We start from the raw sequence: 57,671 nt of genomic DNA on the forward strand, positions 1-57,671 counted from the left end.
TTTTGCTACCGTCGCTACCTCTTGGTCTTCCTCTAATCGAATTAGACGAACACCTTGTGTATTACGTCCCATTTGAGAGATTTGATCAACTGGCATACGAATAATAACGCCTGCCGCTGTAATTAACATAATATCTTCTTCACCTGTAACAGACTTAACAGCTACTAATTTACCGTTCTTATCTGTAATGTTACAAGTTTTCAGACCTTTACCACCGCGACTTTGCAGACGGTATTCATCAATCGGTGTACGCTTTCCGTAACCATTTTTCGTTACAATTAGAACATTTACATCCTCTTCGACAATTTCCATACCTACAACTTGGTCTTCATCGCCCAACGTAATAGCTTTAACACCTGCAGCATTACGTCCCATAGAACGAACATCTTGTTCATTGAAACGAATTAGCATACCGTTACTTGTCCCGACAATAATATCCTTATCACCCGATGTTAAACGTACAGATATTACTTCATCCTCTTCACGAAGAGAAATTGCAATTAAACCATTTGTACGTATATTTGCAAATGATGAAAGTGGCGTTCTCTTAGAAACCCCTTGTTTTGTCGTAAAGAATAAGAACTGATCGTCACCAAATTCACGAATCGGAATAATAGCGTTAATCCACTCACCCTTATCTACCCCTAATAGGTTAATAATTGGTAGTCCTTTTGCAGTACGACTATACTCTGGAATTTCATATCCTTTCGTACGGTATACTTTACCCTTGTTTGTAAAGAATAAAATATGATCATGAGTAGACGTTGTTAATAAATGTTCAACAAAGTCATCATCATTCGTACCCATTCCTTGCACACCACGTCCCCCACGGTTCTGTGTTTTGTACGTAGAAGCTGGTAACCTCTTAATATAACCGTTATGAGTTAACGTAATCGCAATGTTTTGTTCAGGAATTAAATCTTCATCTTCAATAAATTCCATACCGCCAATTGTAATTTCTGTTCGTCTCTTATCATTGAAACGCTCTTTTACTTCTGTTAATTCTTCACGAATAATCTCAAGAACTTTTTCTTCATCTGCTAAAATCGCTTTTAATTCAGCAATTAACTTCATTAAGTCTTGATATTCTTGCTCAATTTTTTCACGTTCTAATCCAGTTAAGCGTTGCAGACGCATATCTAAAATCGCTTGCGCTTGTTTCTCACTTAAACCAAAACGTTCCATTAAGCCTTGCTTTGCAATATCTGCTGTTTTTGAACTACGAATTAACGTAATAACTTCATCAAGATGATCTAAAGCAATTCGTAATCCTTCTAAAATATGAGCACGTGCTTCTGCTTTTTCTAATTCATAAGCAGTACGTCTACGAATTACTACCTTCTGATGCTCTAAATAATGATATAGATTTTGTTTTAAATTTAGTACTTGTGGCTCCCCATTTACAAGAGACAACATATTAATACCGAAACTTGTTTGAAGCGCTGTATGTTTATATAGATTGTTTAATAGTACGTTTGCATTAGCATCACGACGTACTTCCATGACAATACGCATACCATTACGATCTGATTCATCACGTAAATCTGTAATACCTTCAATTTTCTTATCGCGAACTAATTCTGCGATTTTTTCAATTAATCTCGCCTTATTAACTTGATAAGGTAGTTCAGTTACGATAATAGATTGTTTACCGTTTGACTTCTCTTCAATTTCAACCTTAGCACGAAGCATAATGGAACCGCGACCTGTTTCATAAGCTCTTCGAATTCCACTTCTTCCTAAAATTAAACCTGCCGTCGGAAAGTCTGGACCAGGAATATATTCCATCAATTCTGCGATAGTAATATCAGGATTATGACTTAATGCCAGCACACCATCAATTACTTCGCCAAGCTGATGCGGCGGTATATTTGTTGCCATACCAACAGCAATACCTGTTGTACCGTTTACTAATAAATTAGGGAAACGCGCTGGTAGTACTATCGGTTCTCTTTCGGAACCATCATAGTTATCTTGATAATCAATTGTATTTTTTGAAATATCACGTATTAATTCCATAGAAATCTTAGACATTCTTGCCTCTGTATAACGCATTGCTGCTGCTGAATCTCCATCTACAGAACCGAAGTTACCATGCCCATCTACAAGCATATAACGTTGACTAAAGTCTTGCGCCATACGTACCATTGTTTCATAAACGGCTGAATCACCATGAGGGTGATACTTACCGATTACTTCACCGACAATACGTGCTGATTTCTTATACGCTTTATCAGCTGTAATTCCTAAATCATTCATCGCATATAAAACCCTACGATGCACAGGTTTTAATCCATCACGAACATCTGGTAATGCACGAGATACGATAACACTCATTGCGTAATCTAAAAATGAGGTACGCATTTCATGACTAATATTAATTTCTCGAATTCGTGCTTGTTGTTGATTGTCTGACATCAACGAGCACCTCCTCTTACATTTCCGTTACACATACATTGATTTATATGTAGAAGACAGGAATACTTAGATTCCTGTCATTACTCATTTAAATATCAAGGTTCTTCACGTATTTTGCATTCTCTTGGATAAAGTTACGACGCGGTTCTACTTTATCACCCATTAAAATTTCAAACGTTTCGTCTGCTTCTATTGCATCTTGAAGAGAAACTTGAAGTAACGAACGTACTTCTGGATCCATTGTCGTCTCCCATAGCTGAGTTGGATTCATCTCCCCAAGACCTTTATAACGTTGAATTCCTGGTTTCGGCTGGGCTGGTAGCTCAGCTAAGATTTTTTCAAGTTCCTTATCGTTGTAAGCATATTGAATTTTTTTACCTTGTTGTATTTTAAACAATGGCGGCTGTGCAATATAGATATAACCACACTCAATTATTTGACGCATATAACGATAGAAGAACGTTAATAATAGGGTACGAATATGTGCACCATCAACATCGGCATCGGTCATAATAATAACTTTATGATAGCGTGCTTTTTCAATATCGAAGTCTCCACCAATATTTGTACCGATTGCCGTAATAATTGTACGAACTTCATCATTTGATAAAATCTTATCTAAGCGCGCCTTTTCCACATTAATAATTTTACCCTTCAGCGGTAAAATTGCTTGGAAATGACGATCGCGTCCTTGTTTTGCAGATCCACCCGCAGAGTCACCCTCTACGATGTAAATTTCACTAATTGCTGGATCTTTCGAAGAGCAATCAGCTAATTTACCAGGTAAACTTGAAACTTCTAACGCACTCTTTCGACGTGTCAATTCACGCGCTTTTTTCGCAGCTACACGTGCACGTGCAGCCATCGTACCTTTTTCTACAATTTTTCGCGCTACATTAGGATTTTCTAGTAAGAACTTTTCAAATGCCTCTGAGAATACAGACTCTGTAATTGTTCTCGCTTCACTATTCCCAAGTTTTGTCTTCGTTTGTCCTTCAAATTGTGGATTTGGATGCTTGATTGATACAATTGCTGTTAAACCTTCACGAACATCCTCACCAGTTAAATTACTGTCCGCATCTTTTAAAATGCTATTTTTACGACCATAGTCGTTGATTACACGAGTTAAAGCTGTTTTAAAACCTACCTCATGTGTACCACCTTCATACGTATGGATGTTATTCGTAAATGAGTAAATATTATTTGTGTATCCTTCGTTATATTGAAGAGAAACCTCAACCTGAATACCATCTTTTGAACCTTCTACGTACACAGGCTCTTCATGAATCGGTTGTTTTGAGCGATTTAAATGCTCAACGTATGATTTAATTCCACCTTCGTAATGGAATTCTTTCTTTTGCTTATGTTCACGTTTATCTTCAATTGTTAATTTAATATTACGATTTAAAAACGCTAATTCACGCATACGAGTTGCTAGCGTATCAAAATCGTATACTGTTGTTTCTTGGAAAATTTCCGGATCTGGTTTAAATCGAGTTATTGTTCCTGTTTGATCGGTGTCACCAATGACTTTTAAATCCGCAACCGGAATACCTCTTTCGTATTTTTGGTAATGGATTTTACCTTCACGATGTACAAATACTTCTAATTCTGTTGATAGAGCATTTACAACCGATGCCCCAACACCATGTAAACCACCAGAAACTTTATAACCGCCACCGCCAAATTTACCACCGGCGTGGAGAACAGTCATAATAACTTCTACAGCTGGACGTCCCATTTTTTCTTGTATACCAACCGGAATACCACGCCCATTATCCGTTACACGAATACTATTATCTTCTTCGATACTAACATTAATTTCATCACAATAACCTGCAAGTGCTTCATCAATACTATTATCTACGATTTCCCAAACAAGATGGTGAAGCCCTTTTCCACTTGTAGATCCAATATACATACCAGGTCGTTTCCGAACTGCCTCTAGTCCTTCAAGCACCTGTATCTGACTTTCATCATATGCATTTTCTTGCATTTGCTTTTGTTCCATTGACACAAAGATCACCTACTTTTCCATTTAAACAGGGGTTATTCCCTATCTATTTCACAATCTACAGTGCCGTTCGTTACATGAATTGTTTTCGCTTCTTTTAATGTTTCGTGTTCAATTCCGTCGACACTCGTCGTTGTAACAAATGTTTGCACTTTTCCTTGAATTGTATTTAAAAGATGTGATTGACGATAATCATCTAATTCTGATAAAACATCATCCAACAAAAGGATTGGATATTCTTTAACCTCTGAATAAATCAATTCAATTTCAGCTAATTTTAGGGATAGTGCGGTCGTTCGTTGTTGTCCTTGCGAACCAAAGACTTGAACATTTTTACTATTAACGAAGAATTGTAAATCGTCACGATGAGGACCAATTAAAGTCGTACCACGGAAAATTTCACGTTGTTTCACAGATTGAAAACTTTCATAGTATACTTCTTTTATTTTCGACAAATCCATTGATTCTGATACATCTACACTTGGTTTATAGACAATTTCTAACTCTTCTAATCCACGGCTTATACCTCGATGAATTGGAGCTGCCCATTCCTGTAGCAAATGCAAAAATTCAAAACGTTTTTGCAGTATTTTCGCACCATGCTCAATTAGTTGAAGTGTAAATACATCCAACATCGTTTCCTCATTCTTACTATTCCCTTGCATTTTTTTCAACAAGTGATTTCGTTGCGTGAGCACCTTTTGATATTGACTTAATTCATACAAATATACAGGAGCTATTTGTCCTAATTCCATATCTAAAAAGCGTCTTCTTACTTGAGGGCTTCCTTTTACAAGATTTAAATCTTCTGGGGCAAACATGACAACGTTCATCACGCCAATATATTGACTTAACTTTTGCTGTTCAAGTTGATTTAATTTTGCCTTTTTACCTTTTTTCGAAATATTTAATTCCAAAGACAAAGAACTGTTTCTTTTTTGTAATTTCCCTTTTATTTGACCAAAATCTTCATCCCAGCGGATAAGTTCGCGATCATTAGAGGTTCTATGAGATTTCGCCATCGCTAAAACATAAATAGCTTCCATCAAATTTGTTTTCCCTTGCGCATTTTCGCCGATAATTACATTTACCTTATCTTCAAAGGAAAGCTCTAATTTTTCATAATTGCGATAGTTTTTTAATTGTATTTCTGAAATAAACAAAGGGCTCCCCCTTTATGCCTGAACTTGGAAAGTTCCGCTTCCTGGAATTTCAATAACATCATTCGCATATAGTTTGCGACCTCTTCTATTTTCAAGTTCGTTGTTCACGTACACTTCATATTCTTGTAAAAACCATTTTACAGCGCCACCTGTATCAATTACATCAGCTAACTTTAAAAATTGTCCTAGTGTAATATACTCTGTTGAAATTTTAATACGTTTCATAAAATCGCTCACTTTCTGAAAGTGTTCATTCTTTCATTGTACTAAATAAACTAGCATTAGGAAAGTAATACCCAAAAATCAAATAAGGGCCACTAGCATCTTTAAACTAGCAACCCTTATTCCTTACCTAGTAAGTACGAACCGGTAAAATTAATTGAATAATTGAATCATCATTTACTGTACGAATTAAGAACGGTCTCATCGCCCCAGTAAAGCTAACTTTAATCTCTGTACTATCCAAAGCTTTCAATGCATCCATCATATATTTTGCACTAAAAGATATTTTTAACTCTTCTCCATCTACTTTTTCGCATTGTACTTCTTCAACAACTTTTCCGATTTCTGGTGAATTCGAAGAAATCTCTAGCATTTCTTGCTCTAAAGTTGATAATTTAACAACGTTATTGCGGCCATCTCTTGCTAATAGTGAAGCGCGATCAATTGCTTGTAGGAATTCTTTTGTATTCACAAAAATATCCGTTTTACTCTCTGCCGGAATTAAACGTGTCGTATCAGGATAATTCCCTTCTAACAATCTTGAGAAGAATAATAAATGTTTTGTACGGAATAATACTTGATACTCCGTAATAACGATATCTACCATTTCTTCAGACTCATCTAAAATTTTACTTAATTCATTTAAGCTCTTACCTGGGATAACAACATTAGCTTGGAATTCATCTGCAATGTTATGTCCTTCAATTTTTGCTTTTCGAAGTGCCAGCCTATGACTATCTGTTGCAATACAAGTTAACTCGCTGTTATATACCTTCCAGTTTACACCTGTCAAGATTGGTCTTGTTTCAGAAGTAGAAACTGCAAATACAGTTTGTCTGATCATATGTTTAAGTAAATCTGTTGGTATCTTAAATACATGATGTTCTTCAATCTGTGGCAATAACGGATATTCTGCAGAATCTAAACCATTTAAGTTAAACTCTGATTTTCCAGATTTTATTTTTGTCATAAAATGATTTTCTACAGAAATTTCGACAGTGTCTTTAGGTAGTTTTTTTACGATCTCACTAAAATATTTTGCCTGTAAAACAATGCTTCCTGATTGAGCTATTTCTACGATTTCTTTTCCATCTTCTTCGACTGGAATAAACGATTCAATTGAAATATCAGCATCGCTTCCTGTTAATGTAACTCCTTCTTCAGTTGCTACAACTTTAATTCCCGTAAGAATTGGGATTGTTGTACGAGAAGAAACTGCCTTCATTACATCTTGTACACCTCTTACAAGATAGTCTTTTTGTATTGTAAAACGCATAAAGAAAAACCTCCGGTAAGTATAAGATTTTATTTAATTAATAAAGATAAAAAATAGTAGTAATAGTAATAGGGCTTGTGGATATGTGGATAACCCCGCTAAAGGATGTAAAAACAGTCTATCTACATGTGGATAGACTGTGCGTAAAACAAGGTAAGTTATTCACACTATTCAGCTACTACTTTAAAATACCATTAATTTCTTCAACTTGCTTTTGTAATTGCGTATCGGTTTTTAGTAGTTTAGAGATTTTTTCATGGGCATGGATAACTGTTGTATGATCACGTCCACCAAATTCTTCACCTATTTTTGGTAAAGAGGAATCTGTAAGTTCGCGCGATAAATACATTGCAATTTGGCGAGGAAACGCAACTGATTTTGTACGTTTTTTCGCTTTAAAATCTTCTAATTTCACTTGATAAACGTCCCCGACAGCTTTTTGAATATCATAAATAGAGATAATTTTCGGCTTAGAATTTGGAATAATATCTTTAAGTGCTTCAGCTGCTAAATCAGCATTAATATCTTTATTAATTAAAGATGAATAAGCTACAACTCGGATAAGTGCACCTTCTAATTCACGAATATTTGAATCAATTTGATTTGCGATATAAAGCATAACTTCATTTGGTATATCAAGCCCTTCAGCTTTTGCTTTTTTGCGTAAAATCGCAATTCGTGTCTCTAAATCTGGCGGCGTAATGTCTGTAATAAGTCCCCATTCAAAGCGGGAACGAAGACGATCTTCTAAAGTTGGAATTTCTTTTGGTGGTCGGTCACTAGAAATTACAATTTGTTTACTTTCTTCGTGTAATGCATTAAATGTATGGAAAAACTCTTCTTGAGTCTGTTCTTTTCCAGCAAGAAATTGAATATCATCTATCAATAAAACATCTACGTTACGATATTTATTACGAAAATCAACAGCTTTATTATCACGAATAGAGTTAATAAATTCATTTGTAAATTTTTCTGATGATAAATATACAACTTTTGCATTTGGATTATGTTCAATTACATAATGACCAATTGCGTGCATTAAATGTGTCTTTCCAAGTCCAACTCCCCCGTAAATAAAGAGTGGATTATACGCTTTAGCTGGCGCCTCAGCTACAGCTAATGAAGCTGCATGGGCAAAACGGTTACCAGAGCCAATAACAAATGTATCGAATGTATATTTTGGATTTAACATGCTCTGTGGTAAATGAGCTGAATCATCTTGTGCTGGATTCGGCTTAACTGGAGGCAGATCAATGTCCTCTTCAGCTTGACTTTGGGGAATAATAAAGCGAATTGCTAATTTTGCCCCTGTTAAATCGTATAGTGTTTCTGAAATTAGTTCGGAGTAATGAGATTCTAGCCAGTCACGAGCAAATTCATTCGGAGCTGTAATCGTTAATACGTCTTTCTTCAAGTTATGAGCCGTTGTGGATTTTAACCATGTCTCATAACTAGGCTTGCTTACCTTTTTTTCTAATTCTTTTAAGGCACTATTCCATAAATCAGAGATATTTTCCAAAGGTGTCCCTCCTTTACTAAGTTGGTAAAAGAATAAGGTTGCGCAACAAATGTACAACCTAATAAATATAAAATGTATATTTATACGAAACGTATTTTAAAACCTAAAAACGTCGTTTGTATATGAGATAGGGTTTTCGACAAAAAAAGCAAATGTGGACAACTATTTACCCACATGTGATTAAAACTGTCCACATGTTATACACAAATTGTGGATAAGATAAAGATGTGGAAAACTTATTCAAAGTGAAAACACAACTATAATATCAAAAAAAAGTGGCTATAGCAATGAATTTAAGAAAGTTATCCACAAAATCAATACCTTGTGGAATAAACTTGTCCACAACACGATATACTGTGTAAAAGTGCGAAAAAAGTTTGTGGATATAAAAAGCGCGAAAAAATATTTATCCACAAGGAAATATAGGTGCTGTGAAAAAGTATGTGAATAGGTTCAAAATGAATATTTGATGAAAACTTCTAGAACCATTGACATTTTCCTAGTTAATTAACTATAATTTATAGGACTGTCTTTAACAGATATTCCTCAGGGAGGTGTCATATAATGAAAAGAACTTACCAACCAAATAAACGTAAGCGCAGCAAAGTACATGGTTTCCGCAGCCGTATGAGCACAGCGAACGGACGTAAAGTGCTAGCAGCTCGTCGTCGTAAAGGAAGAAAAGTATTATCTGCGTAGACCACTGATCGTTCAGTGGTCTTTTTTTCTAATAATAGTGAATTTCCGCTGATGAAATACAGGAGTGTCAATTGATATGAAGAAAAAACATCGTATAAAGAAGAATGATGAATTCCAGGCGGTTTTTCAAAAAGGAAAATCAAATGCAAATCGTCAGTTTGTTGTATACCAATTAGATAAAGAAGAACAGCCAAACTTTCGCATCGGCCTTTCTGTTAGCAAGAAAATAGGAAATGCAGTAGTTCGTAATCGAATTAAGCGCATGGTCCGTCAGGCTATTACAGAGTTAAAAGATGAGATAGCTTCTGGAAAAGATTTTGTTATAATAGCAAGGAAGCCTTGTGCAGAGATGACATATGAAGAAGTAAAGAAAAGCTTAATTCATGTCTTTAAACGCTCTGGTATGAAAAGAATAAAAAAGTAGCGTAAGGAAATGAATTACACTATATACATACCGATACAAGGAGGAGTAGGCTTTGAAAAAGAAATTAGGTTTACTAGCCATGCTTATTGCATTAATGGCGATTACTGCTGGCTGTAGTGAAGTAAATCAGCCAATTACACCAAAAAGCACTGGAATTTGGAATGAATACTTCGTATACCCGCTTTCTCAGTTAATCACGTATTTTGCAAACTTATTTAACAGTAATTATGGTTTAGCAATTGTTGTTACGACTCTTATCATTCGTTTTGCGTTATTACCATTAATGATTAAACAAACGAAGAGTACGAAAGCGATGCAAGCGTTACAACCGGAAATGGTGAAGTTAAAAGAGAAATATAGCTCTAAAGATCAAGCGACACAGCAAAAACTGCAGCAAGAAATGATGCAGTTATACCAAAAAAATGGTGTAAATCCATTAGCTGGTTGTTTACCAATCTTTATTCAAATGCCAATTCTGTTCGCTTTTTATCATGCAATTATGAGAACAGCTGAAATTAAACAACATAGTTTCTTATGGTTCGATTTAGGACATGCAGACCCGTTCTATATCTTACCAGTCGTTGCAGCAATTACGACATTTATTCAGCAAAAGCTTGCAATGGCAGGAACAGCTGGTCAAAATCCACAAATGGCAATGATGCTTTGGCTTATGCCGATTATGATTTTAATCTTTGCAATTAACTTCCCAGCTGCATTATCACTTTACTGGGTTGTTGGTAATATCTTTGGTATTGCTCAAATGTACTTTATTAAAGGGCCAGAGATTAAGGCTAGTAAGGCTGGTAAGGCTGGAGGCTCAAGCAAGTGAGTGTAATTACTGCTAAAGGACAAACAGTCGAGCTGGCAGTAGAGGATGCTTTAAGGCAATTAAATACATCAAAAGATCGAGTAGATATAAATATTGTCGATGAGGGTAAAAGGGGATTCTTAGGTTTATTTGGGAATCGCCCTGCAGTAGTAGAAGTTGTATTGAAGAAAGATCCAATTCAAGAATGTGAAGAATATTTAAGAAATGTTATTCACGATATGGGTGTGGAAGTCGAGATTAGTAAAATTGTAAAAGGACGCGAAATCGAATTTACAATTTCTGGTGATAATGTAGGTGTTTTAATTGGTAAAAGAGGTAATACATTGAACTCTTTACAGTATTTAACAAAACTTGTCGCGAATCGTAACACGAAGCAGTATATCGGTATTACACTAGATGCTGAAAATTATCGTAGTAAAAGAAAAAGTACGTTAGAATCACTTTCTTATCGATTAGCGAAACAAGTATTTAATACGAAAAAAAGAGTTATTTTAGAACCAATGCCATCTTTTGAACGAAAAATTATTCATCAGGCATTATCAAATCATCAAGGTATCAATACAACTTCTGAAGGAAATGAACCACATCGGCATGTTGTAATATCTCCTAAATGACCGGTTGCTCAAATGAGTGCCGGTTTTTTTGAGCGGAAAATAGATGTGGATAACTAAAAAACACTAAACTTATCCACTGTGAATAAGTTTAGTGTTTTTTACATGGGGATATAATAAAATGAGTTATTCTTCTTTTGTAGATAGGTTCGTTATGGTATCCTAATAATTTAGTGAAAGAAATAATCATGTTGAAATAGAGATAAATAAGCAAGTGAGGTGAAAGGACATGGAATTTGATACAATTGCTGCGATTTCCACAGCGCTTGGAGAGGGTGCAATTGCCATTGTTCGAGTAAGTGGGGATGATGCGGTTGAGAAAGTTGATCGTATTTTTAAGGGGAAGGATTTAACAGAGGTTCCTTCTCACACTATTCATTATGGTCATATTGTTGATTTAGATACAAATCAAGTTATTGAAGAAGTTATGGTGTCTATTATGCGCGCACCAAGGACTTTTACACGTGAAAATATAGTGGAAATTAACTGTCACGGTGGACTTGTTTCAGTAAATAAAGTATTGCAACTTATTCTAGCACAAGGAGTACGATTGGCAGAACCGGGCGAATTTACAAAACGTGCTTTTTTAAATGGACGTATCGACTTATCACAAGCAGAAGCTGTTATGGATTTGATTCGAGCAAAAACAGATCGTGCGATGAATGTAGCAATTAATCAAATGGAAGGGCGATTATCTAAATTAATTGGTCTTTTGCGTCAAGAAATATTAGAAACATTAGCTCATGTTGAGGTAAATATAGATTATCCAGAATACGATGATGTAGAAGAGATGACACATAATATTTTAATTGAGAAAGCGACGCATGTTCGTTCGGAAATCGAAAAAATATTAGAAACATCAAAACAGGGGAAAATTTTACGTGAAGGTATTGCTACAGCAATTATCGGTAGACCTAACGTTGGGAAATCATCGTTATTAAATAGTCTTGTTCAGGAGAAAAAGGCAATTGTAACTGATATTGCAGGAACAACTCGTGATGTTATTGAAGAGTACGTTAACGTGCGTGGTGTACCTCTTAAACTTATAGATACAGCCGGTATTCGGGAGACAGAAGATGTTGTTGAACGAATTGGTGTGGAACGTTCAAAAGAAATGATGAGCCAAGCGGATTTAGTATTAGTTGTTGTCAACTATAGCGAGGCTTTAACAAATGAGGATGAAGATCTATTCCGTGCGGTACAAGGAAAAGACTTTATTGTTATTGTGAATAAGACTGATTTACCGCAAGCGATTGATATGGAACGTGTTACAGAGTTAGCCGCGGGAAATCGTGTTATTACAACATCCTTAATTGAGGAACAAGGAATAGATGAACTCGAAAAGGCAATAGCTGATTTATTCTTTGAAGGAACAATCGATTCTGCAGATATGACATATGTTTCTAATGCGAGACATATTGGATTATTAACACAAGCAGGAAAAACAATCGGTGATGCAGTTGAGGCGATTGAAAATGGTGTACCAATTGATATGGTACAAATTGATTTAACAAGAACGTGGGAAATACTTGGTGAAATTACTGGGGACACAGTGCATGAAAGCTTAATTGACCAGTTGTTCTCTCAATTTTGTTTAGGAAAATAATATAGTGAAGTTGTAGAAAGATAGAGATTATTAGGAGGAATAAACAATGGGATACAATGCCGGTTCATACGATGTCATAGTAATCGGTGCAGGTCATGCAGGATGTGAAGCTGGTCTTGCGGCAGCACGAATGGGCTCAAAAACATTAATGTTAACAATTAACTTGGATATGGTAGCATTCATGCCATGTAACCCTTCTGTTGGTGGACCAGCAAAAGGGATTGTTGTTCGTGAAATTGATGCATTAGGCGGAGAAATGGGACGTAATATTGATAAAACTCATATTCAAATGCGTATGCTAAATACAGGTAAGGGACCAGCCGTACGTGCACTTCGAGCGCAAGCTGATAAATTCGCTTACCAACATGAATTAAAGAAAACAATTGAAGAAACACCAAACTTAACGTTGTTCCAAGGAATGGTAGAGCGTTTAATCGTTGAAGAAGGTGTATGTAAAGGGGTAGTTACACAAGCTGGTGCAGAATATACAGCAAAAACCGTTGTAATTACAACTGGAACATTTTTACGCGGCGAGATTATCATGGGCGACTTAAAATATTCAAGCGGTCCAAATAATCAGCAACCGTCTATTACATTATCTGAGCATTTAGAGGAACTTGGATTTGATCTTGTTAGATTTAAAACAGGGACACCTCCGCGTGTAAACAGTAATACAATTGACTACAGTAAAACAGAAATTCAACCAGGTGATGATAAGCCACGTGCGTTCTCTTTTGAAACAACGAAATTTATTATGGATCAAATTCCATGTTGGTTGACATATACAAGTACAGAAACACACCGTTTAATAGATGAAAATTTACATCGTTCAGCTATGTATTCTGGTATGATTAAAGGAACAGGCCCTAGATACTGTCCTTCTATTGAAGACAAAGTAGTAAGATTTAATGATAAACCACGCCATCAAATTTTCTTAGAGCCAGAAGGGCGTAATACACAAGAAGTATATGTACAAGGTTTATCCACAAGCTTACCAGAAGATGTACAACGTGACATGCTTAGAACAATTCCAGGCCTAGAAAATGTTGAAATGATGCGTACAGGTTATGCAATTGAATATGATGCAATTGTGCCAACACAACTATGGCCAACACTTGAAACGAAAAAGATTAAAAATTTATATACAGCAGGACAAATTAATGGAACTTCTGGTTACGAAGAGGCGGCAGGACAAGGGCTTATGGCTGGAATTAATGCAGCATGCCGTTCTTTAGGTAAAAAAGAAGTTGTTTTAGGTCGCGAGGATGCTTATATTGGCGTCTTAATTGATGATCTTGTAACGAAAGGTACAAATGAACCATATCGTTTATTAACGTCTCGTGCAGAATACCGTCTATTATTACGCCACGATAATGCTGATCTTCGTTTAACTGAAGTTGGTCGTGAAATTGGATTAATTAAAGAAGAGCGCTATGAGCGATTTACAAATAAAAAATTACAAATTGAACAGGAAAAGGAACGGTTAAGCAGCATTATTATTAAACCACGTCCTGAAGTACAAGAATTAATTCGCAATATTGGCGGAAGTGAATTGAAAGATGGAATACGTGCAAGTGACTTATTACGTCGTCCAGAGATGACATATGAGCATATTCATCTTTTAGTACCAAGTGAAGTAGAATTAAGTGATGAAGTTAAAGAACAAGTTGAAATTCAGATTAAGTATGAAGGGTATATTGAAAAATCTTTACAGCAAGTAGAGCGTATGAAGAAAATGGAGAGTAAAAAAATCCCTGTAGATATTGATTATGATGCGATTTCTAGCCTTGCTTCAGAAGCTAGACAGAAATTGAAAGATGTTCGTCCACTTTCAATGGGGCAGGCTTCACGTATTTCTGGCGTAAATCCAGCGGATATTTCCATTTTACTTGTGTATATAGAACAAGGAAAAATTGCACGCGTATCGAACCAATAAATAGTAAGGAGATATTGCTAGATGAACATAGAACAATTTCAATCTATGCTAGAAGAGAAGGGAATCACCCTCTCTTCTAGACAGTTAGAGCAGTTCAAAATCTACTTTGAAACATTAGTAGAGTGGAATGAAAAAATGAACTTAACGGCTATTACAGAAAAAGAAGAAGTATATTTAAAACACTTTTTTGATTCCATTACAGCTGCTTTTTATTATGATTTTTCAAAACCATTCTCAATTTGTGATGTTGGTGCAGGGGCTGGATTCCCAAGTATTCCTTTAAAAATTTGTTTCCCGCACTTAAAAGTAACAATTGTAGATTCATTGCAAAAACGTATTAATTTCTTAAATCACTTAGCCCAAAAGTTAGAATTAAGTGATGTTGCATTTTGTCACGATCGTGCAGAAACATTTGGGAAAAAAGAAGGTGTACGTGAATCATACGATATTGTAATGGCACGTGCAGTTGCGCGTCTTTCTGTATTAAGTGAGCTATGTTTACCACTTGTAAAAGTTGGAGGAACATTCATTGCAATGAAAGGTGCAGCAGCAAACGAAGAAATTGAAAATGGCAAGTATGCTTTAGAGGTGCTAGGCGGAGAGTTGAAAGAGATGTCTACTTTCCAATTACCATTTGAAGAGAGTGAACGTAATATTTTATTAATCGAGAAAAAGCGCAAGACACCAAAGAAATATCCACGCAAACCGGGAACACCCAATAAATTACCTATTGAAAAATAAATCTTATTAGACGTAAGATTAAATTATATAAATGAAAACGTAAATGTTTCATAGGAAACATTTTATGGAGAATAGTCAATAGGCCTAAAAGGTGGTGGAATATGTATGAAAAATACGTTTTCTCGTTTATTTGGCTTTGGAGATAAAGAGAGCGAATTCGAATTACAAGACGAAAGCCATGAAGAGATAGATAAAAAGGTATATGAAGAAATACAAGAAATTCCGATAGTAAATATTACCCCTAACCGTTATCAACCAAGAACAGTTTTTGATGATGCGCGTATTGATGAGCTAGCATTAACAATTCGTACACATGGACTTATTCAACCGATTGTTGTAAGGCAATATGAGGATGATAAGTACGAGATTATTGCTGGAGAAAGACGTTTTCGCGCGGCAACAAAGTTAGGTTGGGAAAAGGTTCCTGCAATTATAAAGAATTTAAATGATACAGAGACAGCTTCTGTAGCTTTAATTGAAAACTTGCAACGTGAGGAACTAACGGCAATCGAGGAAGCTGTGGCATATCAAAAGCTGATTGAGTTACATAATTTAACACAAGAAGCATTGGCACAACGACTTGGAAAAGGACAATCTACAATCGCAAATAAGTTGCGCTTGTTAAAGTTGCCTGAAGAAATAAAAAGTGCATTATTAGAAAAAAGCATTACAGAACGTCATGCCCGCGCTCTCATTCCTTTAAAAAATGAGGAATTACAACTGAAGGTTTTACAGGAAATTGTTGAGAAACAACTAAATGTAAAGCAAACAGAAGAACGAATTGCGAAGTTACTAGAGGAAGCGAAACCGAAGCGTAAGGCAAAGCAAAAAGCAGTAAGTCGAGATACGAGGATTGCTATGAATACAATTAGACAATCTTTACAAATGGTTACTGAAAGTGGTTTGAATGTTAATTCTGAGGAAGAAGAATTTGATGAGTACTATCAAATTACAATTAAAATTCCAAAGAAAAAATAATAATGACGTGCTAGAGACCTTATCCTATTGGAGAGGTCTCTTTTACTATATTTTCTTGTTAAATGAAGAAGGAGTTTAGAAATAAATTTTGAAGTTTAATAAAGGACGTAAAAGAAAAAGTTTTATTTCATGTTACAATAAACGTAATTGTTACTAGAATAAGATAGAAAGGTTGAAAGTAGGTGACATCATGGGAAAAATCATTGCTATTGCTAATCAAAAAGGCGGTGTTGGAAAAACAACAACATCTGTTAATTTAGGGGCTGGATTGGCGCAAGTAGGTAAAAAAGTCCTTCTTGTAGATATTGATGCTCAAGGAAATGCAACGACTGGTGTGGGAATTGAAAAATCTGAATTAGATCAATGTATTTACAACGTTCTTGTGGAAGATGCAGATGTTCAAGGGGTTATACAGAAAACCGCAACTGAAAACTTAGATGTTCTACCCGCTACAATTCAATTGGCTGGTGCTGAAATTGAATTGGTACCGACTATTTCCCGGGAAGTACGTTTGCAAAGAGCATTACAGCCAGTTCGTGATGAATATGACTATATTATTATCGACTGTCCCCCATCTTTAGGGTTATTAACGATTAATGCATTAACAGCAGCAGATTCTGTTATTATTCCTGTACAGTGTGAATATTACGCACTAGAAGGGTTAAGTCAGCTATTAAATACAGTTCGACTTGTACAAAAACATTTAAATAAAAATTTAGCAATTCAAGGTGTATTGTTAACAATGTTGGATGCCCGTACAAATTTAGGGATTCAAGTTATAGATGAAGTGAAAAAGTATTTTAGGGATAAAGTATATCGCTCGATTATTCCGCGTAATGTACGCTTGAGCGAGGCTCCAAGTCATGGGAAACCTATTATGCAGTATGACGCTAAATCAAGAGGAGCAGAAGTGTATATAGATTTAGCAGAGGAAGTGATTGCAGGTGGCTAAAGGATTAGGAAGAGGAATTAATGTGTTTTTTCCTGATTTAGATGTGAAAGAAGAGGAAACAATTCAGGAGATTCTTGTAACTGAATTAAGGCCGAATCCATATCAACCGCGTAAACACTTTAATAAAGAGGCGATTCAGGAATTAGCAATTTCGATTAAGGAACACGGTATTCTACAACCATTAATTGCTAGGAAGAGTATTAAAGGATATGAAATTGTTGCAGGTGAAAGACGATTTCGTGCTGCAAAAGAGGCTGGTTTAGAAAAAGTACCTGCGGTTGTAAGACAATTAACTGAACAGCAAATGATGGAATTTGCTTTGTTAGAAAACTTACAACGAGAAGATTTAAATCCTATGGAAGAGGCAATGGCATACCAGATGTTAATGAATGAGCTAAATGTAACGCAAGAACAATTAGCGAAACGTCTTGGTAAAAGCAGACCTTACATTGCAAATTATACTCGGTTATTAAGCCTACCTTCTTTCGTACAAGATATGATTGCAAATGGTCAACTTTCAATGGCTCATGGGAGAACTTTACTTACGATAAAAGATGAAGAACAATTGAAGTCCTTATTGAAACGCATTGAAAAAGAAGGATTAAATGTTCGTCAATTAGAGAAAATCGTCCAAGAGATTAATCAACACGTTTCACGTGAAACAAAAAAAGTGAAAAAAGAGCGAAATATATTTTTCGTAGAACGTGAAACGTTCTTAAGAGAAAAGTTTGGCACAGATGTGAAAATTAAAGAGACGAAAAAAGAAAAAGGTAAAATCGAAATTGAATTTTTTAATAAAGAAGATTTAAATCGTATTTTAGAACTATTAGCACAGAAAAATTAAAAAGCAAACCATCTTATTATTTATAGATGGTTTGCTTTTTTTAATGCGGATAATTTTTGATCCGTCTCTTTTATACTTTTTGCGATTACATCAGCCATTTTCATGACTAAACTTAATCTTGTATTTTGAAGAACGAAAAACTCCATAAACCCATTTAGATTGACGATACCGTGTATGTGCAAATCACCAACTGCAGGTAATTTCTTATTCATAGCAGCTCCAGGTTTACTAGGTCCCTTTCCAGTAGTGATTGATCCGATATTTTGGGACTTTCCTAAACATGCATCAACAGCAATTATAAATGCAGTAGGATATTCTTTCTGTATATTCTGAATTTTCTCTTCTAAATTTAGCGCATGTACTGGCTCATCTAGTGTACCGAATACTTGGAGGTTTTGGATGTCTATTTGTTCAAGTTTTGTACCAACTAATGGGCCGAGTGCGTCACCTGTAGAGCGATCTGTGCCGATACAAACGAGAATAAGTGGTATATTAGTTTTAATAGGAATATGGGTAAGTAAGAAATTACTGATTATTTCAGAGGCTTCTAGATCTTGGTGCATAACGTTTTGAGTTTCTTTCTCAAAAAATGGTAAGCGAAAACTTCCAATATTCATGAAGCACCTATCCTTTTAATAAATTTTCAATATATGTTATATGGTGAGGAAAATGGAAAGTTATAAGTGCGTAATTTTTGCAAAATGTGAATGAAAACGGAAATAATAGTACTAGTATATATATATTCGTTCCATTTTATACCTGGATGTCGGGGATAAAATAGGATTAAAATCATAAAATTTTTTCAGCAATTAGGGGACTTCTGATACAATAATAAGGGTAACTAAAAAGAAATTTTAGCTAGAGAGGTAGAGGTACATGGATTTATTAGCGAAGTGGTTTAATTCTATGAAACAGTATTTATTAGATGCTGATCGTTGGGCTCATATTGGAGTTGCGACATTAAAAATATGTATTATTTTAACAATTGGTGCAGTTGTTGTGCGAATTGCAAGGGCGGTTGTACGAAATGCGTTTCGTATGGGGAGTCGTTCTCCAATTCAAATTTCAGAACGTCGTACAGTTACAGTAGCGAAATTACTTGAAAATATTGTAGCGTACGTTGTTATGTTCATTATGCTAATTGCGATTTTAGGTGTGTTTGATATTAATGCATCAGGTTTATTAGCGGGTGCTGGGGTAATTGGTTTAGCAGTCGGATTTGGTGCTCAAAGTTTAGTGAAAGACGTTATTACAGGTTTATTTATTTTGTTAGAAGATCAGTTTTCAGTTGGCGATTATGTTAAAATCGGTCAATTTGAAGGAGTCGTTTTAGAAATTGGACTTCGTACAACGAAAGTAAAGAGTTGGACAGGTGAAATTCATACTTTACCAAATGGAAGTATTATTCAAGTTACTAACTACTCAGTTAGTAATAGTGTAGCGTTTGTTGATGTATCTATTTCATATGAGGCTGATATTGCGAAAGCAGAGCAAGTTATTGAAGATTTATTAGTAGAATTACCTTCAAAGTACGAAAAAATGGTAACAACACCTCAATTATTAGGTGTGCAAACATTAGCTGCATCAGAAGTTATATTACGTGTTATTGCTGAAGTAGAACCGATGCAACATGCAGTTATTGCAAGGGCACTTCGTAAAGAGATTAAAAATCGTCTTGATTTACATGGAATTGAAATTCCATATCCACGTATGGTTTTATATAATCGTGAAGAATTAGTTAGTGGAAAAGCAATTTAGTATGGAGAGGAGTTTGGAGAATGGAGCAAAAGGAATATAACTTGTATGATGTTGTGGAAATGAAGAAAGCCCATCCATGTGGCGAGAATCGTTGGAAAATTATTCGTATGGGAATGGATATCCGCATTAAGTGCGAGGGGTGTGACCATTCAGTAATGATTCCTCGAAGAGAGTTTGATCGTAAGGTGAAAAAAATACTTGTGAAGCACGAAGAATAGAGGAAGAGTAACAGTTACAGTAGGTAACTGTTACTCAGGCTGTGGAGAAAGTCTTCTCCACAGCCTGTTTTTGTGTCTGAACCTCTTTTTATGTGTCAACACTGATAAAAAAGAGGAAAAGGAGAGATTTTTTATGATGGGTGCTTTAAAAAATCATCGTGATGAGCGTGTATCTGTTTCTGTAGAAGAGTTGGTTCCACAAGATCATTTCCTTCGTGCAATTGAAGCGACAATTAGTTTTGATTTTATTGAAGAGAAGTTACGCCCTTATTACTGTGAAAACAATGGACGCCCGTCCATTCATCCTATTGTTTTATTTAAGATGATGTTTATTGGATATTTTTACGGTATTCGTTCTGAGCGTCAATTGGAAAAGGAAATTAAAACGAATATTGCCTACCGTTGGTTTTTAGGGTTTTCTCTATCGGATACTATTCCGGATCACTCTACAATCAGTTGGAATCGTCGTACTCGTTTTATTCATACAAATATTTTCGAAGAAATTTTTGATGAGATTGTGAGACAAGCGACGGAGCACCGGATGGTAGGAGGACGTGCACTGATGACAGATTCTACACATATTAAGGCCAATGCCAATAAAAATAAATTTGTACATAAATATAAAAAAGAAAAAGCAAAGTTTTATATAGACGAGCTAGAAGCTGCGGTAATCGAAGATCGTGAGGTACATGGAAAAAAGAATTAAAACCTAGAAAGGAAAGTGATACCCCTACCAAAAAAACTCGTATAAGTACAACGGATCCAGATAGTGGATTTTTAATGAGAGATGGAAAACCAAATGGTTTTCATTTCTTGGATCATCGTACGACTGATGCGAAGTACAATATTATTACAGATACCTATGTAACGGCTGGAAATATGGCAGATTCCGAGCCGTATTTAGCACGCCTCCAAGCTCAGATTGATAAATTCGACTTCAAAGTAGAAGCTGTTGCCCTTGATGCTGGCTATTTTACAGGATATATCTGTAAGAAACTATCAGAACGGAATATATTTATGGTGATGGGGTATCGCCGATTTGGAAAACGGAATAAAGAAGTACCGAAAAGCCAATTTAAATATGTAGAAGAAATGAATGTTTTCGCTTGTCCGATGGGATGTATTCTAGAATATGTAACAACTGATCGTGAAGGATACCGTCAATACAAATCGAATCCAGAAGACTGCGCTGTTTGTCCGTTACGTGAGGTGTGCTTTTCAAAGAAACAAAAACAAAAAGTTATCACTCATCATGTGTGGGAGAAATATAAGGATATTGCTAGAAAAAACAAGCTAACAGCTACAGGGAAAAGGTTGTATAAAGTACGCTGTTCCACTATAGAGCGAAGCTTTGCAGACGCCAAAGAACTACATGGCTACCGCTATGCCCGGTTTCGAGGGCTGAAGTCTGTCCAAATGCAAGCTTATCTCACCGCAGCTTGTCAAAACATGAAAAAAATAGCCCTCCACCTGACCAAAAAGGGTCAGGTGGAGGGCTATTTTTTAAAATTCTATTATTTTATGTTGTTTTTATTCGCTAAAATCAAAAAAGATTCCAGAGTGTTGGGAACCCTAAAGGGTTTCCCAACACTCTGAGTAACAGTTACAGTAGGTAACTGTTACTTTTTTTCGTTTGGCGGAAACTTGTCATTTTTTTCGTTACTATCTATAATGATGAAAGATTGAGACATAGGAGTGAAAAATATGGGATTAACGGCTGGGATTGTTGGATTACCTAACGTAGGGAAGTCCACTTTATTTAATGCAATTACACAAGCAGGAGCAGAATCTGCGAACTATCCATTCTGTACAATTGATCCAAACGTAGGGATTGTAGAAGTACCAGATGAGCGTTTAAATAAATTAACGGAATTAGTAGAGCCGAAAAAGACTGTTCCGACTGTATTCGAGTTTACTGATATTGCAGGTATCGTAAAAGGTGCTAGTAAAGGTGAAGGTTTAGGAAATAAATTCTTATCTCACATTCGTCAAGTAGATGCAATTTGCCAAGTTGTTCGTTGTTTTGAAGACGAAAATATTACGCACGTTTCAGGGAAAGTAGATCCAATTGATGATATTGAAACAATCAATTTAGAGCTAATTTTAGCGGACTTAGAGTCTGTTGATAAGCGTATCGAGCGTGTTGCGAAATTAGCAAGACAAAAAGATAAAGAAGCGGTATATGAGCATGAAATTTTAGTTCGTTTAAAAGAAGCTTTTGAAGAGGGAAAACCAGCTCGTACTGTTGAATTTACAGAAGAGCAGATGAAGATTGTTAAAGGCCTTCATTTACTTACAACAAAAGAAATGTTATACGTAGCGAATGTAAGTGAAGACGATATTATCGATCCTTCGGAAAATAAATACGTACAAATGGTAAAAGAATTTGCAGCAAATGAAAATTCTCAAGTAATCGTTGTATGTGCAAAAATCGAATCAGAAATCGCTGAATTAGACGAAGAAGAGAAAAAAGTATTCCTTGAAGAATTAGGAATTGAAGAGTCTGGTTTAGATCAATTAATTCGTGCAGCATATGACCTATTAGGACTTGCTACGTACTTTACAGCTGGCGTTCAAGAAGTACGTGCTTGGACATTTAAACAAGGAATGAAGGCACCACAATGTGCTGGTGTTATTCATACAGACTTTGAGCGTGGATTTATTCGTGCAGAAACAGTTTCTTACGATGATTTAATGACAAACGGTTCTATGACAGCTGCAAAAGAAGCTGGAAAAGTACGTTTAGAAGGAAAAGAATATATCGTAAAAGACGGAGATGTTATGCACTTCCGTTTTAACGTTTAATTTAATATTTCCTAGGAAAAATAAAGATATGAACTTGGCAAATATATTATATGTTTGCCAAGTTTTTTATGTATTGGTGAGTTGATTCATATAACTTACTATGATATAATCTAAACTCGTGAGTAATTACTATAAATTAATTGCTCCTTGCCCATTACGGGCCGTTTAGACCAAAAGGAGGTGAAAGTGTAATGAGAAAGTACGAAATTATGTACATCATTCGTCCTGGCGTTGAAGAAGAAGCTCAAAAAGCTTTAGTTGAACGTTTTGCAGGTGTTTTAACAAACAATGGTGCAGAAATCATTAACACGAAAGAGTGGGGTAAGCGTCGTTTAGCTTACGAAATCAACGACTTACGTGAAGGTTTCTACATGATCTTAAACGTGAAATCTAACGCAGAAGCGATTAACGAATTCGACCGTTTAGCTAAGATCAACGAAGACATCCTTCGTCATATCGTTGTTAAAGAAGAAGAAAAATAATTGATATATAAGGGAGAGTGGTTCGATTGATGAATCGTGTTATCCTCGTTGGTCGTTTAACTAAGGACCCTGACTTACGTTACACGCCCAATGGTGTCGCAGTAGCTACTTTTACGTTAGCTGTGAATCGCGCATTTGCCAATCAGCAAGGTGAGCGTGAAGCTGACTTTATTAATTGTGTAATATGGCGTAAACAAGCAGAAAACGTAGCAAATTATTTGAAAAAAGGTAGCTTAGCAGGCGTAGATGGGCGTCTTCAAACTCGTAATTACGAGGGACAAGATGGTAAACGTGTATACGTAACAGAAGTTCTTGCGGAAAGCGTGCAATTTTTAGAGCCGCGTAATGGCGGTGGGGAGCAACGTGGTTCATTTAATCAGCAACCATCAGGAGCTGGTTTCGGTAACCAAGGCTCTAACCCATTTGGTCAATCTAGTAATTCAGGTAACCAAGGTAACTCTGGATTTACGAAGAATGACGATCCATTTTCAAATGTAGGTCAACCGATCGACATTTCCGACGACGATTTACCGTTCTAATACAGTAAATTTGTTAGTTTTAACAAAGAATGGAGGGAAATAGACATGGCAGGACGCAAAGGTGGACGTGCGAAACGTCGTAAGGTGTGTTTCTTCACAGCTAACGGCATCACTCGCATTGACTATAAAGATGTTGATTTATTAAAACGTTTCGTTTCTGAGCGTGGTAAAATTTTACCTCGTCGTGTAACAGGAACAAGCGCAAAATACCAACGTAAACTTACAGTTGCAATTAAACGTGCTCGTCAAATGGCACTTTTACCATATGTTGGTGAATAATAGCGTATGAAATGCACAGTAGAGTCGGACTCTACTGTGCATTTTGCTATGCTTTTCTTTTTGAAAGAGAGGTTAAAATGTGAAACAAACAAAGTTTATTACAGAAGGTGCAGCATTATTAGCTATATATGCAATTTTATTGCTTATATCTATGTATGTTCCGATTTTGGGTACAGTTGTAACTTTTGCGTTGCCGTTACCATTTATACTATTAATGATAAGACATAAACTATCTAATGTGCTCGTGGTTTTTGTAGCAGCACTTTTTGTTACTATTATTGTGAGTCAACCGCTGAATTTAGTGAAGACAATTATGTTTGGATTGATAGGGATTGTTTTAGGATATATGTATAAAACAAGAAAAAAGCCAGTTGAAATCTTAATAGCGGGGACGCTTGCATACTTAATTGGTTTTGTACTTATTTATGTTGCGAGTATAAAGTTTTTCAACATAGATATAATGAAGCAAATGCAAAGTATGTTTAGTGAAAGTATGGCGAAAAGCGAAAAGATAGTAAGTGCTACAGGTATGCCGATTAGTAAGGAACAAAAAGAGCTACTTGCACAAATGAATGATATATTACAATCGTTACTTCCAAGTATACTTGTGCTAGTTTCAGTATGTTTTTCTTGGATTACAGTGATAATATCAGGTAGTGTTTTGAAAAAGTTAAAACATGAAGTTATATCTTGGCCTAAATTTAAAGATATACAATTACCAAAGAGTATCATTTGGTATTACGTTATATTTATTTTGTTAGCAACTTTTATAAAAGTAGAACCAACATCATATTTACATATGGTATTTTCTAACCTAAATGTCATATTTGCACTATTGCTTGTACTGCAAGGTCTGACATTTATCGCCTTTTTAGCGTATAGAAAAGGTTTTACTAAAGGGGTTCCTATTATTAGTTTTATTGCATGCATGTTTATTCCGATGCTGTTTCCTCTTGTGACAATCTTAGGTATAATTGACTTAGGGATTTCATTGCGTTCTAAAATAGGGGGATAAAATAATATTCCTTATACTATTTTAATCTGTTTAACTAACTGGAAGGTAAGTTAGTTTTACTTTATAGGAGTTGTATACATGCCTGAATTTGATAAGAAACAGTGGTTTTTATATCCTGTTTATGTATTGGCATTTTTTGTGTTTGTGCTCATTTCAATTCTCTGTTATTTTCATTTAATTATGGGTATAGCTGCTTTTGTCATTTTTTGTATCGTATTCTTTATCGTTATACGATTTGAACTTAATTTTCAAAGGAATTTCGAAAAGCATACGACAGATATGATTACAAGAGTAAAGAAAGTAAGTAATGAAGCATTTAACCAAATGCCGATTGGTATTTTGTTATACAATAAGGATTATGGGATTGATTGGGCAAATCCTTATTTATCTTCATGTCTGGGACAGCACGCATTAGCTGGATGGCACCTTTACGATGTATCAGAAACATTACTTCTTTTCATTAAAGGAGAAACTTCTGATGATATAGTCTCTTTAAATAATCGAAAGTTTCGCGTTTTTGTAAGGAAAGAAGAAAAGTTAATTTATTTCTTTGATGTAACGGAACAAACAGAAATCGAAAAGATGTACGAGGATCAAAGGACTGTTTTAGCTGTCATCTATTTGGATAATTATGATGAAGTTACACAAGGATTAGATGATCAATTACGTACGAATATAACAAGTCTTGTGACATCGCGACTAAATGAATGGGCACTTAAGTATGGTGCTTATTTAAAACGTGCATCTTCAGAAAGATTCTTCGTTGTGCTAAATGAAAGTATTTTGACGCAGATGGAGAAAGGGAAATTTAGCATTTTAGATCAGGTGCGTGAAGAAACATCTAAAAGGAATATACCACTTACATTAAGTGTGGGTGTCGGATCAGGTGATTTACCTTTATCAGAGCTTGGAGCAATGGCTCAATCTGGTTTAGATCTTGCGCTTGGGCGTGGGGGAGACCAAGTAGCTATTAAACAAGCGACAGGTAAAGTTAAGTTCTATGGAGGTAAGACAAATCCGGTTGAAAAACGTACCCGTGTACGCGCCAGGGTCATTTCGCATGCGTTAAAGGATTTAGTATTAGAAAGTAGTAATGTCATTATTATGGGGCATAGGGCTCCCGATATGGACGCAATTGGTGCTGCGATTGGTATTTTAAAAGTGGCTCAATTAAATGAGCGTAAAGGATATATTGTGTTAGATGAAAATGATTCCGATAAAGGAATTAAGCGTTTGATGGACAAAGTGAAACAAAATGAGGAGTTATGGTCTCATTTTATTACTCCAGAGCAAGCGATGGAATTTACAAATGATGAGTCGTTACTTGTTGTTGTCGATACGCATAAACCTTCTATGGTGATGGAGCAAAAACTGTTACATAAAATTGAAAATGTAGTAGTTATTGATCATCATCGCCGTGGAGAAGATTTTATTGAAGACCCATTGCTAGTTTATATGGAACCATATGCTTCTTCAACGGCAGAATTGGTTACAGAATTACTTGAGTATCAACCTAAAAATTTAAAGATGACAATGTTAGAAGCGACGGCATTGTTAGCGGGTATTATTGTCGACACGAAAAGTTTCACATTCCGGACAGGGGCTCGTACATTTGATGCTGCTTCTTATTTACGCTCACATGGTGCAGATACTGTACTTGTACAAGAACTTTTAAAGGAAGATATGGATCAGTATTTACGGGTTGCAAAAGCTATAAAAAATGCGTACATTTATAAAAATGGAATTGCGATTGCTAAAGTTGATAGTGATGATTACTACGATCAAGTGCTTATTGCGCAATCGGCAGACACGTTATTAACGATGACAGGGATTATTGCATCATTTGTTGTTGCGAAACGTGGCGAGAATCTCATTGGAATTAGCAGCAGGTCTTTAGGTGAAGTGAATGTGCAGCTAATTATGGAAAACTTAGGCGGTGGCGGGCATTTGACGAATGCAGCCACACAGATGAAAAATGTTACAGTAGATGAAGCTGAGGAGAAGCTTCGATTTGTTATTGATGACTATTTACAGGGAGGCACACAATCATGAAAGTAATTTTTCTAAAAGACGTAAAAGGTAAAGGTAAAAAAGGAGAAGTAAAAAACGTACCAGATGGCTATGCAAACAACTTCTTACTAAAACAAGGATTAGCTGCTGAAGCAACAAATAGCAGTATGAAAACTTTAGAAGCTCAAAAGCGTAAAGAAGAAAAAGATGCAGCAGCAGAGCTTGAAAATGCAAAAGAGTTAAAAGAGACTTTAGAGAAATTAACTGTAGAATTAAAGGCGAAATCTGGAGAAGGTGGCCGTTTATTTGGTTCTATCACAAGCAAACAAATCGTAGATGCAATGCAAAAATCACACAAGATTAAACTTGATAAACGTAAATTTGAAATGGACGATGCAATCCGCGCGTTAGGTTATACAAACGTTACTGTGAAATTGCATCCACAAGTAACAGCAACAGTAAAAGTTCATGTTAGTGAACAATAAAAATAAATTAAGCAAGGAGGATTGCGTATGAGTGATGTACTTGCTGATCGTACCCCTCCGCATAATATAGAGGCTGAGCAGGCGGTTTTAGGGGCCATATTGATTGATCAAGATGCGTTAACTTCAGCATCAGAGTTATTGGTACCTGATTCGTTCTATCGAACGAAACATCAAAAGATTTTTGAAGTCATGCTTGGGCTATCTGATAAGGGAGAGCCGATCGACTTAGTAATGATGACATCAGCAATGGCTGATCAAGGATTACTAGAAGAGGTTGGTGGGGTTTCTTACTTAGCAGAGTTAGCAGAAGTTGTGCCAACTGCAGCTAACGTAGAATATTACGCACGCATCATCGCTGAAAAGGCGCTTTTACGTCGTTTAATTCGCACGGCGACTCATATTGTATCGGATGGATACGAGAGAGAAGATGATGTGGATGGTCTTTTAAACGAGGCTGAGAAAAAAATATTAGAAGTATCCCATCAAACGAATGCAAAAGCATTCCAAAACATTAAAGATGTTCTTGTAGATGCTTATGACAAAATTGAACTTTTGCATAATCAAAAGGGTGAAGTTACTGGGATACCAACTGGGTTTACTGAATTAGATAAGATGACAGCAGGTTTCCAACGAAATGATTTAATTATCGTGGCAGCACGTCCATCAGTAGGGAAAACGGCATTTTCATTAAATATTGCACAAAACGTAGCGACGAAAACGGATGAAAATGTAGCGATTTTTAGTTTGGAGATGGGTGCTGATCAGCTTGTTATGCGTATGCTTTGTGCAGAAGGGAATATTGATGCACAAAGACTTCGTACTGGTTCATTAACTTCCGATGATTGGGCAAAATTAACAATGGCAATGGGGAGTCTCTCAAATGCTGGTATATATATTGATGATACGCCAGGTATTAAAGTAAATGAGATTCGAGCAAAATGCCGTAGATTAAAGCAAGAACAAGGTCTTGGTATGATTTTGATTGACTATTTGCAGCTTATTCAAGGAAGTGGGAAATCAGGAGAAAACCGTCAGCAGGAAGTATCTGAGATTTCGCGTACCTTAAAAGGGATTGCGCGTGAATTGCAAGTGCCTGTTATTGCTTTATCACAGTTATCTCGTGGTGTAGAATCTCGTCAAGATAAACGCCCGATGATGTCTGATATTCGTGAATCTGGAAGTATTGAGCAGGATGCTGATATTGTAGCTTTCCTATATCGTGAAGACTACTATGATCGAGAAACGGAAAACAAAAATACAATTGAAATTATTATTGCAAAACAACGTAACGGTCCAGTAGGTTCAGTGGAACTTGCATTCGTCAAAGAGTTCAATAAGTTCGTTAACTTAGAACGTCGTTTTGAGGATGGACATGCTCCACCGGCATAAAGGCAGTATAAAAAAGAAACACATTTCTTATAATAAGATGTGTTTCTTTTTTTTTATAAGAAAGATAAGGCTTTCATAAGTTAAATATATAATTCTTACGAACGAAAATGTTTTTTTGTGAAAAAATGTTCGCTTTTCGGTTGACTTCTCTTTCGGTTTTGGTACAATTATATTGTTTGAATAGATCGTTTGAAAATTGCGGAGGTGCTTTAATAATGTCTTCAGTAGTAGTTGTAGGAACACAATGGGGCGACGAAGGAAAAGGTAAAATCACTGATTTTCTTTCTGAGCATGCGGAAGTAGTTGCAAGATATCAAGGTGGAAATAACGCGGGACATACAATTGTTTTCGGCGGAGTTAAATATAAATTACACTTAATTCCATCTGGTATTTTCTATAAAGAGAAAATTTGTGTAATCGGAAACGGATTAGTAGTAGATCCAAAAGCATTACTTGAAGAGTTAAAATACTTACACGATCGTGGTGTAAGTACTGATAATTTACGTGTAAGTAACCGTGCACATGTTATTTTACCTTACCACTTAAAACAAGATGAGTTAGAAGAAGCAAGTAAAGGTGATAACAAAATCGGTACAACGAAAAAAGGTATCGGTCCTGCATATATGGATAAAGCTGCTCGTATTGGTATTCGTATGGCTGATCTTTTAGACCGTGAAGCATTTAAAGAGAAGCTTGAGCGCAATTTAGTAGAGAAAAATCGTTTATTTGAAAAAATGTACGATACAGAAGGTTTCACTGTAGAAGAAATTTTCGAAGAGTACTTCGAGTACGGGCAACAAATCGCGCAATATGTATGTGATACGTCTGTTGTATTAAATGATGCATTAGATAATAATCACCGTGTATTATTTGAAGGTGCGCAAGGTGTTATGCTTGATATTGACCACGGGACGTACCCGTTCGTTACATCTTCTAACCCAATTGCTGGTGGTGTAACAGTTGGAACTGGAGTTGGTCCTGCGAAAGTTACTCGCGTTGTAGGTGTATGTAAAGCATATACAAGCCGCGTTGGTGATGGTCCATTCCCTACTGAGCTTCATGATGAAATTGGTCATCAAATTCGTGAAGTTGGTCGCGAGTATGGAACGACAACTGGTCGTCCACGTCGCGTAGGTTGGTTCGATAGCGTTGTTGTAAGACATGCACGTCGTGTTAGTGGTTTAACGGATCTATCATTAAATTCTATCGACGTTTTAACAGGTATTCCAACTCTTAAAATTTGTGTAGCTTACAAATACAATGGCGAAGTTATTGATGAAGTTCCAGCTAACTTAAACATTTTAGCGAAATGTGAGCCTGTATATGAAGAGCTTCCAGGTTGGGAAGAAGATATTACTGGTGTAAAATCATTAGATGAACTTCCTGAAAATGCACGAAAATACGTAGAACGTGTTTCTGAGTTAACAGGAATTCAAATATCTATGTTCTCAGTTGGACCAGATCGTAACCAAACAAATATTGTACGTAACGTATACGAAGCTTAATTAACATTTTTTGAAAAAAAACTCATGTCTGCATGAGTTTTTTTCTTATTCTTTTATAAAAAAACAAAAAAAGTATTGCAATAAATACAGAATACATGTTATGATACATCTTGTCGTCACGAAAATATGACGTTGGTGAGTATGAGCCATTAGCTCAGTTGGTAGAGCATCTGACTTTTAATCAGAGGGTCGAAGGTTCGAGTCCTTCATGGCTCACCATTTTATTTTTCGTGGCCCGTTGGTCAAGTGGTTAAGACACCGCCCTTTCACGGCGGTAACACGGGTTCGAATCCCGTACGGGTCATGTTTTTTTTTGCTTATTTTTGGTCCCGTGGTGTAGTGGTTAACATGCCTGCCTGTCACGCAGGAGATCGCCGGTTCGACCCCGGTCGGGACCGCCACTTTTGTTTATACCACCATTAGTGGTTTTATATATAGTTTTGGCTCGGTAGCTCAGTCGGTAGAGCAGAGGACTGAAAATCCTCGTGTCGGCGGTTCGATTCCGTCCCGAGCCACTCTCAGGATATTAAGTGGGCCCACTTAATATCCTTTTTATTTATGTAATTTTACAAAACTGAGTAGTTATTTTAAAATAGAACGAGGAGCCTCTAGCAGTTGAAGCTAGAGGTTTTTCTATAGATCGTATAGGGTGCCGTGTAAAAGTGGATCATACATGAGTCTATGAGAATAGAGGAGAAAATACTTAAACAAAGGATGCGGTCATATAGGACATACTATGTAAACATCAATATGTTTAGGGATTATTGACCATATTTTTATAAGGAGGAAATAGACGATGATGGGAAAGAAAATTTTAGTAGTTGATGATGAAAAGCCGATTGCAGATATTTTGAAGTTTAACCTAGAAAAAGAAGGTTTTGAAATAGTAATGGCGCATGATGGTGATGAAGCAATTGAAAAGGCTAATGAAGAGCAACCAGATATGGTTTTATTAGATATTATGCTACCAGGTAAAGATGGCTTAGAGGTTTGCCGTGAAATACGTAAAAGCTCAGAAATGCCGATTATTATGCTTACAGCAAAGGACTCTGAGATTGATAAAGTATTAGGGCTCGAGCTTGGGGCAGATGATTATGTAACGAAGCCATTTAGTACGAGGGAATTACTTGCTCGTGTGAAGGCGAATTTACGCCGCCATCAACAAGGTGGTGCTGCGGAAAAAGAAGAAAATACAGAAATGGTTATTGGACCAATTGTGATTAATCCAAATGCATATAGTGTAACGAAGCGTGAGGAAAATATCGAGCTTACACATCGTGAATTTGAGTTGCTACATTATTTAGCGAAACATTTAGGACAAGTTATGACACGCGAACATTTATTACAAACAGTTTGGGGTTATGACTATTTTGGAGATGTGCGCACAGTAGACGTTACAGTACGTCGTTTGCGTGAAAAAATTGAAGATAATCCAAGCCATCCTACTTTAATTGTAACTAGACGTGGAGTAGGGTATTACTTGCGTGACCCAGAGCAGGAATAGTATATGAAGAAAGTTGTTTTTTTTCAATCTATTCATTTAAAATTTGTGCTTATATATATGCTATTAATATTAATAGCGATGCAAGTTATTGGAGTATATTTCGTAAGGGAATTAGAGAAGAGTTTAGTACAAGGTTTTAGGGATTCTTTAACGCAGCAAACAAACTTATTATCATATAATTTGAAGCAAGAGTTTAAAAAAAGTTATACAAAAGCAGAAACAGAGTCAACAGATGAAACGATTAAAACTTCAATTCGAAAATTTGCCTCTGATCAGAAGAAAGTTATACAAGAGGTAAGTGTATTTGATTCGCACAGAAAGTTACTGGCTATTTCAGATGAATCAAAGCAGAATAAGGTGAATCGAACATCAACTGATATAGCTGTTCAGCGAGTGTTAGTACAAAAAAAGCCGGAAGTGAAAATTGAGAAGGATGGTAGTACAGGTCATCGTGTTCAAGTTATGCTTACTCCGATTCTAGATGATAACGGTAAGGATGCGCTTGGTGTTATTTACATTGTGGCATCTATGGAAGATGTATATAAACAAATGAAGGATATAAATCAAATTTTTGCTACGGGAACAGTAATTGCTTTATTAGTAACGGCCGTACTTGGGATTTTATTGGCTCAAACAATTACAAGACCAATTTCAGATATGCGGAGACAAGCAATCGAAATGGCAAAAGGAAATTATTCGAGAAAAGTAAAAGTGCATAGCCATGATGAAATTGGACAACTGGCATTATCCTTCAATAATTTATCAAAAAAATTACAACAAGCTCGTTCTTCTACAGAAAGTGAAAGGCGTAAATTATCATCTGTTTTATCACATATGACAGATGGAGTAATTGCTACTGACCGAAAAGGGGATATTATTTTACTAAATGATCCTGCGGAAAAGATGTTAAATGTTTCTCGTGAAACAGCGCTCGATCAATCTGTTTTAGAGGTATTAGGGATACAGGAAGAATTTACGCTCGATCATTTATATGAAGAGCCAGATTCTGTTTTATTAGATTTTAGTACGAGAAACGAACCATATATTTTACGTGCTAGTTTCTCTGTTATTCAAAAAGAAACAGGGAAGGCAAACGGCTTAATTGCTGTACTATATGATGTAACAGAGCAGGAGCGTATAGAACGGGAACGCCGTGAGTTTGTGGCGAATGTCTCTCATGAATTAAGGACGCCATTAACGACGATGCGCAGTTATTTAGAGGCACTTACAGATGGAGCATGGCAGGATCCAAATATTGCACCACAATTTTTAACGGTTACACAAGAAGAAACAGAAAGAATGATTAGACTTGTAAATGCGTTGTTACAGCTATCTAAACTTGATAGTACAGAGCATCGTTTAATGAAAGAATGGGTCGACTTTACTGATTTCTTTAATAATATTATTGATCGCTTTGAAATGTCTAAAGAGCAAAATGTAAGTTTCAAACGATCTTTCTCTAAGAAATCTAGATTTATTGATATGGATACTGACAAAATTACTCAAGTGCTGTATAACATTATTTCTAACGCATTAAAGTATTCACCAGAAGGTGGAACAGTAACATATCGTTTACGTGATCGCGGTGATTTATTAGAAATTAGTGTAAGTGACCAAGGAATGGGTATTCCAAAAGAAAACGTTGATAAAATCTTTGAACGTTTTTATCGCGTAGATAAAGCTCGTTCAAGACAAATGGGTGGTACTGGGCTTGGATTAGCAATTGCAAAAGAAATGATTGAGGCACATGGTGGCTCTATTTGGGCGAAGAGTGAAGAAGGAAAAGGGACAACTATTTATTTCACGTTACCAATGGCAGCGGATGAAGAGGACGATTGGGAATGAGTATGGAAAACTTTAAAACAATAGTTTTAATTAACCTAGTTGTAATTAGCCTATTTCTTACTTTTAACCTATGGACGTATGTGCCAGATTCTACATCCATGCAAAACGCGAAATTTGTGCAGGGAAATGAAGGAATGAACCAAACTAAAATTTCCGATGTTGTCCGTCCTACTTCTATCATCGTGCATAAAGATAAAAATCATTATGGGAGCAGAAGAGAGGCAGATATAGAATCAATCTATAAGCCTCTGGAAGTAGGGGAACTACATGATTTTAAAGAGATATCAATCACTAAGGGTGATTTCCTTTCATATGTGCATGGTGAAGGGAAAGTTGAACTTGTTTTCCCTACCGATATCCCATTTGATGCAGTAAAATCCATGTTTAACATGAAAGAGAAGAGTACAGATAAGCCTAAACATTTTAATCGTATTCTCCTCGATCCTTCTCGAAGTAAGGATCAAGAAATTAAAATTAACTTTGTTTCTGATGGTGATAACTTTAAAATATACGAGGCAAAATTAAGTGGCGTGTATTTAAAAGATATTGTAAATGCCCAAAATCAATTTATAGTATCAGCAAAGCCTTATTTTGATTATCAACTTAATGATATGAAAAAGTTATTTTTACCAGATGGAACGACAGAGTTAAACAATATAACATATATTTCATCTAATTTAGCAGTTGATACGTTTAAGAATGCTCTGTTTAGTGATCCTCGTTATTTAAGTCCGATTACCGAGATGTCGAAAGAAACATTTACAGATGGTATTAGATCCATGGAAATTGAAAACGATCGTCACATGCTAAAGTATAAAAACTCTTCTGTCTTAACTGAGAAAACGATAGATAATTTAATGCTTTTACAAAAAAGCTTTGAATTCGTAAGTGGTCACAGTGGAAGTTTGGATTCATATCGTTTGGACTATATGAATAAAGGAGAGACAGTATTTCGTTTAAATGAAGATGGATATTCAGTATTCAATGAAGATGGATTAGCTGAATTGAGACAAATATGGGGATCAGAAGAAGTAATGGAATATGAAAGACCGTTGCTGTCTTTAAATACTAAAGGTATAGAACAGAAGGTTACTCTTCCGTCAGGGCATGTTGTAATAGCATCCCTAGAAAATAATCCAGAGATAAAGAAACAAGTAATTAAGGATATTGGTATTGGATACAAGTTATCACTAGATGGACAAGTAGTTCGATTACAACCAATTTGGTATGTAAAGCTTGTTGAAGATGAAACAGGTAAACAGAAAATCTATGAGTGGAGTGAGGGAGGACTAAATGGATTGGGATCGGATTAAAACCATATTTATTGTGACCTTTTTTGTTTTGGACCTCTTTCTCATTTTCCAATTCATTCAAAAGCAAGATAGTAATCAATTGGAGCTTATTGCAGAAACAAAGATAGATCAAGAATTAAAAGCAAACAAAATTACGATGGGAAATATCCCTAAAGAACCGAAAAAAGAGTCATTTATTAGAGCAGAAAATAAAGCCTTTAAAGAAGAAGATATACAGTCTTTGAAAAATCAAACAGTGCATATACAAAATATGTACAAGATAGAAAGTAAGCTAAAAGAGCCTTTTTTAAATACGAAATCATTATCAAAAGATAAGTATAATGAATTTTTGAAGAACTATGTATTGGATGGACAAAAGTATGAATTTGGAGCGGTGAAAGACTCTAAAATTTATTTCTTCCAAAAATATAAAGATAAGCCTATTTTCTATAATAATCAGGCGATGATTGTTGTGGAATTAAATGAAAAAAATGAACTTGTTTCATATACGCAGACAATGCTAACTGATTTAAAAGAAATGGGCGAAGGTGAAAAAACGAAAGAGCAAGAAATTATTACGGCTCAAACAGCTTTAGAAAATTTGTATTTAAAAAATAAAATTCATGGAAATACGCATGTTAAAGAAGCACAAATTGGTTATGCCACTCTTACCGCATCTACTTCTAATAACCAAGTACTGGCTCCAACGTGGAATTTGAAAACGGAACAGAAGCAGGACTTCTTTGTGAATGCAATTGAAGGACAAGTTATGGAATTAGGAGAAAAGGAAAATCAAGTGGTTGATGAACATACTGGAGTGAGAAAGAATGGGGTTGCATTTTAGCGTACTTGCAAGTGGAAGTACAGGAAATATGCTATACGTAGGAACCGATGAAAAAAAATTACTAGTCGACGCAGGTTTAAGTGGTAAAGCAACAGAGGCTTTATTTAAACAAGCAGAATTGAATATAAAGGATGTATCAGGTATTCTTGTAACGCATGAGCATAGTGATCATATTAAAGGTTTAGGTGTACTGGCACGTAAATATGATTTACCTGTTTATGCGAATGAGAAAACATGGAATGCAATGGAACATTTAATAGGAAATATCCCAACTGAACAAAAGTTTATTTTCTCAGTTGGTGATGTGAAAACCTTTGGTGATATTGAAGTCGAGTCATTTGGAGTTTCTCATGATGCGGCAGAACCGATGTTTTATGCTTTCCATAACAATAATAGGAAGTTAGCGCTTATTACAGATACGGGATACGTAAGTGACCGTATGAAAGGCGTTATTAAGGGAGCTAATGCTTTCGTATTTGAAAGTAATCATGATGTAGAAATGCTTCGTATGGGACGTTATCCATGGAGCATTAAACGACGTATTTTAAGTGACGTTGGGCATGTTTGTAATGAGGATGCTGCATTAGCGATGGCAGATGTAATTACAGATGAGACAAAGCATATTTATTTAGCCCATTTAAGCTTAGATAATAACATGAAAGAACTAGCGCGTATGTCAGTATCACAAGTACTAGAGGAAAAAGGATTTGGAGTGGGTGAATCCTTTGAAATTCACGATACAGATCCAAAAATGCCTACAAAAATTCAATACGTATAATTCTTCATTTTAGTAAACAATAAAGGTGAATATAGTTGTTTTCAGGAAGATAGGTGAACAAATATGTCCTTTATTGATGAAGAAAATTATCGTATGAAACGTGCAGGAAAAAAGAAGCACAAAGGTATAGTTCTTTCTAGTATAGCGGGAACAATTGTAGGAGCTTCTTTATTCGCGTTTGGAGCGCCTTTATTTTCAAATTCTGCTGATACGCTTCTGCAAGCTGAAGCAAGCGGAAGTAATATGGCCGAAACTCAAGGGATTAAACAGATTAGCTTTGTAGATGCTGTTGATCGTGCATCTGAAGCTGTTGTGGGTGTTATTAACATTCAACGAGATAACTTTTCAGAGGCAGATTCAGAGGCCGGTACAGGATCAGGAGTAATTTATAAAAAGACAGATGGTCAAGCTTATATTGTAACGAATAATCATGTTGTAGCTGGAGCGAATCGTATTGAAGTAAGTCTAAGTGACGGTAAGAAGGTTCCTGGAAAAGTATTAGGAACCGATGTAGTCACAGACTTAGCTGTATTAGAAATAGATGCAAAGCATGTGAAAAAAATAATTGAAATTGGCGATTCTAATACTGTTCGCAGAGGAGAGCCAGTTATTGCGATTGGAAACCCGCTTGGACTGCAATTTTCTGGAACAGTTACACAAGGTATTATTTCAGCTAATGAACGTATTGTCCCTGTAGATTTAGATCAAGATGGACATTATGATTGGCAAGTAGAAGTGTTACAAACAGATGCAGCGATTAATCCGGGGAATAGTGGCGGTGCGCTTGTAAATGCAGCAGGACAATTAATTGGTATTAATTCAATGAAAATTGCTGCAAAAGAAGTAGAAGGAATCGGCCTTGCTATTCCGGTGACTAGAGCTGTTCCGATTATGAATGAACTTGAGAAGTATGGAAAAGTAAGAAGACCATATGTTGGGATTGAACTTAGGTCATTAAATGAAATTCCAAACTATTATTGGTCAAAAACATTACATTTACCAGGTACTGTAACAGAGGGAGTTTGTATTTTGGATGTGAAAAGTCCTTCGCCAGGTGCGAATGCTGGTTTAAGAGAACATGATGTTATTGTGGCGGTAGATGGAAAACCGATTCGCGATATTATTGGATTCCGTACGGCCTTATATGATAAGGAAATTAATGATAAAATGACTCTTACGTTTTATCGTGGCACAAAAAGAGTAACAACAACAGTGAAATTAGGCATTCAAAAGTATTAAAAACAGGAGGGCCTACCTCCTGTTTTCTATTGTAGAAAAGTGAGGTGAAGAAAATGAATTTACCTTGTTGTTTAGAGCATGTTGAATTAGCGTTAGATATTATTGTGGATGAGTGTGAAGTTGCGCCAGTTATCAACAATATGGATAACTCGGAAAAAGAGAAAAAAACATGTGAATTTTGTCAAAATGAGGCGACATATGTTGTATCGAACACAGATTCTCACACGATATGTGGGTAGTGTTTGTGGATATGTGGATAAGTTTTGTGGATAACATGTTTGTAAGGTGGAGGATACGTGTGAATATCTCGATTATTTCAATTGGGAAATTAAAAGAAAAATATTTGAAACAAGGTATAGCAGAATACTTAAAACGATTATCTGCATACGCAAAAGTAGAAGTAATTGAATTGCCTGATGAAAAGGCGCCAGAAAATTTAAGTGAAGCAGAAATGTTAATTGTAAAGGAAAAAGAAGGTATACGTATACTGGATAAAATTTCTGATGACACACATGTGATTGCATTAGCTATAGAAGGAAAGCAAAAGTCATCAGAAGAATTCGCGATAAGTCTAGATCGCCTTGCTACATACGGAAAGAGTAAAGTCGCATTTGTAATTGGTGGATCACTTGGACTAAGCTCAGAAGTGATGAAGCGTTCAAATGAATCTCTTTCTTTTTCAAAGATGACATTGCCACACCAATTAATGCGATTAGTGTTGCTTGAGCAAGTGTATAGAGCGTTTCGGATTAATCGTGGTGAACCGTATCATAAGTGATGTATTCTATATAAAACACTGATATTATCATATTTATTTTATTATGCCTATAACTGGAGGCTATGTGAATGGTAAGTGATCAGACGAGATATTCTAGGCTCGCGAATATAACAAAAATAATAAATACGAAATTAGAACTACGTGACGTATTGCAGCGTGTGACAATGGCGATATCAGAGGAGATTGTTAGGTGCGACGCTGTTGGAATTTATTTACCCCAGGAAGATGGAACATTTAGAGGGTTTGCAGGAAAACCAGAGACTATAAATGGTGTAACGCTCGATACTCAAGTAATTGATCCTGAAATAGACTTACTGGCAAAAGAAGTTATTGAAACGAAAAGAACCATCTATATTCCTGATACCTCAAAGGATCATCGACCAGATCCGAGACCGGTTAATGCATTCAAAATTAAGTCCTTATTAGCTCTGCCTATCTCATTTGGGCAAGATTTATTTGGTCTGGTTTTTTTATTTGATTATGGAATTCCGATGAACTTAACAGATTCAGAAATTCAAAGTGTTGAAGCTTATGTAAATATGGCTGCGGTTGCAATTCAAAACGCAAATAATTTAAAACAAAAGGAAAACCTTATTGCTGAGAAACAACTGTTACTAAATGTTACACGTGATTTATCGATGTGTTCCTCGATACAGGAGAGTTTTGATAAATGCTTTTTTTACCTAGAACAGATTTTAGAGAGTAAAAATATGACTGCTCATCTTCTAGATCCGCTAGACAAAACAACAATTAAAACAACGAAATTAAGTAAGGACTGTCATTGGACAGAAGCGGATTGGACAGAGAAAAGCTATGAAGCCAAGATCCAAGAGGTTATTCAAACAAAAAATATAGATAGTAAGGGTCTATTGATGATTCCATTGGTTTCAATGGGAGAAGTATTAGGGGTAATAGTCGTTGGCAAAGAAGGAAAAGCTCACAATTATGATGATTCCCAACTTCAACTAGCAAAATCTATCGTTGATGCCACAGCCCCTACGTTTTCGAATTTGTTGTATATGGATCAACTAGAGAGCATAGTGGAAGAGCGAACGAGAGAGCTAGCTGCTGCTAATGAAAAAGTTACAAGTGTGATTGAATGTATTACGGATGGATTTTTTATTTTAAATAATAAATGGGAATTTACGTACGTAAATAAGCACCAATATTTTCCGAAAAGAAAAACAGCAAAAGATGTATTAGGAAAGAATATATGGAATGTTTTCCCGAGTGAAATTGAAACAGTTATGTATAAGGAATTTCATCGTGCGATGTCAGAGCGAACTACAGTTCATTTCGAATTTCTTTCTACTGCAGATGAATATTGGCACGAAGTTATTGCATACCCATATGATGATGGTATTTGTTGTATTTTTAAAAACATAACGGAAAAAAAGAAATATGAACAGGAATTGAAAAGATTATCCAATATAGATTTAATAGGGCAAATGGCAGCAGGTATCAGCCATGAAATTAGAAATCCAATGACAACAGTACTGGGATTTTTACAGTTATTAAAAGAAGAGAATACCTATGAGAAACATAATAAGTACTTTCATTTAATGATTGAAGAACTTAACCGTGCCAATTCTATTATTACTGAATTTCTCTCAATGGGTAATACAAGGAAATTGGATTTGCAGATGTTAGATTTAAATTCAATTATCCGCGATATTATTCCTTTAATAAAGATTGATACGTACAATCAAAATAAATATATTCAAGTCGATACAAATGACATTCCAGAATTACTTTTAAATCGTAATGAGATACGGCAATTATTAATGAATCTATATCGTAATGGCTTAGAAGCGATGAATACAGGGAAAGTTCTAACCATTAGCACTTACAAGGAAGGTCAAAATTGTGTGGTGCTTGCAGTGCGGGATCAAGGAAAAGGTATCAGGCCTGAAGTATTAGAGAAACTGGGTACGCCGTTTTACACGACCAAAGATAATGGAACTGGATTGGGGTTAGGTGTATGTTATGCCATTGCTGCCCGCCATAATGCAAAAATAGAAATTCAAACAGGATCGGAAGGCACTACCTTTTTTGTTAAATTTAATTATGAAAATAATAAAAAATAACCTTATTTAGAATAGTTACGATGAGCCGTATCATAAATAAATTTATTCTTTGTATATAAAAGGATAAAAAGACCATTGGACAAAAATTACCGATGGTCTTTTAAATATTATTAGATGGTGTGTAGATTTCCTAAAATAAGTATGTTTCTATTTCCATAAAAATATGCTGTAATATGAAGAGGAAAAAGTATAAGTAGTTAGAGAAGTGAGGAATTAAAGGTGAAGAAGTTTAAGAAGTTTTACTTGGAGATTACGAGTGTATGTAATCTTGCGTGTAGCTTTTGTCCGCCGACGGAAAGGCAGAAGCAATTCATTTCTGTGGAGGATTTTGCTAAAAGATTAGACCAAATTAAACCTCACACAGACTACATTTATTTGCACGTGAAGGGTGAGCCGTTGCTCCATCCGAAAATAGATCAACTATTAGACTTAAGTCATGAAAAAGGATTTAAAGTTAATATTACAACGAACGGAACGTTAATTAATAAGAGAAGACATAGGCTGTTAAATAAGCCTGCGTTAAGACAAATGAATTTTTCACTGCATAGTTTTGATGGACATCCAGGTTCGCAAGATAAAGAGGGCTATGTAAGGAGTATACTTTCCTTCATTAGGGAAGCGACAAGTCAATCAGATTTAATTGTATCGTTAAGGTTATGGAATTTAACTCAGGATAATAAAACAAATGCTGAAATCCAGAAAAATAGAGAGTTATTATCTATAATTGAAAATGAATTTGATCTAGCTTATCAAATTGAAGAGAAGCTTACACCAGGAAAAGGTATAAAAATTGCAGAACGTGTCTTTATTAATCAAGACTATGAATTCCAGTGGCCAGCATTACATGAGGAAGAGGATGATGGGAAAGGATTCTGTCATGGACTTCGTAATCAAGCGGGTATTTTAGCGAATGGAACAGTTATTCCTTGTTGTTTAGATGGTGAAGGGATTATTAACCTTGGGAATATTAATAATGATTCATTTTCTAACATTATTGAAGGTGAAAGGGCAACAAACATTGTCGATGGATTTTCGAAAAGAGTTGCGGTTGAAGAACTTTGCAGGAAATGTGGATATCGCAAACGTTTTGGGAAGTAAATATGAAATAAGCCCTCATTAAAGCGAGGGCTTATTTTTTTATTCTTGATAAGAATGCTCTAATTCATCAATTAATGAACCAACGTAAGAAACAGCTTTACGGATTGCATCTGGTTTTGACATATCTACTCCGGCATGTTTCATTAGTTCAAGTGGTTTCATTGTACCACCAGCACGAAGCACATCTAACCAGCGATCAATAGCAGGTTGTCCTTCCTCTTTAATCATTTGAGCTACTGCAGTGGATGCAGTGAGGCCTGCGGAATATGTATAAGCATATAGACCCATATAATAATGAGGCTGACGCATCCAAGTTAAGCCCGCACCTTCATCGATTTCTACAGAATCTCCCCAGAATGTCGAAAGGACATTTGTTTTAATTTCAGTTAAAGTTGTAGCTGTAAGGGCCTGTCCTTTTTCTGCTAGAGCATATACTCTACGTTGATATTCACCCTCAAGTAAATGAGTAACAAAGTTGTGATAATATGTGCCAAGTAGTTGTAGAATGACCCATCTGCGCATTCTCTTATCGTCAGTAGTCGCTAGTAAATGCTGAGCTAATAGTAATTCATTCATGGTTGATGGTGCTTCAACAAAGTACATAGATGGGCGTACGTTCATGATACGTTGGTTTTTATTTGCTAAATAGAAATGACCAGCATGTCCAAATTCATGTGCTAATGTAAAGCATCCACGCATCGTATTTTGCCATGTAATTAAAATATAGGGATGAGAGCCGTATGGACTTGAGCAAAATGCCCCTGTTGATTTGCCTACGTTATCTGCAAGATCTACCCATCTTTCTTTGAATCCTTTTTGGATTATGGAACTATATTCATCGCCTAATACTTTTAAAGAATCTTGAATGAGCGTGCCTGCTTCTTCATAAGTAATCGCCGGATTAAATTCGGGATCTAAAGGTGCATGTAAGTCACAGAAAAGCATTTGATCGAGTCCTAATACTCTCTTTTTTAAATCTGCAAAACGGCGCATATGAGGTGCTAGTTCTTTATAAATAATATCAAGTTGGTTGTTATACATTTCAAGTGGAACCTTTTGTGGTTCTAATAGCATATGAGTAACGGATTCATATTTACGTAAACGAGAAAGTGTTACTTGTTTTTTTACTTCAGTAGCATATGTTGTGGCAATTGTATTTTTATATCGTTTCAGTGTGGAAACAAATGATGAATATGCTTTTCGACGTATATATGTGCTTGGAGAAAATTCATATTTGCTTTCAAATAATGAGAATGAAACAGGAAGTTCGTTTCCTTGTTCGTCTTGTATAGAAGTGAAATCCATATCGGCCAATTTAGTCATGCCGTAAATTTTGTATGGAGAACTATGAACTTCGCCAAGTGCAGCAAGTGCTTCTTCTGTTTCAGGAGAGAGTGTGTGCTGTCTTTTTTGTAGTATTTCTAGTAAAGATTTACGGAAAGGTTCGAGTTTTGTTTCTTCAGTTAAACATCTTTCAATTGTTCCTTCGTCGAATGAGAGGATTTCATTATGAATAAAGGATAGTGCAGTATGTACTTTCGTCCATAAAGCAGAAATTTTGGAAGAGTTCGCTTGAATACTTGGATTTGTACGATCAGTAGCTTCTTTTAAATTTGCATATGAGTACAGTTTTGTTAACGTCATTAAAAGCTCTTCTTCTAAAAGTAGGCAATTTAATAAAGTGTGGGAGCTAGTATGTAAATGCCCTTTAAATGAATCAAGTTTCTGTATATCATTTTCCAATGCGTTTAATGCAGTATGCCATTCGGCATCAGAATTATACAAATCGGATAAATCCCATGTTAGTTCAGCGGGTACCTCTGCGCGATTAAGGCGATTTTCTATTACATTTTTCAAGTCGTATCTCCCCCTTATTAAGACTATCTAAACACATAATACTAGAAAATTCAGTTAAATTAAAATATTTTACATTTTCATATACAAAAAAGAAGGACAAGCATGAAAATGCTTGTCCTTCGAGTTAATTTAAGAATTAATATACTTTGTCACCATTGAAAATCGAGTTTTTCACGACAACATAATCTACAGTACGAATAGCGTCTAATTTTGTTCCGCCAGCGTAAGAGATAGAAGATTGAAGATCTTGTTCCATTTCGATTAACGTATCTTCTAAAGAACCTTTATGCTCAACGAACATTTTCTTACCTTCAACGTTTTTCTTCTCCCCCTTTTGGAATTCAGAAGCAGAACCGAAGTATTCTTTATAAAGTTTTCCATCTCTTTCAATTGTTTCCCCTGGAGACTCTTCGTGACCAGCAAATAGAGAACCGATCATGACCATAGTTGCCCCAAAGCGAATAGATTTAGCTACGTCGCCGTGTGTACGAATACCACCATCAGCGATAATTGGCTTACTTGCAGCTTTTGCACACCAGCGAAGTGCAGCTAGCTGCCAACCACCAGTTCCGAAGCCTGTTTTAATTTTAGTAATACAAACTTTACCAGGTCCAATACCAACTTTTGTTGCATCGGCACCAGCATTTTCTAATTCTCTTACCGCTTCTGGAGTTCCAACGTTTCCAGCGATAACGAAGCTCTCTGGTAAATGTTTTTTAATATGTTGAATCATGTTGATCACAGCATTAGAATGACCGTGTGCGATATCAATCGTGATATATTCAGGTGTAAGTTGCTCAGCAGCTAATTGTTGTACGAATTCATATTCGTCCTCTTTTACACCAACGCTGATAGAAGCGATTAATCCACGTGATTGCATATCTCTAATGAATGAGATTCGTTTCTCTGGTTGGAAACGATGCATGATATAAAAGTAGTTGTTCTCAGCTAAATAAGTTGCAATTCTTTCATCAATAATCGTTTGCATATTTGCAGGCACGACAGGTAATTTAAATTTATGTTTTCCTAAAGTGACAGTTGTATCACATTCAGAGCGGCTATTTACAATACATTTTGCAGGAATTAATTGAATATCTTCATAGTCAAATACGTTTTCCATCATTTACACCCCTAAAATACGAATATTTTATTTTTATTAATCAAAAATGTTCGTCCATAGGATAATTTACATTATTTTTATTAAGAAGTCAAAGGATTTCTTAACATTTTTTTAAAAAGTAGATTTTACATCTGAAAAAAAAACGTTAAAAACGAATTTAAAACATTTTTTTGTTTTTATTGTTCGTTTATGGGAAGGGTTGAAAAATTAAGATAATTATACAAGGTTGTATGTATTCTTTTTATTTTTTTGATTGGATGTAGGATACTATAAAAAGGTTAATGCTAACAATACGAGCAAAAGATGTTATCAAGTAGTTGAACAATATATGAAATGAAAAGGTTTATTTCTATATAAAAAGATGAATCTGGCATGATTCACCTTTTATGTGAGGTTTCAAGTATAATAAGTAGGGTGATAGTAACGTATACAAAAGATAAAAAAGAAAATAATACAGAATAAAATGAGGTTAATATATGAGTAAAAAAAGTTTTTCTGATTATAAATTAAGTAAGGAAATTGTAAGGGCACTTACTGGGTTAGGGTATGATCATCCAACAGAAGTACAAGGTGAGGTTATTCCAGTTGCATTACAAAAGAAGGATCTTGTTGTGAAGTCCCAGACTGGAAGTGGAAAAACAGCTTCATTTGGTATTCCACTTTGTGAAATGGTGGAGTGGGAAGAGAATAAACCACAAGCATTAGTTTTAACACCAACGAGAGAGCTTGCGGTACAGGTAAAAGAAGATATTACAAATATAGGTCGATTCAAAAGGATTAAGGCTGCGGCAGTTTATGGGAAATCTCCATTTGCACGTCAAAAATTAGAATTAAAGCAAAAGACACATATTGTAGTTGGGACTCCTGGTCGTGTGTTGGATCATATTGAGAAGGGTACCCTTTCTTTAGAGTGTTTGAAGTATTTAGTTATTGATGAAGCAGATGAGATGCTAAATATGGGCTTTATCGATCAAGTAGAGGCAATTATTGATGAATTACCTACAAAAAGAATGACGATGTTATTTTCAGCAACACTTCCAGAAGATGTTGAGAAATTGTCTCGTACATATATGAATTCACCAACTCATATTGAAATTAAAGCGGCTGGGATTACGACGGATAAAATTGAACATACTCTTTTTGAGGTGATAGAAGACGAGAAGCTTTCACTACTTAAAGATGTAACAACGATTGAGAATCCTGATAGCTGTATTATTTTCTGCCGTACACAAATCATGTATATAGACAATTAAAACGAGCTAACTATCCCTGTGACAAAATACATGGTGGTATGGTACAAGAAGATCGTTTTGAAGTCATGGATGATTTTAGAAAAGGAAAATTCCGTTATTTAGTAGCAACAGATGTAGCTGCGAGAGGAATTGATATTGATAATATTACACATGTTATTAATTATGATATTCCACTTGAAAAAGAAAGCTATGTACATCGTACTGGAAGAACGGGACGAGCTGGAAATAGTGGAAAAGCTATTACATTTATAACACCATATGAAAATAGATTTTTAGAAGAGATTGAGGAGTATATTGGATTTGAAATTCCAAAGGCAATTGGACCTTCAAAAGAAGAAGTTATGAAAGAGAAAGCTGCATTTGAAGAAAAGATACATGCTAAACCAATTATAAAGAAAGATAAAAATGCAGACATCAACAAAGGCATTATGAAGCTGTACTTTAATGGCGGGAAGAAAAAGAAAATTAGGGCGGTAGATTTCGTCGGTACAATTGCTAAAATTAAAGGTGTTACAGCAGAAGATATAGGTATTATTACGATACAAGATAATGTTTCTTATGTTGAAATATTAAATGGAAAAGGACCACTCGTCTTGAAAGTCATGAAGACTACAACGATTAAAGGGAAACAACTAAAAGTTCATGAAGCAATTAAGTAAATAAAAAACTATCCACTTTAATAGGTGGATAGTTTTTTATTTATGATTCTTTTAAATCATCCACTAGTTGCTCCGCTAAACGTCTATACATATTACTCATAGTCACGAAGGATGTTAGTAGTAGAAATTTTTCTAGCTTTGTATCTTCTAAGGAAGAAATCTCATTTACTTCTGTAACACGGTTATTTACGTCTTGTTTAAAGCTTTCGACATTGCTTTCAGTAAGAGCAAGATAATTTTTGTATAACGTATTTAATTCGAATGAATCATCATTTAATAAGGAGTCATTTATAGTTTCTAATGAACTTTTTATATCGTTAATGGAGAGAGCTCCCTTTAATTGATAAATTAGGCTAATTAAAATCATATGCTCTTTTGAATACTTTTTATTTTTGATGGGGATGAATAGTTTTCCTTTTGCGTAATTATTAATCATGGTTTTAGTTAATACTTTTTCATCATCAGTTCTCGTTGTATCTGCATAAGTATTCTCAAATAGTTGAACAACTTGATCTACATATAAGTCAACATTTGGAATATCCTCAAGTTTAATGTTTTTTTCTAAATGCAATGTCTCAAGTAATTCATTTATATTTTCCACGTAGAATCCCTCACTTTTATAACTTAGTGGAACTTAATGTTTAATATATCTTTAAATATGGTATTACGAAACAAATGAATTGTAAATGTTGACCTTAAAAAGAAATATGTATATAATTACATGTAGTTATTAAAACTACATGTAATTATATGAGGGGTGTTATTATGAATGCTTATGTAAGGGAACCGGTTAATGCATTTACTCACTTAGGTGGAGCAATATTATCATTTATTGCCTTATTAGCTATGCTTGTGAAAGTTTCTATCAAGATGCCATCATTTGCTGCAATTACAGCTGTTATTTTGTTTGGTATTGGAATGATGGTCCTTTATACGGCGTCAGCTGTGTATCATAGTGTTGTGGCCAATGAACGTGTTATTTACTTCTTTAGGAAGCTAGATCATTCTATGATTTTTATATTAATTGCAGGTACATATGCACCCTTTTGCTTAATTACATTAAATTCAGCAAGTGGTTTACTATTATTTTGTTTAGTCTATGCAACTGCGATTTGTGGCATTGTATTTAAAATGTTTTGGTTTAATTGTCCAAGATGGTTATCGACAGCAATTTATATTACGATGGGTTGGTTAATTGTGTTATTCTTTGCACCGTTAGCTGAGAATTTAAGTACAGGAGGCATTATTTTCTTAGTACTTGGGGGCATTTTTTATACAATTGGTGGATTTATTTATGGAACAAAGCCAAAATGGTTAGAGTTTAAATATATGGGGCATCATGAAATTTTTCATGTTTTTGTATTATTAGGTAGTCTTGCGCATTTTCTAAGTGTATATTGTTATGTAATTTAATAAAAAAACGCCACATAATAAAAATTATGTGGCGTTTTTTTATTACCTGATTAGAATCGTATATGTTATAAATTTATTATGGGATAAAATGTAAGTTTCTGTGTTCGCATGTTAAACATAGGATAAGAAATATGTGATATACTTTGAGAAGTTTATAATGAATGAAATATGGAGGACTATAATTATGGCAATACTTGTAACAGGTGGAGCAGGATATATTGGTAGTCATACATGTGTAGAATTACTAAATAGCGGTTACGAAGTTATAGTAGTGGATAATCTTTCGAATAGCTCGGTAGAATCTATAAATCGAGTGAAAGAAATAACAGGAAAACAATTTAAGTTTTATAAAGAAGATGTTTTAAATCGCGAAGCGCTTGACGCAATTTTTGAAGAAAATGCAATTGAAGCAGTTATTCACTTTGCAGGATTTAAAGCTGTAGGGGAGTCAGTAGCGATTCCATTAACATATTATCATAACAACATTACAAGCACGTTAGTGCTATGTGAAGTAATGCAGAAACATAATGTAAAGAAGATAATCTTTAGTTCATCTGCAACTGTATATGGTATCCCGGAAACGTCACCGATTACGGAGGAGTTTCCATTAAGTGCAACAAATCCATATGGTCAAACGAAATTAATGATTGAGCAAATTATGCGTGATGTAGCATTTGCAGATGCAGAATGGAGTATCGCATTACTTCGCTATTTCAATCCATTTGGTGCACACGAAAGTGGGCGTATCGGAGAAGATCCAAATGGAATCCCAAATAACTTAATGCCATATGTAACGCAAGTAGCGGTAGGTAAGTTAAAAGAATTAAGCGTATTCGGAAATGACTATCCAACGAAAGATGGAACAGGAGTCCGTGATTACATCCATGTTGTGGACTTAGCAAATGGTCACGTAAAGGCGCTTGAGAAAGTACTGAGTACAACGGGAGTAGATGCTTATAACCTGGGAACAGGTATGGGCTATAGTGTACTAGAGATGGTTGAAGCGTTTGAAAAAGTTTCGGGTAAGAAAGTTCCTTATAAAATTACAGAGCGTCGCCCAGGTGATGTGGCAGTATGTTTTGCTGATGCATCGAAAGCAAAGCGTGAATTAGGCTGGGAGGCAACACGCGGATTAGAAGAAATGTGTGCAGATTCTTGGAAATGGCAATCAAATAATAAAAATGGCTATTTAAAAGTTTAATGATGAATATAAAAAAATGACCTTTGCATAAAAGCAAGAGGTCATTTTTTATTAATTTTATTAGCGAACCTAGAAAAGAACGTTCGCTGTTTTAAATGATGCGATTTTACAATATCTTATGCTAGAAGGTAGTAGAATGAGATAGAGGAATGTATTATTTTATTAATTTTTTATAGAAATTGAAAGCGTATTATTGAAAAGTATTCCAACACTTGTATCATTGATAGAGTCCGTTTATAATCAAGGAATCCTAGTTCATGTTTTGATAGGATTATTTATTATTGAAAGCGTTTTAAGTTCGCTCCTTTTTGAGGTAGGAGGTCTGACTTATTTGAATGAAAAATTATGTATGTAGTTTTAAATGGGAAGAAAAATAATATAAGTATCACTTTATAGTGTGGGGAGGTTAAAAGTGTGAAAGGTAAAGATTTTCACACGAATATATATGGGTTATGTAGGATTATTACTTTCAGGGGCAGCTTTATTTTTAAATAGTCTTGTTATATTAGGGAAAGCAGAGATGAAAAGTGCGGGTGTTTTTAATTTATTTGTGGGTGCACTACAAATTATTATTCCGTTTTATTTGATCATGATTTCTGACCAAAGCAATTGGACAGTGTATTCATATGCGGCTACTTTCTTATTTGGATTAACTTATTTATATGTAGGTGTTACTTTTATAAAAGGAATGGATAGTAGTGGTCTAGGATGGTTTTGTATTTGGGTAGCAATTATAGCCTTATTCTATATGGTTGTTTCATTTGTTCAATTCCATGATGTTGTTAATGCGTTAACGTGGTTTATGTGGGCATTACTTTGGTATTTATTCTTTGTATTAAATACACAAAAGAAGAACATTAATCAATATCTTGGAAGGATTGCCTTCGTACAATCATGGGTAACATTGACTTTACCTTCACTCTTTTATTTTATGGGAGTGTGGGGAGAGGGATTTGTATATGAACTATGGGTTTATGTATCAGTAATTTCTATTTTGTACTTCTGTTATTGTATTTATAAATATCGAGTACGTTAATATATTTTCTGTAGAAAAGCATGGAATCGTTAAACGAATTCCATGCTTTTTATATGTTGGCACTTATAATAGAGAGGTAGTATTTTACAATTTGCTAAAATGGGGATGATGAAGTTGAAAAAAGTATTGGTGCTAGGGGGAACAAGATTTTTTGGTAAACATTTAGTAGAAGCACTTTTGCAAGAGGGGCACGATGTAACGATTGCGACGAGGGGAGTTACTGAAGATTCTTTTGGTAGCGCAGTAAAAAGAATAATTGTAACTACTCAGCTTCTTCAAATAAAAAAACAGGCCAAATACATGTTTCCGATTCGAAAACATGAAAAGAAAATACTCCAATCAGAGAAAGAATCTATGCCAAATAGAGAAATTCTCTTATGAAGTCGTGTTATTCCAAGGAACCGTTCTAGTTTCTATGACTTGGTTTATCGCTTGTAAGACCGATTGTTTTTGTTTTTTCATGGTACTCATAAAGCTTCGTATCTGACAAAAAGATTCTGCGCCTTTCTTACTTCGGAAAGTCCCAGACACTTTCTGTTTTACTTTCGTCATCCGAATATCCCGTTCTGCTTGATTGTTATCAAATGGAATGGCTGGATGTTCTAAAAACGCTAGAATTCTGTCAGAATACTTGACGAAGCGATTCCATAAATTTTGAGAAGGCGTCTGCTTTCCTTTCTTCTTTTGTTTCGTGGAAAGAATCTGTTGTTCTTTCAATATGGATTGATACATAATAAACAGATTCTTTTGCGTCGCTTTTGGCATGGTACCTTCGGATTGCTTTTTCATCGTCAACGCTTGCGTTAGAAATTTCTGCATCTGTTGTGCCCATTGTTCTCCAGTACTATCTATAATTCCTTGTAAATCTCGTAAGAGATGGGCATTACATAAAACGTGACGACAATCTGTATACGCATCATACGATTTCCAACCATCATGCATCGCAATTCCAGAAAAAGATGGCAAGATTTCTCCAGCATCCATTGCTTCTTTTCCACGTTTTTGATGAATATGTTGCAATGTCACCTCCGGTGTACTGGCAGTATGTAACCATTGTGTTTTGTTTTCTACACGCATACCAGTTTCATCAAAATGGACAACAGGAGACTGCAGAATCTTTTCCTTTACTTCTTTTATGAATGGCTGCAATTGAGAAGCGAAAGCCTGTGTATGATTTACCAGGGTTCCTTCGCTTATAGAATGTCCAAAACAATCCTGAAAGAATTCTTTTGTTCGCTTCAAAGAAATGCATTGATAATGCGTTAAATAGGGAATCAGTCTTTTTATATTTGGACCATATTGAACAGGACGAGATACTGTCGAAGGAAATTGGGCTTCTTGGATAGAATGGCAATGTGGGCATTCTTTCTGTTCTACTTTATGTTCTGTCACTTCGATCTGAATAGGTGGTAAGTCATACACTTGGCGAATGCGATACCCTTTTACAGGCTCGTGGTTCAAGGAAGTATGACAACAAGTACAATATGTAGGAGAATGTGTAATCGTATGATCTGGAGTCGCTGTCAAACCAAGAGTATGTCCCTTGTGGCCCAACTGGCCACCCGTTTGACGATGAGACGGTTTGCGCAAACTTTTTGTAACGGGCTTACCCAAACCATCTGTAGAAGGTGGCTTATGACTATTTTTGGAGTTTTTTTTTGAAGCATTTTCTAGTTCTTGTATACGTTTTTCTAACTTAGAAAATGTTTCTTCAAATAAAGAAATAACAGCTTCAGGTCCTTTTTTATATGTATCTAAAATAATTTTTCGATCGACCATAAGATTCACCTCCCCTGTTTGATATACTCAGTATTTACAAATGGGAGGCATATGAAACTAGTAAAATTTAAAAAAGACACCGAAAGGTGGCTGAGTAGTTACGAATAATTATTGATAGAGAAGATGGAAAGCTACTAGAAAAGTGTCTAGAAGGAAAAAGTTATGATATTGTATACGATAATTTATGCTATAGCTCGAATGCAGCGAAGATAACATGTGAAGTGTTACGAGGGAAAACGAAGAAATATGTTATGACATCTTCAATGGCCGTCTATGAACCTGCCCTAAGCTTATCAGAAGAAGACTTTAATCCGTACGATTATGCAATCGCGTATGGAGATAGGAATGACTTCAATTATGGTGAAGGAAAGAGATTAGCTGAAGCCGTTGTATTTCAACAAGCAACATTCCCAGTTGTTGCAGTTCGTTTTCCAGTTGTTATTGGAGAAAACGATTATACGAAAAGGTTACAATTTTACGTTGAATGTATTGTGAACCAAACCCCTATCGTTGTGGATCATGTAGATGGAACTTTGTCATTTATACATGAAAAAGAGGCAGGAGAGTTTCTAGCTTGGTGCGGAATGGAAAATGTGAAAGGGCCAATTAACGCCTGTAGTAACGGGGTAGTTTCTACGGAAGAAATTATTCATTTCATAGAAGAGAAGACAGGAATAAAAGCACTCATTCAGAAAGCTGGGGAAAATATAGCTCCTTATAATGAGGTAACTAACTGTACATTACATAATGGAAAGGCTCGTGAATTCGGATTTTTGTTCCGAGAGCTGAAACTAGAAATGAAAAATGTTTTAAAACATTATATAAATACAATGAAGTAATCATAAATCCCCCGGTGGCAATCCGGGGGATTCTGGAGGATTTCGACAATACTGATTTTACATTACCAAATTTACCTTATACGTACGACTAATGTTTTTGTGATTGAATTGCTTGTAAATACTTCTCGTTTACTTGGTCCCAGTTTACTGTATGCCACCAGTTGGTAACAAACTCTGGGCGCCTATTTTGATACTTTAAATAATAAGCATGTTCCCATACATCAATTACGAGTAAGGGGATTTTCCCTTCTTGCAAAGGCGTATCTTGATTTGGTGTACTCATAACAGAGAGTTCCTCACCGTCAAGAACAAGCCATCCATAGCCACTTCCAAAACGACTAATAGCTGCTTTGGAAAGTTGATCTTTTAAGTTGTCAAAGGTATTGAAATAATAATCAATTACTTTTGCAACGTCTCCATTAGGCTCACCGCCACCTCGTGGGCTCATCACTTCCCAAAAAAGACTATGACAATAGTGACCGCCACCGTTATTTCGTACAGCTGTAACAATTTCCTTCGGTAAAGTATCTAAATTACATAGCAATTCTTCTAAAGATTTATTATGTAATTCAGTATAATTTTCTAAAGTAGCATTTAAATTGTTTACGTATGTCGCATGGTGCTTTCCATGATGAATGGAAAGTGTATTGCTATCAATATGTGGCTCTAGTTCATCATAGTCATATGAAAGCTTTGGCAATTGAAATGAAGACATAACATTACCTCCTTTCTATTTAAAAAAGTTGGTCTAGGTAAAAATACTTTACCTGAGTCAAAAATAAACCCATTTTCCATATAAGTCAATAGTAAGTCCATTAATTTTCTGAAAAATATTACAATAAAAGTAACACTCTCACTTTCATTTGTGACTCCTATCCTTTTTGCTTATACTGTAAAGTAGCAGGGTTTTGTTGAAATAGAAGGAGATTGTTTATGAGTAAAACGAAACAATTAATAGAAGAAGCAAGTAATTTTATTACGATTTGTTATAAGGAGCTTCATAAAGAACAATTGATAGAAGAACGTATAAAAGAAATTCAAATTGAGATAGAGAAGACAGGGACATATGAGCATACATTTGAAGAACTTGTTCATGGTTCACGAATGGCATGGCGTAACAGTAATAGATGTATTGGAAGACTATTTTGGAGTAAGATGCACATATTAGATGCGCGCGAAGTAAATGATGAAGAGGGTGTATATAATGCATTAATTCATCATATTAAATATGCAACGAACGACGGGAAAGTTAAACCAACCATTACGATTTTTAAGCAATATCAAGGTGAAGAAAATAATATAAGAATTTATAATCACCAATTGATTCGATATGCAGGATATAAAACAGAAACGGGAGTGATTGGTGATTCTCATTCCGCTACATTTACGGACTTTTGTCAGGGGCTTGGTTGGCAAGGAGAAGGTACGAATTTCGATGTATTGCCACTTGTGTTCTCTATAAACGGGAAGGCACCTACATATAAAGAAATTCCGAGAGAAGAAGTAAAAGAAGTGCCAATTGAACACCCAGAATACCCTATTTCATCACTTGGAGTGAAATGGTATGGTGTTCCAATGATTTCAGATATGCGTTTAGAAATTGGCGGTATTTCTTATACAGCCGCTCCGTTCAATGGATGGTATATGGGAACAGAAATTGGGGCGCGCAACTTAGCAGATCATGATCGTTATAATTTACTTCCGGCTGTTGCGGAGATGATGGATTTAGATACATCGAGAAACGGTACCTTATGGAAAGATAAGGCGCTAATTGAGTTGAATATTGCCGTACTACACTCCTTTAAAAAACAAGGAGTTAGTATTGTTGATCACCATACTGCTGCACAACAATTTCAGCAATTTGAGAAGCAAGAAGCTGTTTGTGGTCGTGTTGTAACAGGTAATTGGGTATGGCTTATTCCACCATTATCTCCAGCTACCACTCACATTTATCATAAACCGTATCCGAATGAAATTTTGAAGCCAAATTTCTTTCATAAATAATATTTAGTGTAGGTTTTTTCTTTGAAATATAATTTTTTTTAATTACTGTTATGTAGCAAATGGAAGCCTTTACTCTCGGTTATTTTTGGAAGAGGCTTTTTGAACCAAGGAGTACCTTATGTTATAATCAAATTTCTGTTTCGAAGACCTTATAGAAATATAAGGTCTTTTGTTTTGCTTTTTTATGTAAGAGGAAGAGAATTTTTCTTTTTAATAAGGGATTTGGCATATTTTTAGGGACAACATAAGTATGTGGGAAGTCGATAAAATGTTATGCATATATAATTATTATGTTTTGGGTTTAAACAATAAAACATAATAAAGTTGTTTTTTTAGATTGCTGAGGAAGGAGGAAGTATAAATGAGGATGAAGAGTCGAAAAACTGATTGGCCTGTATTTATTATTAGTGGTGGTTCACTTTTATTATTTGTAATTGCAGTTTTTTTGAACAAGGATTATGTAGAGAGTGCGATTAATAAAAGTTTCGCTTTTTCAATTAAATATTTCGGTGCCTTCTGGCAAGTTTTATTATTAGGTACATTTATTGTTGCGATGTGTATGGCTTTCTCCAAATATGGGAGAGTTAAGCTTGGGGGATTAGAAAAACCTGAGATTAGTACGGCAAAATGGCTTGCTATTATTATGTCTACATTACTTGCTGGAGGTGGCGTTTTTTGGGCAGCAGCAGAGCCAATGTATCATTTGATGACGGTGCCACCAATACATGATGGTATATCTGCTGGAACGAAAGAAGCAGTCATGCCTGCTTTAGCACAAAGTTATATGCATTGGGGATTTTTAGCATGGACGATTTTAGGTACAATTAGTGCGGTAGTTATGATGTATGGACATTATCATAAAGATATGCCGCTAAAACCTCGAACACTTTTATATCCTATTTTTGGGGAAAAATTAAGAAAGAGCCTGCTTGGAACGATAATTGATGCAGCTGCAATTATTGCAGTAGCTGCAGGTACAATTGGCCCAATTGGATTTTTAGGTTTACAAGCAAGTTATGGATTACAAGAATTATTTGGAATTTCTGATGTGTTTACTACTCAATTAGCAATTATTGTTTGTGTGGTGGCCGTGTCTACCATATCGGCAGTAACAGGTATTGATAAAGGGATTCAAATTATAAGTAATTTAAATGTTAGATTAGCAATTGTGTTAATGGCATTCATATTACTATTTGGGCCAGGTGGATTTATTATTGATTCGTTTGTTTCTTCGTTTGGATTTTATGTAAATGAGTTTATACCGATGAGCACATACCGTGGTGATACAAGTTGGTTAGGATCTTGGACAATCTTTTTCTGGGGATGGTTTATTGGATACGGACCAATGATGGCAATTTTAGTGAGTCGAATTTCAAGAGGGAGAACGATTCGAGAAATCATCGTTGCAATTGGAATTATCGCACCTATTATTACAACATTTTGGTTTACTATATTAGGTGGATCAGGCGTGTTTTATGAGTTGATGAATCCTGGGTCTATCTCGGACGCATTAAGTGAATCTGGTATGCCGGCAGCTATGATTGCAATTACAGGGCAATTGCCACTTTCTAATATTATTGGACCAGCATTTCTTTTATTAACAATTTTATTTGTAGTGACAACAGGAGATTCAATGGCGTATTCCATTTCAATGGCAGTGACTGGAGACGGAGATCCTAGAATTAGTTTGCGAATTTTTTGGTCGCTTATTATGGGCGCAGTTGCAGCAATTCTTTTATATATGGGTGAAGGAAGTATTAATGCGCTACAATCGTTTATCGTGGTGACGGCAGTTCCGGTATCAATTTTGTTATTCCCAATGCTATGGTTAGCGCCTAAAGTTGCGGGAGAATTAGCATTAAAACAAGGTATTGTAAAAGAAGAAGATAAAACTGCATTCTTATTTCAGAAGGCTAGTAAATCAAAATAAATAAAAACGTAAAAGAGGAAGCATCTTAAATGAGATGCTTCCTCTTTTACGTTTAATCTAATACTTTTCCCTTTGTTTCTGGTACACATAGTAGCATTGTAATTAACCCGATTGGGTAGATGATAAAAATCAAGGACAATGCTCCAAGTAGGTTGCCACCTGTAGCAAGTAAGCCAATAATAACAGGCCCAAATCCAGCTAGTCCACGTCCTGTACCGAAAATAAAGTTTTCGGCGGTAGAGCGAGCTTCAGCAGGATAGTTTTCAGCTAAAATTGCTCCAAATCCTCCCATCATTCCATTTGCAAAGAATCCAAGCAATGCACTTCCCCATAATAATAATGTTGAATCTGTGAATAAGAAGAAGTAAATGAGACAGTATACTGTACCGCCAATATAA

General features: G+C 35.5%; 49 protein-coding genes, 4 tRNA genes and 4 pseudogenes (2 of these 57 only partly in view). 44 read left to right on the forward strand and 13 right to left on the reverse strand.

Features of this window, described 5'->3' with window-relative positions; genetic code table 11:
* The 6 genes from gyrA to dnaA form a co-directional block, all read right to left on the reverse strand.
* Window positions 1-2,418, reverse strand: the 5' portion of a protein-coding gene (gene gyrA / locus AC3WVZ_RS26985) for a DNA gyrase subunit A (protein ID WP_001282864.1). It extends 54 nt beyond the left edge of the window; only the first 2,418 of its 2,472 coding nucleotides appear in the window; it begins with the start codon at window positions 2,416-2,418; the stop codon falls past the left edge of the window.
* An 88-nt stretch (window positions 2,419-2,506) separates the two neighbouring features.
* Window positions 2,507-4,429 carry a DNA topoisomerase (ATP-hydrolyzing) subunit B gene (gene gyrB / locus AC3WVZ_RS26990; protein WP_000435982.1) on the reverse strand — a complete coding sequence of 641 codons (1,923 nt, stop codon included), beginning with the start codon at window positions 4,427-4,429 and terminating at the stop codon, window positions 2,507-2,509.
* Between the two features lie 38 nt (window positions 4,430-4,467).
* Window positions 4,468-5,595, reverse strand: a complete 1,128-nt coding sequence (recF, locus tag AC3WVZ_RS26995; RefSeq protein ID WP_000470745.1) for a DNA replication/repair protein RecF — start codon at window positions 5,593-5,595, stop codon at window positions 4,468-4,470.
* 12 nt (window positions 5,596-5,607) lie between these two features.
* A complete protein-coding gene (gene yaaA / locus AC3WVZ_RS27000; protein WP_000821364.1) occupies window positions 5,608-5,820 on the reverse strand; it encodes a S4 domain-containing protein YaaA in 213 nt (70 codons plus the stop codon).
* 127 nt (window positions 5,821-5,947) lie between these two features.
* Window positions 5,948-7,093 (reverse strand): DNA polymerase III subunit beta, encoded by a 1,146-nt coding sequence (gene dnaN, locus AC3WVZ_RS27005; protein WP_001212884.1) that lies wholly within the window; start codon window positions 7,091-7,093, stop codon window positions 5,948-5,950.
* A gap of 178 nt (window positions 7,094-7,271) precedes the next feature.
* A complete protein-coding gene (dnaA, locus tag AC3WVZ_RS27010) occupies window positions 7,272-8,612 on the reverse strand; it encodes a chromosomal replication initiator protein DnaA (protein ID WP_000428017.1) in 1,341 nt (446 codons plus the stop codon).
* Window positions 8,613-9,176: 564 nt separating this feature from the next.
* Here dnaA and rpmH point away from each other — a divergent pair.
* The 10 genes from rpmH to spo0J all read left to right on the forward strand — a co-directional run bounded on the left by rpmH (window position 9,177) and on the right by spo0J (window position 18,232).
* Window positions 9,177-9,311 (forward strand): 50S ribosomal protein L34, encoded by a 135-nt coding sequence (gene rpmH, locus AC3WVZ_RS27015; protein ID WP_000831901.1) that lies wholly within the window; start codon window positions 9,177-9,179, stop codon window positions 9,309-9,311.
* 76 nt (window positions 9,312-9,387) lie between these two features.
* Complete coding sequence (gene rnpA / locus AC3WVZ_RS27020) at window positions 9,388-9,735, forward strand: ribonuclease P protein component (protein ID WP_000726619.1); 348 nt, start codon at window positions 9,388-9,390, stop codon at window positions 9,733-9,735.
* 52 nt (window positions 9,736-9,787) lie between these two features.
* A complete protein-coding gene (spoIIIJ, locus tag AC3WVZ_RS27025; protein ID WP_000727734.1) occupies window positions 9,788-10,564 on the forward strand; it encodes a YidC family membrane integrase SpoIIIJ in 777 nt (258 codons plus the stop codon).
* Entirely contained in the window at window positions 10,561-11,178 is a 618-nt protein-coding gene (gene jag, locus AC3WVZ_RS27030) for an RNA-binding cell elongation regulator Jag/EloR (RefSeq protein ID WP_000111516.1), read from the forward strand. The genes spoIIIJ and jag overlap by 4 nt, the downstream gene beginning before the upstream one ends.
* A gap of 226 nt (window positions 11,179-11,404) precedes the next feature.
* Window positions 11,405-12,781 (forward strand): tRNA uridine-5-carboxymethylaminomethyl(34) synthesis GTPase MnmE, encoded by a 1,377-nt coding sequence (gene mnmE / locus AC3WVZ_RS27035; RefSeq protein ID WP_000393757.1) that lies wholly within the window; start codon window positions 11,405-11,407, stop codon window positions 12,779-12,781.
* A gap of 46 nt (window positions 12,782-12,827) precedes the next feature.
* On the forward strand, window positions 12,828-14,717 hold the full coding sequence (gene mnmG / locus AC3WVZ_RS27040) for a tRNA uridine-5-carboxymethylaminomethyl(34) synthesis enzyme MnmG (protein ID WP_000541031.1): 1,890 nt from the start codon (window positions 12,828-12,830) through the stop codon (window positions 14,715-14,717).
* Window positions 14,718-14,738: 21 nt separating this feature from the next.
* A complete protein-coding gene (gene rsmG, locus AC3WVZ_RS27045) occupies window positions 14,739-15,458 on the forward strand; it encodes a 16S rRNA (guanine(527)-N(7))-methyltransferase RsmG (protein WP_001019628.1) in 720 nt (239 codons plus the stop codon).
* A gap of 105 nt (window positions 15,459-15,563) precedes the next feature.
* Window positions 15,564-16,436, forward strand: coding sequence for a nucleoid occlusion protein (gene noc, locus AC3WVZ_RS27050; protein ID WP_000799016.1), 873 nt, complete (start codon window positions 15,564-15,566; stop codon window positions 16,434-16,436).
* Window positions 16,437-16,626: 190 nt separating this feature from the next.
* Window positions 16,627-17,388, forward strand: coding sequence for a sporulation initiation inhibitor protein Soj (gene soj, locus AC3WVZ_RS27055; RefSeq protein ID WP_000516114.1), 762 nt, complete (start codon window positions 16,627-16,629; stop codon window positions 17,386-17,388).
* The gene (gene spo0J, locus AC3WVZ_RS27060; protein WP_001051832.1) at window positions 17,381-18,232 is read left to right on the forward strand and encodes a stage 0 sporulation protein Spo0J; all 852 of its coding nucleotides are present in this window, start codon (window positions 17,381-17,383) and stop codon (window positions 18,230-18,232) included. The genes soj and spo0J overlap by 8 nt, the downstream gene beginning before the upstream one ends.
* Window positions 18,233-18,252: 20 nt before the next feature.
* Here spo0J and yyaC read toward each other — a convergent pair whose 3' ends face one another.
* A complete protein-coding gene (yyaC, locus tag AC3WVZ_RS27065; RefSeq protein WP_001020714.1) occupies window positions 18,253-18,849 on the reverse strand; it encodes a spore protease YyaC in 597 nt (198 codons plus the stop codon).
* A gap of 259 nt (window positions 18,850-19,108) precedes the next feature.
* Between yyaC and AC3WVZ_RS27070 the strand changes: the two genes are divergently transcribed.
* The 26 genes and pseudogenes from AC3WVZ_RS27070 (at window position 19,109) to AC3WVZ_RS27195 (ending at window position 42,182) form a co-directional block, all read left to right on the forward strand.
* The gene (locus AC3WVZ_RS27070) at window positions 19,109-19,990 is read left to right on the forward strand and encodes a mechanosensitive ion channel family protein (RefSeq protein WP_000364814.1); all 882 of its coding nucleotides are present in this window, start codon (window positions 19,109-19,111) and stop codon (window positions 19,988-19,990) included.
* 20 nt (window positions 19,991-20,010) lie between these two features.
* Window positions 20,011-20,208 carry a DUF951 domain-containing protein gene (locus tag AC3WVZ_RS27075; protein ID WP_000435485.1) on the forward strand — a complete coding sequence of 66 codons (198 nt, stop codon included), beginning with the start codon at window positions 20,011-20,013 and terminating at the stop codon, window positions 20,206-20,208.
* Between the two features lie 133 nt (window positions 20,209-20,341).
* Window positions 20,342-21,711: pseudogene (locus AC3WVZ_RS27080) on the forward strand (IS1182-like element ISBth7 family transposase); the annotation flags it as partial.
* Between the two features lie 201 nt (window positions 21,712-21,912).
* On the forward strand, window positions 21,913-23,013 hold the full coding sequence (gene ychF / locus AC3WVZ_RS27085) for a redox-regulated ATPase YchF (RefSeq protein ID WP_000524657.1): 1,101 nt from the start codon (window positions 21,913-21,915) through the stop codon (window positions 23,011-23,013).
* Between the two features lie 191 nt (window positions 23,014-23,204).
* Entirely contained in the window at window positions 23,205-23,495 is a 291-nt protein-coding gene (gene rpsF, locus AC3WVZ_RS27090) for a 30S ribosomal protein S6 (RefSeq protein WP_001233778.1), read from the forward strand.
* Between the two features lie 26 nt (window positions 23,496-23,521).
* The gene (gene ssb, locus AC3WVZ_RS27095) at window positions 23,522-24,034 is read left to right on the forward strand and encodes a single-stranded DNA-binding protein (RefSeq protein ID WP_000981966.1); all 513 of its coding nucleotides are present in this window, start codon (window positions 23,522-23,524) and stop codon (window positions 24,032-24,034) included.
* 45 nt (window positions 24,035-24,079) lie between these two features.
* A complete protein-coding gene (gene rpsR / locus AC3WVZ_RS27100; RefSeq protein WP_000918873.1) occupies window positions 24,080-24,313 on the forward strand; it encodes a 30S ribosomal protein S18 in 234 nt (77 codons plus the stop codon).
* Between the two features lie 79 nt (window positions 24,314-24,392).
* The gene (locus AC3WVZ_RS27105; protein WP_000814840.1) at window positions 24,393-25,328 is read left to right on the forward strand and encodes a YybS family protein; all 936 of its coding nucleotides are present in this window, start codon (window positions 24,393-24,395) and stop codon (window positions 25,326-25,328) included.
* A gap of 78 nt (window positions 25,329-25,406) precedes the next feature.
* Window positions 25,407-27,380: a DHH family phosphoesterase gene (locus AC3WVZ_RS27110; protein WP_233935678.1), complete on the forward strand. Its 1,974-nt coding sequence runs from the start codon at window positions 25,407-25,409 to the stop codon at window positions 27,378-27,380.
* Complete coding sequence (gene rplI / locus AC3WVZ_RS27115) at window positions 27,377-27,823, forward strand: 50S ribosomal protein L9 (protein ID WP_000864228.1); 447 nt, start codon at window positions 27,377-27,379, stop codon at window positions 27,821-27,823. Before AC3WVZ_RS27110 ends, rplI begins: the two co-directional genes overlap by 4 nt.
* Window positions 27,824-27,850: 27 nt before the next feature.
* Window positions 27,851-29,212: a replicative DNA helicase gene (gene dnaB, locus AC3WVZ_RS27120; protein ID WP_001286148.1), complete on the forward strand. Its 1,362-nt coding sequence runs from the start codon at window positions 27,851-27,853 to the stop codon at window positions 29,210-29,212.
* A 215-nt stretch (window positions 29,213-29,427) separates the two neighbouring features.
* On the forward strand, window positions 29,428-30,717 hold the full coding sequence (locus AC3WVZ_RS27125) for an adenylosuccinate synthase (RefSeq protein ID WP_000100238.1): 1,290 nt from the start codon (window positions 29,428-29,430) through the stop codon (window positions 30,715-30,717).
* 143 nt (window positions 30,718-30,860) lie between these two features.
* A tRNA-Lys gene (locus AC3WVZ_RS27130) sits at window positions 30,861-30,936 on the forward strand.
* A 13-nt stretch (window positions 30,937-30,949) separates the two neighbouring features.
* Window positions 30,950-31,021 (forward strand) — tRNA-Glu (locus tag AC3WVZ_RS27135).
* A gap of 21 nt (window positions 31,022-31,042) precedes the next feature.
* Window positions 31,043-31,118: transfer RNA gene (locus AC3WVZ_RS27140), tRNA-Asp, on the forward strand.
* A gap of 41 nt (window positions 31,119-31,159) precedes the next feature.
* Window positions 31,160-31,232 (forward strand) — tRNA-Phe (locus AC3WVZ_RS27145).
* Between the two features lie 281 nt (window positions 31,233-31,513).
* Window positions 31,514-32,221, forward strand: a complete 708-nt coding sequence (gene walR, locus AC3WVZ_RS27150; protein WP_000971865.1) for a cell wall metabolism DNA-binding response regulator WalR — start codon at window positions 31,514-31,516, stop codon at window positions 32,219-32,221.
* Window positions 32,222-32,224: 3 nt separating this feature from the next.
* Window positions 32,225-34,066 (forward strand): cell wall metabolism sensor histidine kinase WalK, encoded by a 1,842-nt coding sequence (walK, locus tag AC3WVZ_RS27155; RefSeq protein ID WP_233935680.1) that lies wholly within the window; start codon window positions 32,225-32,227, stop codon window positions 34,064-34,066.
* The gene (locus tag AC3WVZ_RS27160) at window positions 34,063-35,379 is read left to right on the forward strand and encodes a YycH family regulatory protein (protein WP_000061560.1); all 1,317 of its coding nucleotides are present in this window, start codon (window positions 34,063-34,065) and stop codon (window positions 35,377-35,379) included. The genes walK and AC3WVZ_RS27160 overlap by 4 nt, the downstream gene beginning before the upstream one ends.
* On the forward strand, window positions 35,360-36,202 hold the full coding sequence (locus tag AC3WVZ_RS27165; RefSeq protein ID WP_000383740.1) for a two-component system regulatory protein YycI: 843 nt from the start codon (window positions 35,360-35,362) through the stop codon (window positions 36,200-36,202). Before AC3WVZ_RS27160 ends, AC3WVZ_RS27165 begins: the two co-directional genes overlap by 20 nt.
* Complete coding sequence (locus tag AC3WVZ_RS27170; RefSeq protein ID WP_063219898.1) at window positions 36,186-36,980, forward strand: MBL fold metallo-hydrolase; 795 nt, start codon at window positions 36,186-36,188, stop codon at window positions 36,978-36,980. Before AC3WVZ_RS27165 ends, AC3WVZ_RS27170 begins: the two co-directional genes overlap by 17 nt.
* 63 nt (window positions 36,981-37,043) lie before the next feature.
* Entirely contained in the window at window positions 37,044-38,219 is a 1,176-nt protein-coding gene (locus AC3WVZ_RS27175; RefSeq protein WP_233935682.1) for a S1C family serine protease, read from the forward strand.
* 53 nt (window positions 38,220-38,272) lie between these two features.
* Complete coding sequence (locus AC3WVZ_RS27180) at window positions 38,273-38,458, forward strand: CxxH/CxxC protein (protein WP_199718248.1); 186 nt, start codon at window positions 38,273-38,275, stop codon at window positions 38,456-38,458.
* A gap of 59 nt (window positions 38,459-38,517) precedes the next feature.
* Complete coding sequence (rlmH, locus tag AC3WVZ_RS27185) at window positions 38,518-38,997, forward strand: 23S rRNA (pseudouridine(1915)-N(3))-methyltransferase RlmH (protein WP_001027000.1); 480 nt, start codon at window positions 38,518-38,520, stop codon at window positions 38,995-38,997.
* 68 nt (window positions 38,998-39,065) lie between these two features.
* Window positions 39,066-41,084, forward strand: coding sequence for a GAF domain-containing sensor histidine kinase (locus AC3WVZ_RS27190; protein ID WP_233935683.1), 2,019 nt, complete (start codon window positions 39,066-39,068; stop codon window positions 41,082-41,084).
* Between the two features lie 219 nt (window positions 41,085-41,303).
* Window positions 41,304-42,182, forward strand: coding sequence for a radical SAM/SPASM domain-containing protein (locus AC3WVZ_RS27195; protein ID WP_000713630.1), 879 nt, complete (start codon window positions 41,304-41,306; stop codon window positions 42,180-42,182).
* A 39-nt stretch (window positions 42,183-42,221) separates the two neighbouring features.
* Here the strand turns inward: AC3WVZ_RS27195 and pepF are convergent, their stop codons facing one another.
* Together pepF and guaC are read right to left on the reverse strand one after the other, a co-directional pair.
* Entirely contained in the window at window positions 42,222-44,039 is a 1,818-nt protein-coding gene (pepF, locus tag AC3WVZ_RS27200; RefSeq protein ID WP_000800003.1) for an oligoendopeptidase F, read from the reverse strand.
* A 136-nt stretch (window positions 44,040-44,175) separates the two neighbouring features.
* Complete coding sequence (guaC, locus tag AC3WVZ_RS27205) at window positions 44,176-45,159, reverse strand: GMP reductase (protein WP_000432447.1); 984 nt, start codon at window positions 45,157-45,159, stop codon at window positions 44,176-44,178.
* A gap of 476 nt (window positions 45,160-45,635) precedes the next feature.
* On the opposite strand from guaC, the pseudogene AC3WVZ_RS27210 reads away from it, so the two are divergent.
* Window positions 45,636-47,071, forward strand: a pseudogene (locus tag AC3WVZ_RS27210) (DEAD/DEAH box helicase).
* Between the two features lie 40 nt (window positions 47,072-47,111).
* Here AC3WVZ_RS27210 and AC3WVZ_RS27215 read toward each other — a convergent pair.
* A complete protein-coding gene (locus tag AC3WVZ_RS27215) occupies window positions 47,112-47,672 on the reverse strand; it encodes a DUF1836 domain-containing protein (protein ID WP_000427879.1) in 561 nt (186 codons plus the stop codon).
* A gap of 164 nt (window positions 47,673-47,836) precedes the next feature.
* On the opposite strand from AC3WVZ_RS27215, the gene trhA reads away from it, so the two are divergent.
* The 4 genes and pseudogenes from trhA to AC3WVZ_RS27235 all read left to right on the forward strand — a co-directional run.
* Window positions 47,837-48,484, forward strand: a complete 648-nt coding sequence (trhA, locus tag AC3WVZ_RS27220) for a PAQR family membrane homeostasis protein TrhA (RefSeq protein ID WP_000995363.1) — start codon at window positions 47,837-47,839, stop codon at window positions 48,482-48,484.
* 184 nt (window positions 48,485-48,668) lie between these two features.
* Complete coding sequence (gene galE / locus AC3WVZ_RS27225) at window positions 48,669-49,685, forward strand: UDP-glucose 4-epimerase GalE (RefSeq protein WP_000996541.1); 1,017 nt, start codon at window positions 48,669-48,671, stop codon at window positions 49,683-49,685.
* A gap of 445 nt (window positions 49,686-50,130) precedes the next feature.
* Window positions 50,131-50,721, forward strand: a complete 591-nt coding sequence (locus AC3WVZ_RS27230) for an AmiS/UreI family transporter (RefSeq protein ID WP_000542569.1) — start codon at window positions 50,131-50,133, stop codon at window positions 50,719-50,721.
* A 99-nt stretch (window positions 50,722-50,820) separates the two neighbouring features.
* Window positions 50,821-50,982 (forward strand): annotated as a pseudogene (locus tag AC3WVZ_RS27235) (NAD-dependent epimerase/dehydratase family protein); the annotation flags it as partial.
* A gap of 114 nt (window positions 50,983-51,096) precedes the next feature.
* On the opposite strand, the gene tnpC reads toward AC3WVZ_RS27235, so the two are convergent.
* A complete protein-coding gene (tnpC, locus tag AC3WVZ_RS27240) occupies window positions 51,097-52,500 on the reverse strand; it encodes an IS66 family transposase (RefSeq protein WP_100910632.1) in 1,404 nt (467 codons plus the stop codon).
* 101 nt (window positions 52,501-52,601) lie between these two features.
* On the opposite strand from tnpC, the pseudogene AC3WVZ_RS27245 reads away from it, so the two are divergent.
* Window positions 52,602-53,339 (forward strand): annotated as a pseudogene (locus tag AC3WVZ_RS27245) (Rossmann-fold NAD(P)-binding domain-containing protein); the annotation flags it as partial.
* A gap of 88 nt (window positions 53,340-53,427) precedes the next feature.
* Here the strand turns inward: AC3WVZ_RS27245 and sodA are convergent.
* Entirely contained in the window at window positions 53,428-54,054 is a 627-nt protein-coding gene (gene sodA, locus AC3WVZ_RS27250; protein WP_000094042.1) for a superoxide dismutase [Mn], read from the reverse strand.
* Between the two features lie 218 nt (window positions 54,055-54,272).
* Here sodA and AC3WVZ_RS27255 point away from each other — a divergent pair, with 218 nt between their 5' ends.
* Together AC3WVZ_RS27255 and AC3WVZ_RS27260 are read left to right on the forward strand one after the other, a co-directional pair.
* On the forward strand, window positions 54,273-55,343 hold the full coding sequence (locus AC3WVZ_RS27255; protein WP_233935685.1) for a nitric oxide synthase oxygenase: 1,071 nt from the start codon (window positions 54,273-54,275) through the stop codon (window positions 55,341-55,343).
* A gap of 361 nt (window positions 55,344-55,704) precedes the next feature.
* Window positions 55,705-57,273, forward strand: a complete 1,569-nt coding sequence (locus AC3WVZ_RS27260; protein ID WP_001242442.1) for a BCCT family transporter — start codon at window positions 55,705-55,707, stop codon at window positions 57,271-57,273.
* 52 nt (window positions 57,274-57,325) lie between these two features.
* Here the strand turns inward: AC3WVZ_RS27260 and AC3WVZ_RS27265 are convergent, their stop codons facing one another.
* Window positions 57,326-57,671: the end of an MFS transporter gene (locus AC3WVZ_RS27265; RefSeq protein WP_233935687.1), read on the reverse strand. The gene runs 953 nt beyond the window's last position; only the last 346 of its 1,299 coding nucleotides appear in the window; the start codon falls outside the window, past its right edge — the gene reads right to left on this strand; its stop codon occupies window positions 57,326-57,328.

This window comes from Bacillus sp. CPT56D-587-MTF (assembly GCF_058792335.1).

Coding starts and splice junctions, on each gene's coding strand:
- walK (WP_233935680.1), top strand. CDS start 32,225: ATGAAGAAAGTTGTTTTTTTTCAATCTATTCATTTAAAATTTGTGCTT.
- trhA (WP_000995363.1), top strand. CDS start 47,837: ATGAATGCTTATGTAAGGGAACCGGTTAATGCATTTACTCACTTAGGT.
- AC3WVZ_RS27070 (WP_000364814.1), top strand. CDS start 19,109: ATGGATTTATTAGCGAAGTGGTTTAATTCTATGAAACAGTATTTATTA.
- AC3WVZ_RS27180 (WP_199718248.1), top strand. CDS start 38,273: ATGAATTTACCTTGTTGTTTAGAGCATGTTGAATTAGCGTTAGATATT.
- mnmE (WP_000393757.1), top strand. CDS start 11,405: ATGGAATTTGATACAATTGCTGCGATTTCCACAGCGCTTGGAGAGGGT.
- rplI (WP_000864228.1), top strand. CDS start 27,377: ATGAAAGTAATTTTTCTAAAAGACGTAAAAGGTAAAGGTAAAAAAGGA.
- ychF (WP_000524657.1), top strand. CDS start 21,913: ATGGGATTAACGGCTGGGATTGTTGGATTACCTAACGTAGGGAAGTCC.
- yaaA (WP_000821364.1), bottom strand. CDS start 5,820: ATGAAACGTATTAAAATTTCAACAGAGTATATTACACTAGGACAATTT.
- guaC (WP_000432447.1), bottom strand. CDS start 45,159: ATGGAAAACGTATTTGACTATGAAGATATTCAATTAATTCCTGCAAAA.
- AC3WVZ_RS27190 (WP_233935683.1), top strand. CDS start 39,066: ATGGTAAGTGATCAGACGAGATATTCTAGGCTCGCGAATATAACAAAA.
- dnaN (WP_001212884.1), bottom strand. CDS start 7,093: ATGCGTTTTACAATACAAAAAGACTATCTTGTAAGAGGTGTACAAGAT.
- walR (WP_000971865.1), top strand. CDS start 31,514: ATGATGGGAAAGAAAATTTTAGTAGTTGATGATGAAAAGCCGATTGCA.
- mnmG (WP_000541031.1), top strand. CDS start 12,828: ATGGGATACAATGCCGGTTCATACGATGTCATAGTAATCGGTGCAGGT.
- yyaC (WP_001020714.1), bottom strand. CDS start 18,849: ATGAATATTGGAAGTTTTCGCTTACCATTTTTTGAGAAAGAAACTCAA.
- tnpC (WP_100910632.1), bottom strand. CDS start 52,500: ATGGTCGATCGAAAAATTATTTTAGATACATATAAAAAAGGACCTGAA.
- AC3WVZ_RS27230 (WP_000542569.1), top strand. CDS start 50,131: ATGGGTTATGTAGGATTATTACTTTCAGGGGCAGCTTTATTTTTAAAT.
- AC3WVZ_RS27255 (WP_233935685.1), top strand. CDS start 54,273: ATGAGTAAAACGAAACAATTAATAGAAGAAGCAAGTAATTTTATTACG.
- noc (WP_000799016.1), top strand. CDS start 15,564: ATGAAAAATACGTTTTCTCGTTTATTTGGCTTTGGAGATAAAGAGAGC.
- AC3WVZ_RS27175 (WP_233935682.1), top strand. CDS start 37,044: ATGTCCTTTATTGATGAAGAAAATTATCGTATGAAACGTGCAGGAAAA.
- AC3WVZ_RS27160 (WP_000061560.1), top strand. CDS start 34,063: ATGAGTATGGAAAACTTTAAAACAATAGTTTTAATTAACCTAGTTGTA.
- rsmG (WP_001019628.1), top strand. CDS start 14,739: ATGAACATAGAACAATTTCAATCTATGCTAGAAGAGAAGGGAATCACC.
- gyrB (WP_000435982.1), bottom strand. CDS start 4,429: ATGGAACAAAAGCAAATGCAAGAAAATGCATATGATGAAAGTCAGATA.
- AC3WVZ_RS27110 (WP_233935678.1), top strand. CDS start 25,407: ATGCCTGAATTTGATAAGAAACAGTGGTTTTTATATCCTGTTTATGTA.
- rpsR (WP_000918873.1), top strand. CDS start 24,080: ATGGCAGGACGCAAAGGTGGACGTGCGAAACGTCGTAAGGTGTGTTTC.
- rnpA (WP_000726619.1), top strand. CDS start 9,388: ATGAAGAAAAAACATCGTATAAAGAAGAATGATGAATTCCAGGCGGTT.
- AC3WVZ_RS27260 (WP_001242442.1), top strand. CDS start 55,705: ATGAGGATGAAGAGTCGAAAAACTGATTGGCCTGTATTTATTATTAGT.
- soj (WP_000516114.1), top strand. CDS start 16,627: ATGGGAAAAATCATTGCTATTGCTAATCAAAAAGGCGGTGTTGGAAAA.
- sodA (WP_000094042.1), bottom strand. CDS start 54,054: ATGTCTTCATTTCAATTGCCAAAGCTTTCATATGACTATGATGAACTA.
- AC3WVZ_RS27125 (WP_000100238.1), top strand. CDS start 29,428: ATGTCTTCAGTAGTAGTTGTAGGAACACAATGGGGCGACGAAGGAAAA.
- galE (WP_000996541.1), top strand. CDS start 48,669: ATGGCAATACTTGTAACAGGTGGAGCAGGATATATTGGTAGTCATACA.
- dnaB (WP_001286148.1), top strand. CDS start 27,851: ATGAGTGATGTACTTGCTGATCGTACCCCTCCGCATAATATAGAGGCT.
- rpsF (WP_001233778.1), top strand. CDS start 23,205: ATGAGAAAGTACGAAATTATGTACATCATTCGTCCTGGCGTTGAAGAA.
- rpmH (WP_000831901.1), top strand. CDS start 9,177: ATGAAAAGAACTTACCAACCAAATAAACGTAAGCGCAGCAAAGTACAT.
- AC3WVZ_RS27170 (WP_063219898.1), top strand. CDS start 36,186: ATGGGGTTGCATTTTAGCGTACTTGCAAGTGGAAGTACAGGAAATATG.
- AC3WVZ_RS27075 (WP_000435485.1), top strand. CDS start 20,011: ATGGAGCAAAAGGAATATAACTTGTATGATGTTGTGGAAATGAAGAAA.
- AC3WVZ_RS27165 (WP_000383740.1), top strand. CDS start 35,360: ATGGATTGGGATCGGATTAAAACCATATTTATTGTGACCTTTTTTGTT.